This is a genomic window from Nitrosomonas marina, assembly GCF_900110145.1.
Classification (GTDB): domain Bacteria; phylum Pseudomonadota; class Gammaproteobacteria; order Burkholderiales; family Nitrosomonadaceae; genus Nitrosomonas; species Nitrosomonas marina.
On the sequence record NZ_FOCP01000012.1, the window covers coordinates 1 to 57,671 of the forward strand.

53 protein-coding genes and 1 pseudogene are annotated in these 57,671 nt (G+C 47.5%); 24 read left to right on the plus strand and 30 right to left on the minus strand.

Annotated features, from left to right (window positions below; genetic code table 11):
• Together BMX44_RS09380 and BMX44_RS09385 are read left to right on the plus strand one after the other, a co-directional pair.
• On the plus strand, positions 1 to 177 hold a 177-nt coding region (locus BMX44_RS09380; protein ID WP_218143949.1), incomplete at its 5' end, for a methane monooxygenase/ammonia monooxygenase subunit C.
• A gap of 312 nt (positions 178 to 489) precedes the next feature.
• Positions 490 to 1,206 carry a hypothetical protein gene (locus BMX44_RS09385; RefSeq protein ID WP_090631883.1) on the plus strand — a complete coding sequence of 239 codons (717 nt, stop codon included), beginning with the start codon at positions 490 to 492 and terminating at the stop codon, positions 1,204 to 1,206.
• Positions 1,207 to 1,574: 368 nt separating this feature from the next.
• Here the strand turns inward: BMX44_RS09385 and BMX44_RS09390 are convergent, their stop codons facing one another.
• From BMX44_RS09390 to rimO, 3 genes are all read right to left on the minus strand, one after another.
• Positions 1,575 to 2,003, minus strand: coding sequence for an OsmC family protein (locus BMX44_RS09390; protein WP_090631886.1), 429 nt, complete (start codon positions 2,001 to 2,003; stop codon positions 1,575 to 1,577).
• An 85-nt stretch (positions 2,004 to 2,088) separates the two neighbouring features.
• Positions 2,089 to 2,400 carry a c-type cytochrome gene (locus tag BMX44_RS09395; RefSeq protein ID WP_090631890.1) on the minus strand — a complete coding sequence of 104 codons (312 nt, stop codon included), beginning with the start codon at positions 2,398 to 2,400 and terminating at the stop codon, positions 2,089 to 2,091.
• A 238-nt stretch (positions 2,401 to 2,638) separates the two neighbouring features.
• Positions 2,639 to 3,991, minus strand: coding sequence for a 30S ribosomal protein S12 methylthiotransferase RimO (gene rimO / locus BMX44_RS09400; RefSeq protein ID WP_090631894.1), 1,353 nt, complete (start codon positions 3,989 to 3,991; stop codon positions 2,639 to 2,641).
• Positions 3,992 to 4,096: 105 nt separating this feature from the next.
• Here rimO and BMX44_RS09405 point away from each other — a divergent pair, with 105 nt between their 5' ends.
• Complete coding sequence (locus BMX44_RS09405) at positions 4,097 to 4,663, plus strand: EndoU domain-containing protein (RefSeq protein WP_090631898.1); 567 nt, start codon at positions 4,097 to 4,099, stop codon at positions 4,661 to 4,663.
• Positions 4,660 to 4,989, plus strand: coding sequence for a YacL family protein (locus BMX44_RS09410; RefSeq protein WP_090631901.1), 330 nt, complete (start codon positions 4,660 to 4,662; stop codon positions 4,987 to 4,989). Before BMX44_RS09405 ends, BMX44_RS09410 begins: the two co-directional genes overlap by 4 nt.
• A gap of 24 nt (positions 4,990 to 5,013) precedes the next feature.
• Here BMX44_RS09410 and BMX44_RS09415 read toward each other — a convergent pair whose 3' ends face one another.
• On the minus strand, positions 5,014 to 5,574 hold the full coding sequence (locus tag BMX44_RS09415; RefSeq protein ID WP_090632198.1) for a DUF3617 domain-containing protein: 561 nt from the start codon (positions 5,572 to 5,574) through the stop codon (positions 5,014 to 5,016).
• Between the two features lie 116 nt (positions 5,575 to 5,690).
• Between BMX44_RS09415 and BMX44_RS09420 the strand changes: the two genes are divergently transcribed.
• Entirely contained in the window at positions 5,691 to 6,146 is a 456-nt protein-coding gene (locus BMX44_RS09420) for a hypothetical protein (RefSeq protein ID WP_090631905.1), read from the plus strand.
• A 5-nt stretch (positions 6,147 to 6,151) separates the two neighbouring features.
• On the opposite strand, the gene BMX44_RS09425 is transcribed toward BMX44_RS09420, so the two are convergent.
• Positions 6,152 to 6,634, minus strand: a complete 483-nt coding sequence (locus BMX44_RS09425; protein ID WP_090631908.1) for a hypothetical protein — start codon at positions 6,632 to 6,634, stop codon at positions 6,152 to 6,154.
• A gap of 73 nt (positions 6,635 to 6,707) precedes the next feature.
• The gene (locus tag BMX44_RS09430) at positions 6,708 to 7,580 is read right to left on the minus strand and encodes an alpha/beta fold hydrolase (RefSeq protein WP_090631911.1); all 873 of its coding nucleotides are present in this window, start codon (positions 7,578 to 7,580) and stop codon (positions 6,708 to 6,710) included.
• Positions 7,581 to 7,883: 303 nt separating this feature from the next.
• Here BMX44_RS09430 and BMX44_RS09435 point away from each other — a divergent pair, with 303 nt between their 5' ends.
• The 5 genes from BMX44_RS09435 (at position 7,884) to BMX44_RS09460 (ending at position 15,807) form a co-directional block, all read left to right on the plus strand.
• A complete protein-coding gene (locus BMX44_RS09435) occupies positions 7,884 to 9,572 on the plus strand; it encodes a multicopper oxidase family protein (protein WP_090631915.1) in 1,689 nt (562 codons plus the stop codon).
• A 205-nt stretch (positions 9,573 to 9,777) separates the two neighbouring features.
• Positions 9,778 to 12,006: a tyrosinase family protein gene (locus BMX44_RS16550; protein ID WP_177167720.1), complete on the plus strand. Its 2,229-nt coding sequence runs from the start codon at positions 9,778 to 9,780 to the stop codon at positions 12,004 to 12,006.
• A 17-nt stretch (positions 12,007 to 12,023) separates the two neighbouring features.
• Entirely contained in the window at positions 12,024 to 14,228 is a 2,205-nt protein-coding gene (locus BMX44_RS09450; RefSeq protein ID WP_090631924.1) for a LodA/GoxA family CTQ-dependent oxidase, read from the plus strand.
• A gap of 36 nt (positions 14,229 to 14,264) precedes the next feature.
• The gene (locus BMX44_RS09455; RefSeq protein ID WP_218143950.1) at positions 14,265 to 14,669 is read left to right on the plus strand and encodes a hypothetical protein; all 405 of its coding nucleotides are present in this window, start codon (positions 14,265 to 14,267) and stop codon (positions 14,667 to 14,669) included.
• A gap of 28 nt (positions 14,670 to 14,697) precedes the next feature.
• A complete protein-coding gene (locus BMX44_RS09460; protein ID WP_281246246.1) occupies positions 14,698 to 15,807 on the plus strand; it encodes an NAD(P)/FAD-dependent oxidoreductase in 1,110 nt (369 codons plus the stop codon).
• 43 nt (positions 15,808 to 15,850) lie between these two features.
• On the opposite strand, the gene BMX44_RS09465 is transcribed toward BMX44_RS09460, so the two are convergent.
• The 7 genes from BMX44_RS09465 to rocD form a co-directional block, all read right to left on the minus strand.
• Entirely contained in the window at positions 15,851 to 16,408 is a 558-nt protein-coding gene (locus tag BMX44_RS09465; protein WP_177167721.1) for a FecR domain-containing protein, read from the minus strand.
• A 127-nt stretch (positions 16,409 to 16,535) separates the two neighbouring features.
• Positions 16,536 to 16,994: a condensation domain-containing protein gene (locus BMX44_RS09470; protein ID WP_090632207.1), complete on the minus strand. Its 459-nt coding sequence runs from the start codon at positions 16,992 to 16,994 to the stop codon at positions 16,536 to 16,538.
• Between the two features lie 112 nt (positions 16,995 to 17,106).
• Positions 17,107 to 17,394 carry a hypothetical protein gene (locus BMX44_RS09475; RefSeq protein ID WP_090631936.1) on the minus strand — a complete coding sequence of 96 codons (288 nt, stop codon included), beginning with the start codon at positions 17,392 to 17,394 and terminating at the stop codon, positions 17,107 to 17,109.
• Between the two features lie 221 nt (positions 17,395 to 17,615).
• A complete protein-coding gene (locus tag BMX44_RS09480) occupies positions 17,616 to 17,837 on the minus strand; it encodes a DUF2934 domain-containing protein (protein ID WP_090631940.1) in 222 nt (73 codons plus the stop codon).
• A 315-nt stretch (positions 17,838 to 18,152) separates the two neighbouring features.
• A complete protein-coding gene (locus BMX44_RS16820) occupies positions 18,153 to 18,293 on the minus strand; it encodes a hypothetical protein (protein ID WP_177167722.1) in 141 nt (46 codons plus the stop codon).
• A 574-nt stretch (positions 18,294 to 18,867) separates the two neighbouring features.
• Entirely contained in the window at positions 18,868 to 19,803 is a 936-nt protein-coding gene (rocF, locus tag BMX44_RS09485) for an arginase (protein WP_090631946.1), read from the minus strand.
• Positions 19,796 to 21,019: an ornithine--oxo-acid transaminase gene (gene rocD, locus BMX44_RS09490; protein ID WP_090631949.1), complete on the minus strand. Its 1,224-nt coding sequence runs from the start codon at positions 21,017 to 21,019 to the stop codon at positions 19,796 to 19,798. The genes rocF and rocD overlap by 8 nt, the downstream gene beginning before the upstream one ends.
• A 685-nt stretch (positions 21,020 to 21,704) precedes the next feature.
• Here rocD and BMX44_RS09495 point away from each other — a divergent pair.
• Positions 21,705 to 22,934, plus strand: coding sequence for a cytochrome-c peroxidase (locus BMX44_RS09495; protein WP_245738890.1), 1,230 nt, complete (start codon positions 21,705 to 21,707; stop codon positions 22,932 to 22,934).
• Between the two features lie 119 nt (positions 22,935 to 23,053).
• Here BMX44_RS09495 and BMX44_RS09500 read toward each other — a convergent pair whose 3' ends face one another.
• Together BMX44_RS09500 and BMX44_RS09505 are read right to left on the minus strand one after the other, a co-directional pair.
• Entirely contained in the window at positions 23,054 to 23,869 is an 816-nt protein-coding gene (locus tag BMX44_RS09500) for an NYN domain-containing protein (protein ID WP_090631953.1), read from the minus strand.
• A gap of 82 nt (positions 23,870 to 23,951) precedes the next feature.
• Complete coding sequence (locus BMX44_RS09505) at positions 23,952 to 24,707, minus strand: hypothetical protein (RefSeq protein ID WP_090631956.1); 756 nt, start codon at positions 24,705 to 24,707, stop codon at positions 23,952 to 23,954.
• 522 nt (positions 24,708 to 25,229) lie between these two features.
• Between BMX44_RS09505 and BMX44_RS09510 the strand changes: the two genes are divergently transcribed.
• The gene (locus BMX44_RS09510; protein ID WP_090631960.1) at positions 25,230 to 26,807 is read left to right on the plus strand and encodes a sensor domain-containing diguanylate cyclase; all 1,578 of its coding nucleotides are present in this window, start codon (positions 25,230 to 25,232) and stop codon (positions 26,805 to 26,807) included.
• Positions 26,804 to 27,184, plus strand: a complete 381-nt coding sequence (locus BMX44_RS09515; protein WP_090631963.1) for a hypothetical protein — start codon at positions 26,804 to 26,806, stop codon at positions 27,182 to 27,184. The genes BMX44_RS09510 and BMX44_RS09515 overlap by 4 nt, the downstream gene beginning before the upstream one ends.
• A gap of 24 nt (positions 27,185 to 27,208) precedes the next feature.
• Here BMX44_RS09515 and zapE read toward each other — a convergent pair whose 3' ends face one another.
• From zapE to ovoA, 3 genes and pseudogenes are all read right to left on the minus strand, one after another.
• The gene (gene zapE / locus BMX44_RS09520; protein WP_090631967.1) at positions 27,209 to 28,429 is read right to left on the minus strand and encodes a cell division protein ZapE; all 1,221 of its coding nucleotides are present in this window, start codon (positions 28,427 to 28,429) and stop codon (positions 27,209 to 27,211) included.
• A gap of 112 nt (positions 28,430 to 28,541) precedes the next feature.
• Positions 28,542 to 29,726 carry a MalY/PatB family protein gene (locus tag BMX44_RS09525; RefSeq protein ID WP_245738891.1) on the minus strand — a complete coding sequence of 395 codons (1,185 nt, stop codon included), beginning with the start codon at positions 29,724 to 29,726 and terminating at the stop codon, positions 28,542 to 28,544.
• Positions 29,723 to 31,837, minus strand: a pseudogene (gene ovoA, locus BMX44_RS09530) (5-histidylcysteine sulfoxide synthase). The gene BMX44_RS09525 and the pseudogene ovoA overlap by 4 nt, the downstream one beginning before the upstream one ends.
• 262 nt (positions 31,838 to 32,099) lie before the next feature.
• On the opposite strand from ovoA, the gene BMX44_RS09535 reads away from it, so the two are divergent.
• Both BMX44_RS09535 and BMX44_RS09540 read left to right on the plus strand, forming a co-directional pair.
• On the plus strand, positions 32,100 to 32,579 hold the full coding sequence (locus tag BMX44_RS09535) for a hypothetical protein (protein ID WP_143056916.1): 480 nt from the start codon (positions 32,100 to 32,102) through the stop codon (positions 32,577 to 32,579).
• 44 nt (positions 32,580 to 32,623) lie between these two features.
• On the plus strand, positions 32,624 to 33,193 hold the full coding sequence (locus BMX44_RS09540; RefSeq protein ID WP_090631976.1) for a hypothetical protein: 570 nt from the start codon (positions 32,624 to 32,626) through the stop codon (positions 33,191 to 33,193).
• 140 nt (positions 33,194 to 33,333) lie between these two features.
• On the opposite strand, the gene nadB is transcribed toward BMX44_RS09540, so the two are convergent.
• Together nadB and BMX44_RS09550 are read right to left on the minus strand one after the other, a co-directional pair.
• Positions 33,334 to 34,935 carry an L-aspartate oxidase gene (nadB, locus tag BMX44_RS09545; protein ID WP_090631981.1) on the minus strand — a complete coding sequence of 534 codons (1,602 nt, stop codon included), beginning with the start codon at positions 34,933 to 34,935 and terminating at the stop codon, positions 33,334 to 33,336.
• 145 nt (positions 34,936 to 35,080) lie between these two features.
• The gene (locus tag BMX44_RS09550; RefSeq protein WP_090631984.1) at positions 35,081 to 35,521 is read right to left on the minus strand and encodes a hypothetical protein; all 441 of its coding nucleotides are present in this window, start codon (positions 35,519 to 35,521) and stop codon (positions 35,081 to 35,083) included.
• A gap of 334 nt (positions 35,522 to 35,855) precedes the next feature.
• On the opposite strand from BMX44_RS09550, the gene BMX44_RS09555 reads away from it, so the two are divergent.
• Positions 35,856 to 36,446: a protoglobin domain-containing protein gene (locus BMX44_RS09555; protein WP_090631989.1), complete on the plus strand. Its 591-nt coding sequence runs from the start codon at positions 35,856 to 35,858 to the stop codon at positions 36,444 to 36,446.
• 389 nt (positions 36,447 to 36,835) lie between these two features.
• Complete coding sequence (locus BMX44_RS09560) at positions 36,836 to 37,903, plus strand: 3-deoxy-7-phosphoheptulonate synthase (RefSeq protein WP_090631993.1); 1,068 nt, start codon at positions 36,836 to 36,838, stop codon at positions 37,901 to 37,903.
• An 85-nt stretch (positions 37,904 to 37,988) separates the two neighbouring features.
• Here the strand turns inward: BMX44_RS09560 and BMX44_RS09565 are convergent, their stop codons facing one another.
• From BMX44_RS09565 to rfbC, 3 genes are read right to left on the minus strand one after another with little or no spacing between them, the layout of a single operon-like run.
• A complete protein-coding gene (locus BMX44_RS09565) occupies positions 37,989 to 38,807 on the minus strand; it encodes an alkaline phytoceramidase (protein WP_245738892.1) in 819 nt (272 codons plus the stop codon).
• A 15-nt stretch (positions 38,808 to 38,822) separates the two neighbouring features.
• Positions 38,823 to 40,175: a DNA repair protein RadA gene (radA, locus tag BMX44_RS09570; protein ID WP_090631997.1), complete on the minus strand. Its 1,353-nt coding sequence runs from the start codon at positions 40,173 to 40,175 to the stop codon at positions 38,823 to 38,825.
• Positions 40,176 to 40,189: 14 nt separating this feature from the next.
• On the minus strand, positions 40,190 to 40,741 hold the full coding sequence (rfbC, locus tag BMX44_RS09575; RefSeq protein ID WP_090632223.1) for a dTDP-4-dehydrorhamnose 3,5-epimerase: 552 nt from the start codon (positions 40,739 to 40,741) through the stop codon (positions 40,190 to 40,192).
• A 430-nt stretch (positions 40,742 to 41,171) separates the two neighbouring features.
• On the opposite strand from rfbC, the gene BMX44_RS09585 reads away from it, so the two are divergent.
• Entirely contained in the window at positions 41,172 to 42,827 is a 1,656-nt protein-coding gene (locus BMX44_RS09585; RefSeq protein ID WP_090632004.1) for an ABC transporter transmembrane domain-containing protein, read from the plus strand.
• Here the strand turns inward: BMX44_RS09585 and BMX44_RS09590 are convergent, their stop codons facing one another.
• The 3 genes from BMX44_RS09590 to BMX44_RS09600 form a co-directional block, all read right to left on the minus strand.
• The gene (locus tag BMX44_RS09590) at positions 42,828 to 44,696 is read right to left on the minus strand and encodes a polysaccharide biosynthesis protein (protein ID WP_090632007.1); all 1,869 of its coding nucleotides are present in this window, start codon (positions 44,694 to 44,696) and stop codon (positions 42,828 to 42,830) included. It lies immediately after the preceding gene.
• A 1-nt stretch (position 44,697) separates the two neighbouring features.
• The gene (locus BMX44_RS09595) at positions 44,698 to 45,690 is read right to left on the minus strand and encodes an MraY family glycosyltransferase (RefSeq protein ID WP_090632012.1); all 993 of its coding nucleotides are present in this window, start codon (positions 45,688 to 45,690) and stop codon (positions 44,698 to 44,700) included.
• A 141-nt stretch (positions 45,691 to 45,831) separates the two neighbouring features.
• Complete coding sequence (locus tag BMX44_RS09600) at positions 45,832 to 47,049, minus strand: pyridoxal-phosphate-dependent aminotransferase family protein (RefSeq protein ID WP_090632015.1); 1,218 nt, start codon at positions 47,047 to 47,049, stop codon at positions 45,832 to 45,834.
• Between the two features lie 339 nt (positions 47,050 to 47,388).
• Here BMX44_RS09600 and BMX44_RS09605 point away from each other — a divergent pair, with 339 nt between their 5' ends.
• From BMX44_RS09605 to BMX44_RS09625, 5 genes are all read left to right on the plus strand, one after another.
• Entirely contained in the window at positions 47,389 to 48,540 is a 1,152-nt protein-coding gene (locus BMX44_RS09605) for an efflux RND transporter periplasmic adaptor subunit (protein WP_090632019.1), read from the plus strand.
• A 9-nt stretch (positions 48,541 to 48,549) separates the two neighbouring features.
• Positions 48,550 to 49,308: an ABC transporter ATP-binding protein gene (locus tag BMX44_RS09610; RefSeq protein ID WP_090632023.1), complete on the plus strand. Its 759-nt coding sequence runs from the start codon at positions 48,550 to 48,552 to the stop codon at positions 49,306 to 49,308.
• Positions 49,309 to 49,393: 85 nt separating this feature from the next.
• Positions 49,394 to 50,617, plus strand: coding sequence for an ABC transporter permease (locus BMX44_RS09615; RefSeq protein ID WP_090632027.1), 1,224 nt, complete (start codon positions 49,394 to 49,396; stop codon positions 50,615 to 50,617).
• 119 nt (positions 50,618 to 50,736) lie between these two features.
• Positions 50,737 to 51,396, plus strand: a complete 660-nt coding sequence (locus BMX44_RS09620; protein ID WP_090632031.1) for an exopolysaccharide biosynthesis protein — start codon at positions 50,737 to 50,739, stop codon at positions 51,394 to 51,396.
• Positions 51,397 to 51,622: 226 nt separating this feature from the next.
• Complete coding sequence (locus BMX44_RS09625; RefSeq protein WP_090632037.1) at positions 51,623 to 51,904, plus strand: hypothetical protein; 282 nt, start codon at positions 51,623 to 51,625, stop codon at positions 51,902 to 51,904.
• 502 nt (positions 51,905 to 52,406) lie between these two features.
• On the opposite strand, the gene BMX44_RS09630 is transcribed toward BMX44_RS09625, so the two are convergent.
• From BMX44_RS09630 to BMX44_RS09640, 3 genes are all read right to left on the minus strand, one after another.
• The gene (locus BMX44_RS09630; protein WP_090632040.1) at positions 52,407 to 53,021 is read right to left on the minus strand and encodes a hypothetical protein; all 615 of its coding nucleotides are present in this window, start codon (positions 53,019 to 53,021) and stop codon (positions 52,407 to 52,409) included.
• On the minus strand, positions 53,018 to 53,608 hold the full coding sequence (locus tag BMX44_RS09635; protein ID WP_090632227.1) for an SCO family protein: 591 nt from the start codon (positions 53,606 to 53,608) through the stop codon (positions 53,018 to 53,020). The genes BMX44_RS09630 and BMX44_RS09635 overlap by 4 nt, the downstream gene beginning before the upstream one ends.
• Before the next feature lie 139 nt (positions 53,609 to 53,747).
• Entirely contained in the window at positions 53,748 to 55,139 is a 1,392-nt protein-coding gene (locus BMX44_RS09640; RefSeq protein WP_245738893.1) for a YncE family protein, read from the minus strand.
• A 450-nt stretch (positions 55,140 to 55,589) separates the two neighbouring features.
• Here BMX44_RS09640 and BMX44_RS09645 point away from each other — a divergent pair, with 450 nt between their 5' ends.
• Positions 55,590 to 56,777 (plus strand): porin, encoded by a 1,188-nt coding sequence (locus tag BMX44_RS09645; RefSeq protein ID WP_090632045.1) that lies wholly within the window; start codon positions 55,590 to 55,592, stop codon positions 56,775 to 56,777.
• A gap of 480 nt (positions 56,778 to 57,257) precedes the next feature.
• On the opposite strand, the gene BMX44_RS09650 is transcribed toward BMX44_RS09645, so the two are convergent.
• A complete protein-coding gene (locus BMX44_RS09650; RefSeq protein WP_143056917.1) occupies positions 57,258 to 57,509 on the minus strand; it encodes a hypothetical protein in 252 nt (83 codons plus the stop codon).
• Positions 57,510 to 57,671 lie beyond the last annotated feature (162 nt).

The following is a 57,671-nucleotide window of genomic DNA, read 5'->3' on the forward strand; positions in this document are numbered from 1 at the left end:
TGGTTCATGGAAGAACTGTTTAGCGCGCCGTTGCACTGGGGCTTTGTGATACTGGGCTGGGCCGGACTGTTCTCGGGTGGTATAGCTGCGCAGATTATTACGCGCTACTCTAACCTGACGGACGTTATCTGGAACAACCAGAGCAAAGAAATCCTTGACAACCGGATTGTTCCTTGAAGCTGATTAGTTATTGATCATTTAATCCCCCCACTCCCCGCTATTGGCCAGGTTCAATAGCGGGGATATTCGTTAAGAAAATACATTCTGGAAACGATGTATATTCCTGAAATCCGCAAAGCCGGCTTTACAATTTACAAACCATAGCTGGTTTTTTACAGTTTCTGCGAAAGCATGTTTTTGAACTGACATTTTTCGCTGATTTCTCAACATTCAAATTACTCAATCAGGCTGTGAAATTTTTGACAAAGATCATTCTTTTCAGTCATTGATGATATGATCTTAATTGAAAAACGAACAGCAGGAGGTTATATGAGCAACCCAGATTCGAATCATCACCAGTCAACCGATCCGGATTCAAATAATACAGAAGCGAAAAATACTGAAGAAAATTCCATGAAATCAAGCACCAACACCAGCCTTGTCATGCCTGTTGCGCTACTGCTGGTTTTATTGGTGATTCCGTTCTCGATTAACTCCTTCATGCACATGCTGGCGAACAAGAACCAGTTCGTTCATCCGGTCATCATGAAGATTCCTCTAGCCAGCAGTGTTATAACCGCACCGAAAGAAGCGCAGCAATATCAGAGCATTGAAGTCAAGTTACGTGTCAATACGGATCAACTGGCAGAATTTATCAACGAACTTGTTTCCATGTCTTCGGCCGGCACTTCGATACAGGGCATTACCGGCTATGTCTCACCTCAAATGCAGGCAGAAATTGCAGGTGAAAATTTCCGTATCGAGAATCCGGGACCGCAACGGCAAATGTATATTCTAAACGATGCAACTGAATGGACCTGGCAAGTTGCACCGCAATCATCCGGTACACAAAAAATAACTTTTAAAATGCATGTTACCTCGACCGATCGAGACCAACAAAAAACTCACGAAATCGAGCTTGCAGAAGCCAACATAATCGTTGAATCGAATACGCTTATGTGGATGGTTTACAACTGGTGGATTCTTGCTTTAACAGGATTGATATTGTTTGGCGGCTGGAAAGCGTTGCGACGCTACAATATATAGAAAAGACAACAAAACTCACCCGAACACTAACATATATTGCCTTTGATATCCGGGTCTGCCGTCACGTAGACCCCAATCAATCCGACAAGATAAGAAAAAATGTTCACAAAAGTTTCGATACAAGGCAGCTTATCAGGTCATCAATAGGAAAGGCGCAAGCTCAATCATATATGGTCACAGACTATTCCATGTGGCCTGGTCTGCCTTGCAAACTTATCAGTTAATCTGCTTTTCTTTTCTGATATCCAGTTGCTTCCGGCAGAACTGACTTATCGTCAGTTATCGCAGGCAAGAAGATTTCTTCTTGTAGTCGTATTTTCATCAAAGAGATACAGCGCAACAGATAAATAAAAGTGAATGAACAGCGCTTATTCGTTCGGCTGTGATTCTATGACTTCATAATCATGTGTAATATTCACGGTATGCTTTAGCATGATAGAAGCTGAGCAATACTTTTCCGCGGACAGATTAATCGCACGCTCGATCTGTTGACGATTAAGCCTGTTTCCAGTGAGAATGAAATGTAGATGTATTTGTGTAAATACCTTAGGATCGGTTTCCGCACGCTGAGCCTCGATCTCCACAACACAATCGGTTACGTCCTGACGCGCTTTTTTTAATATGAAAATGACATCAAATGTTGTGCATCCACCCAGGCCCATCAATATCATTTCCATTGGGCGCGGCCCCTGGTTTTGCCCGCCAGCCTCTGGCGCTCCGTCCATCAGGACCTGGTGACCGCTGCCCGATTCAGCAAGAAAACTGACGTTCCCTTTCCATCGAATATGTGTTCTCATCATGGTATCTTGTCAAAGAAAAATCGCATGATAGCAATAAAAAAGCCGACGTTGAAACGTCGGCTTGTTAGCACTCGAACTCAGTTTATTTGAGTGACAAAATGAAATCTGCCAGTACTTTGGCATTTTCATCGCTAACCATTGCGTTTGGTGGCATAGGAACCGGTCCCCAGACACCATTGCTGCCATTTTTGATTTTATCGGCCAGATAATCCGAAGCATTCTCTTGTCCGGCATATTTTGCAGCAATCTCTTTCAACGCTGGACCGACAAGTTTAGTATCGACATTATGGCAATTCAGACAACCGCTGTTTTTAGCCAGATCTGCATCAGCGTGTACGCCAGTTGCCAACAGCAGTGCTGAAGCGGCAGCCATACTAATCAAAATTCCTTTCATCTTTCTTTCTTCCTTATTAAAAATTATACAGGAAACACTATTCTACCCTGAACTTCACAGATATGCAGCAACTCTGTAGATTGGAAATCAATGGATAAGCCAATATTCTCCTTGCAAATCCATCTAGCAACTGCGCTAGCCAAATCCTCTGCTCACAGGGTTTTGTTATGACATACGGATAAATCAACAAGTTCCACAATATGGTCTGAAGATGGTGTCAAAAAAGAAGAGTGCACGGCTAACCAGATGATCTGTCGATACGCGCATACAAATCGTGCGCATCCGATTTTTCCACCAGAACATCCACAAAATCACCAACATGCAAAGTATCGGATGGATTGTTGATATAAACGAGACCGTCAATTTCGGGCGCATCGGCGCTGCTCCTTGCGATCGCCTCTCCTTCCTGTATGGAATCAACCATGACGGTGATTCTGCGCCCGATTTTGTTGGCCAGGCGTTGACGACTAATGTCCTCCTGAAGCTGCATGAATCGGGCGTAGCGTTCTTCTTTGACTTCTTCAGCAACAGGATCAGGCAAGGCGTTAGCTGCAGCGCCTTCAACCGGTGAGTATTTAAAACAACCTACCCGATCAAGCTGGGCATCCTGTAAAAACTGCAGCAATTCTTCAAATTCAGATTCCGTTTCACCTGGAAAACCGACTATAAACGTACTGCGCAGCGTAATATCCGGACAAATATGTCGCCACTGCTGGATACGTGTCAGATTATTCTCGACACTCGCCGGTCGCTTCATGGCTTTGAGAATTCGCGAATTGGCATGCTGCAGCGGAACATCGAGATAAGGCAGTATTTTTCCTTCGGCCATCAGCGGAATAACCTCATCGACATGTGGATACGGATAAACATAATGCAACCGCACCCAGACGCCGAGTTCCCCCAGTGCATTTGCAAGTTCCGTCAGGCGCGTTTTAACCGGCCTGCCCTGCCAGAATCCCATACGGAATTTCATATCAACGCCATAGGCGCTGGTATCTTGGGAGATGACCAATAATTCTCTGGTACCGGCATTCACCAGACTCTCCGCTTCCTGCATCACTTGATGTATCGGGCGGCTGATCAGGTCGCCGCGCATCGACGGAATAATGCAAAAAGTGCAGCGATGGTTACAGCCCTCGGATATTTTGATATACGCATAATGTTTCGGCGTCAGCCGGATGCCCTGGGGAGGAATCAGGCTGATAAACGGGTCATGCGGCTGCGGCAAGTGGGCATGAATGGCAGCCATCACTTCTGGCATTGCGTGCGGACCGGTGACAGCGAGCACCTGTGGATGTGCTTCACGGATAATATTGCCATCCTTCTTGGCTCCCAGACATCCTGTGACAATGACTTTGCCATTTTCAGCCAGCGCTTCACCAATTGCGTCGAGCGATTCTTCCACAGCGCTGTCGACAAACCCGCATGTATTGACGACTACCAGATCGGCGGTCTCGTAAGAAGCTGATATCTCGTAACCCTCCGCTCTAAGTTGCGTCAGGATATGCTCGGAATCCACCAGCGCTTTTGGGCAACCCAGTGAAATAAAACCGACTTTGGGTGATGATTGCGATTGTTTTGATAGCGACATGAAAATAATGAAAATGAAATACGTGATAATAAGATGCTAGAATTTTAACCGATTCGACAGACTAACTCTTCAGAATCTCGCAAAAAAATCTTACAGGTCTAAACAATGCATCGATACAATTTTGCCACTGGATTCACTGTTTTATTGCTACTATGGTCGTTGTCTGCCTATTCCGTCCATGCACAGATTGACTGTGGAACACTGCAGCAATGGATCACAATAGACAGCAAACTTTCAATCAATCAGAAACATGTATTTTGTGGTGAGTGGGATCGCAAGCGCCCAAAAGGATTACACTCCAGACCAAACGGTATCAATCCCGATACCGTTGCAGTATTTACGGTACAGGATAAACCCAACGAAGCCGGCATCTATACGGGGCGCTGGTCACACAAGGATAATCCGAATAAAAACAAATTTTCTTCCATGTTTCCTGATAACTGCTCGGTCACGCAGGTTTTAAATTCGATCACTCATGCAGTTACGCATCCATTCCAATGCCCCGCGGGCGCACCCGACTGGACACAATGCGGCTTCAATAAACCCCGAATGACAGAATCTACTGTAGAAAACAATGAACAATACTGCAGCCAGAACGACAGGTTGTTTACCATTGGCTTTGCACCACCGAGGGACGGCAGGGTCAACACAGCTTTTCCACTTTTCGAATGAGACAAGACAACTGCAACTGGCCGGGCCGAATAGCGGACGATCCTTCGCATGATCTTATTGCCGCGTATTTAACGCTGGATATTCAAAAAAGCACGGCATGGGTCGATGAACTGGCTCAGAAAATCAATGAAGTACAATCAGGACGGCTGGCTTCATGGGAACGCACTGGCAATGCCTACTGTCTGTCGGTTTATCCACAGCATGTCGAAATTGAAGCAAACTACGCTGAGGGAGCGGTCAAAACCCAGCGCATCCCCCTGACAATGTTTGCCGAGGCGGTAAAAGCCTGGCAGGCGTGGATCTATCAGCACAACACCGGAAATTGATACGCAGTCTTTCGCGCAAACTGTTTACTGCAGAGGAAAAAACTCCGGCGTTCCAGGCGGTTGCGTGGCAGGCTGATTTACCGTGCAGGCATCTCCGACCCATTGGGCCCGGGTCTGCGCGGTTGCAAAAACCGGTGTGCCCATCACTACACTGTCGAACTCGGTATGACTTGAAAACTGTTCAGGACTGATGAAAACTCCCTCTGCAACGCCATTTCCCTGAAACCGCGCGTTATCGCAAACCAGTTCCAGTTGAAAACGGTCACCACGACGACTGGCATTCTGAACCGAGCAGCCTGACTGGCTATCATAGAAATACGTAGGGATTTCATGCCTGGCCATTGCCGGCGTGATACAAATCTGTGAGATTGCCGCATTATCTTTGATTTCCGGCAAAACCAGTCCATATTGCCCGGCCAGTTCGGTAATCTGGCGCATTTGTCCGGATGGAATATGCGGCACCAGCGACAGCAAATCCGATGTAGTCGTGACTTCCCATAATCCGGGACGAACAGGGTATTGCTCCGCTGCAGCGGGCGTCACCGTAACAGCAAAACAGAAGATAAAGAATAACACTCTACGCATGGCTGATAAAATCCGCATAAGTAAAACCACAGTATCTGAATTTTACGCCGAAAATTTATAGACAGTTACATGAAACTGACTTTCAGGACACAGCAACAGAAAATTTCAGGAAGCAAATGAAAAAGTTTTTATTGATACTAATCTTGGCCGGATTATCCGGATGTGAAACAGTTCCAGACAAGTTTCAACAGTCACACACGGATGACAGGCTGGTCGGTATCTGGACAGGCGAATACGTCGAGCAAGACGGCTCTGTCAGAAGCTGGACACAAACGCGCAAAGCGGACGGCACCTATTCGATTGAATTCCTTTTCATGGAGCCGGATGGCACTATTGAGCGGCAGACTGAAACGGGACGATGGTGGACTCAGGATGAATTGTTTCATGAAATTGCACCACCGGGGATGAAACAGCCGGACAGCTACCGGTATCGTTTTAAAGATGACCGTTGCCTGGAATTCCTACTTGTTGACAGCGAAAATTCGATTGAAGATATCGGTCGTTATAGATTTGTCGAATGTCTCTCCGACGCAGTGGCCCTGAGATTTCATCACGGAAAGATCATGCATTAATTTACTCAATTCGTGCAATCCTGCAGATATTCCCACGCTATCCTGCTGACATAGGGATCGCCCTTGATTGCGGCATGATTTGAAACGTGATCGGCCTGCTTGATTGTCAACACAAACCCATAGCCGTACCTGGGTTCCCTGATCTTTTGCACATCGTTCAGGATCTCCGGTCCAGAGCCAGTGTAGTCCCTAATGGCATCCGGATTCTGTGGTGAATTGCTAGCGTAAATAGCAGGCAGGAATCTTGTGTCGTATGCGAAAATCTGTGTGGCCGTAATATCTGGATAAATCTGGAGTCGATAGTGATAAAGCTGCATGGATGGCCGGGTTTCCGCATTGAGTGCGCGCATCACACAACGCGCCAGTGTGAGAGAATCACCAGCAATCTCTGCCTGATAACGTAACGGTTTGTCTTCTGAAGTAATCAACCCTGCGCATGCGCTAAGCAGCAATGTCAGCGCGGCAGCAGTGGCAAGATAGTTTCTCATAAGTGTCCACACTCCATTCTACATGCTGTATCGTAACAGCATGATCTGCAAACAACAGTCGCACCGGACAATATCAAATAATGTCATGATGCCGGGTAACCCATCCGTCAATCAGGCAACACAAAATATCGGGATGCGCCGCTGGTATCCAGTGCTCAGACTCCATCTCGACAAACTCGATGGCAGGCAGCGCGCCGAACAAGTCCCTGGTTTTTTCCGGATCGGTCATGCTTGTTCCACTGGACTGTATGATCAGACCGGGACAGCGTATCATGGTAACGGGCAGCGGACGCAGTAGCGCTATAAAATTCTTGACATATTGCGAAACTGGCGTGACTTTCAAATTCTGCCAGATCGAACCGTGACGTGACAGCGCCTGTCTTCGCGATTCTGCACTGGCCTGGTGTACCGGATAGTCCAGTTCCCTGAGATCAACAATTTTAAATTTCCTTCGGCGCAATCCGGCGCGCTCAATCAGATTAAACATGAACACAGTGCAATGCAACAGCCAGGTAATGGATTTCAGCCTTGCCAGTATGCCGGTTACCGCATTCGACGCCATCGGTTCAATCAGTATCAATCCAGTGCTGTGTTCTGGATAATGCGCGGCAAAATGCAGCGCAATATTGGCGCCAAGACAATGCCCGACGACAACGGCTTCCTCGCGCTGCTCATGATCAAGCATTGCTGCAAGATCCTTGATCCAGTGCTGAATATCGGCGGTGCCATGCCACATGGATTCTCCATTACCACGCAAATCCGGTCGAAATATCGTCCTGTTCCGGGTAAGTTGCGTATGCTCGATAAAATGCCACCAGCGGGTAGAATTACTGGCCGCCCCATGCAGCAATACAATCGGAACCTTTTTTTGATGCTCCACAGGCTGCCATCGCCGGTACATTAATGTAACGCCGTCATAGCTGCGGAAGTAACGTTTCTCGTCCATGCATTTTTAGCCGCACCCTTATCTTTATAATTTATTGCACAAGATTTTATAAATCAAGCGCGTCGAAATCACAAGTATGCTATTCATACAAACAAAATGATGCTGACATCTTCAAGCATCGACATACCTAAAATACCGAATACGAATTGACCTGCCATTTTTTGAAGGCTATTCTTCAGTTATGGTTACTAAATTCTCATATAGCCAAGAATATACTACCGAGCAGGAAGATACGACAAATATCGACAATAGATTGCAACATCATTAACGTTAGTTCTCACCAGCTTTTGGAGGAGAAGCCTCATGAATAATCAGATTTTAAAATTTTCATATCAATTGATTGTTGCGGCAGCTTTCCTGGTCGGAAATTCAATTATCATGGCCGGAGATATTCAGCCGCATTGCGCGTACCTGCCGATCGATATCGGTAAGTATGGCAAGCAGCCGTTTCGGAATCCGCCGGAAATCCGCGCGGAAAACGGCCAACTGAACACAACATTTACAGTTCAGTATACCGATGGCGAAACCACCACGCTGGGCGGATGTCCGCTGAAACTGAGAACTTACAACGGCGAGTTAACCGGGCCGACTTTACGTGTCAGCCAGGGTGATGTGATTAACCTGATGCTGAAGAACCGCCTGCCAAAGGAAACGCCCGACCAAATCCAGGCCCAGTTCGAACAGGAAAACCAGAATGCCTATCTCGACACCACGCCGGCTTCGTACAATACCACCAACGTACATTACCACGGCATGCATGTATCGCCCGTCGGCAACAGCGACAACGTGCTGCTGGCAATTCCGCCGCAAAGCGACTTCGGGTATGAAGTGAAAGTACCGGCCGATCACCCGATTGGCTCGTACTGGTATCATGCACATGCACATGGTTCGACAGCGATCCAGGTCGGCAGCGGCATGGCGGGCGCACTGATCGTCGAGGACGATCCCGAAGAGATACCTGCAGCGCTGAAAGCAGCGAACGCCAGCGAGAAGATTTTTGTGTTGCAGACAATCCTGTACGACCAGCAGGGCGAGCTCAACAACATTACCAGCCTGTTTCCCGGTCCGTCAAACCCCACGCCGGAAAACTGCAACGATCAGGGTGAAATGGATACCTGGCACTGCTCGCGCCGCCATATCACCATCAACGGTCAGATTGTCCCGATTATCTCCATGAAGCGCGGTGAAGTGCAGCGCTGGCGGCTGATTGATACCGCGTTCCGCGAATCGATTTTCTTTGCTGTCGAAGATCATGACCTGCACGAGATCGCGCTGGACGGCAATTACCTTGGGCGTGTCGATAGCTGGAAAGCAGGTACACCGATCGAACTTCAATCGGGTTACCGCAGCGATGTGCTGATCAAGGCCAACATGAAATCCGGCGATTACCGCATTATCGACCAAACGGCTTCCAGCAAAAAATCGCTACGCCAGATCAACGAGCCGGAAAATCTGCTCGCCATTCTCAGAGTTACCGAAGAAACCGATGACATGGCACTGCCGACCAGTAAGGAAATGGCGCCGCTTGCGCCATTTGGCGATACTGATCTGCGCAATGAAGCCGTCGGCGTGCAAGAGGTCGTGTTCAAGCTTGGCCAGGACGTAAAAGGCAAAAAAAACTACTTTCAGGTTAATTACCGTGCATTCAATCCGGATCATATACGCCAGCTGGAACTCGGTTCGGTTGACATGTGGTCGTTGACGACTGTCGGGGACCCGGCAGCCATTCCCAACGCCATACCGCCGACACCGCATGTATTCCACATTCATGTCAACCCGTTCCAGTGGGAACGAAACGGGCCTGACGGCAAGCCCCAGATGGTCTGGAAAGATACGCTGCTGGTGCAGGGACCGGCGGTAACCAATATCTATACAAAGTATCGCGATTACATCGGAAAATTCGTCATTCATTGCCACATACTCGATCATGAAGATCTGGGCATGATGGAAGTTCAGGAAGTCGTCAATACGCCGGTTGCACAGACGCATTGACATTTCAGAACCTGCTCAGGATCTCACCGAAGCGTATCGCTGCGTTAAAATCGCGCTTAAAATGCTCACATACTTTGTGTATGCTCCGTTTTTTTGCTCAATTTTGCCTGGCGCTGCATCTCTTGATCAAGATCTGGAACAGGTTATGCTTGCTCACAATTAATAAACCATGGTTGACGACCGATCAGGCTATTCGAGGTGAATGATGAGTAACAGAAAAAAATTGTCGCGTTATCAACGCGTCCAGCAGATTCTGGATCAATCGCAGGGGCCGTGCATTCCGGATTACCAGGGACTTGGAGCTTTCTGGCGGGACTTGAGCACACTCAAAACAGCCGAATTGTACGGTCAGCGTCTGATCGCATCCGAACCGGATGAATCCGACCATCAGCCGGACAGTCTCGGTGGTAAAAGCTGTTGCGGTGAGGGCGACGGTATGGTTGACTCTCTTGCCGCCAGTGAATCGGCATTGAACCAGGCGCTGATCCCCGGTGGCAGCGACGCGACTGTAGGTGAATGCTGGCCGACCGGCGGCAAGAATCCGGCCCAGCAGACCGCCAGCAGTCTTGCCGGCAATACTGACCGAACGGCTGAGCAGGGCTATCAGACGCGCAGTGATCGATCCGCCCTGATCAAAGGCCTGCGCAAACAGTTTCCTTTTGACGGCAGTCAGTTTCCGCCCTTACTCTGGCAGGCGGAAAATGCAGTCAGCCCTTCGGATATTGACTTTATCGCAACGTGGATCGATGACGGCTGTCCCGAATCGGACGACCGTCAAGACAATTCTGATGAAAGTACCGGCACGCAAATGGGTTACGGGCTCACACAGTCCGGCGCGTCAATACTTGCCCTGGCCAGAGGCGATGCGCTGCATACGGTTTCCGCCAAGCATTGCAACGCAATCAGCGATGATGTGCAGAGCTTGAAGATCAGAAAAGAGGTGAGCACGCTGTCTGCAAATGAGCTGTCGCTGCTGCGTGAAGCACTGGCCTGTATGTACACCTATGATCCACATATATTTGATGAACGCAGTTTTAACTACTGGGCGCGCATCCATACCGATTCGTGTCAGCATGGCTGGGAACAGTTTCTGCCGTGGCACCGGCTTTATCTGTATTTCTTCGAACAAACGCTGCAGGATTACGATGCATGTATCACGCTGCCCTATTGGTCGTGGAGCGATTATGCCGACGTCAACCGTGCTACGTATAATACTGAGCAACTCGATATGGGTATACTTCCCGAAGCGTACGGCTGCTTTCTCGATGCCGCAGGCCTTGCCGCGCTGAAGGACAGCGGGCTGTTCAGTGACAGCGAATTGGCTAGTCTCGCCAGACTGCAGAAAAAAGGAACAATCTATAATTCCGGTCTGCGCTTTCTCAAAGCGGCCAAAATTGATTACACCTTGAAGCTCAGCGTCGGCAAGGTGATGTGGTCGGATAAAGTCAACGCGATTTATGCCGAACTGCGCCGCGCTAATCCGCTGTGGTTTCCGAACCGCTGGCCGGGTTCGCTGGGCATTGCAACGCATTATCCCACTGCTGCAAATGTGCAGGGTATTCTGTCGTCAAACAACTGGAACCAGTTCGGCGGCGGCCCTGTGTACGATCATCATTTTGGCTGGCTGGAAGAAATGCATAACGGCATGCATAATTTCTCGGGCGGACAGAATCCCGCGTTTTTATCGGCTGCCAGAGCCATTGGTGTGGATAATCCCGACCCGCAAAACAGTTTCAATCCGAACTACGGCTACATGACGGATAATCGTGTCACCGCTTTTGATCCGATTTTCTGGGCGCATCATGCGAATGTTGACCGGCTATGGGCTGTCTGGCAGGAGGCGCATCCAGGCCTTGATCCTGAAGACCTGGACGGCATACTGCCACCCTGGTCGATGAATGTAGGCGATACACTCAGCACGCGCAAACTGGGTTACGAATATATGCGGGACAGCTACCACTACCCGGTGAGCGGACAGCAGGGGTTGCTGCGGTTCAACGCTGAGAAAGCCGGCGTTAAACCACAGGTACTCGATACGTTTCGTAAAGCCGAGATACGCCTGCACCGCATGCACGTCGCCAATCTGTTCAACGCCGTCATTCGCGTATTCCTCAACGCCCCTGACGCCACGGTAGCAACGTCGGTGGACAATAACCCGCATTTTGTCGGCCAGGTCACCACGTTTCACGGTTCGTGTTACGGCGGGCCCGGGCACTGCGATAAACCGCTGCCCAAAACGCGCAGGTTTGATCAACGTCCTTTGCACCATCATGAACCGCGCAACTTCCGTATTGACGCAACCGAGGCGGTGCAGCGCATGCTGGCGAACGGCGAGACTGATATCAGCGTACATCTGGTCGTCATGGGGCTCGATGGCAAACCCATGGATGACGCAGTGTTTATTGACGGTGTTTCTCTTAATTTCATGGATTAGACCTGGAGAAAATAAACATGCAAACGTTTAAAATTCACCCGGCCATCGGCTGCGCGCGCATCGGCAACAGCGACGATTTTTACCTCGCGCCCGAGCAGACCGGCGCACTACCGATCGAATGCGATGAACAGGGACGTGAAATTATCGATGATAACGGGCTGCCTGTTCGCGTCAACCAGTTTAAAGAAACGGGTAACCTTGGCCGCATCAAACGTCAGGCTGCGCGTTTTCGTATTTTTGTATACGAAGAAAACCAGCTGGACAGTGACCGGGAATTGAAAATCGGCGATAAATTCCAGTTTCCATTAAACACATCAACGACCGGACCGCAAATGGTGGAAGGCACGGTTATCGATATCGAATGGACCGTGCATCTGGCCAATAAAAAGGCATCTTGGTATGCATTCAGCGAAAATGACGGCAAGCATGGCTACAGGCCCGATCATCCCCTGCGCAATCCGCAGGTCACACAACCTGACCAGCGGCGTCAGTTGATTATCGATCCCGGGCCGCGCACAATTTCCGGCGATAATGACAAGGCATCATTCTCTCAGAACGACGGCAACGCTTACCCGCAGCGTTTTCCGCCACCGGATATTCAACCGTACAGTATCAATTCTCTGGGCGACATGATGGTTAATGAAGATAGCGATCATCACCGGCGCCTGGTCGTGCTGGGCGGTTATGGGCGCTCCGGTTTCAAAGACGCTGACGGCAGCACGATACCGGTTATCAGCAATTACGCCAATAATGACGGCTGGTATGACGATGTCTCCGACGGTCCGGTACGGGCGAAAATCAGATACAGCTATATCCATCGCTATACCGACGCGCAGGGCAAACCGGTCAGAGAAAAAAAATTTTCAACAGTTGACGTGAACGCGTCAGCCTGGCTGCTTGTAGGCTATCCATCGTATGCGCCTGAAATCGAAGACATGATCACCATGGATGAAGCGATTTATGATTTATCGGTGCGTCATTTTGCTTACGAACCCGCGTTGTATGGCGTAGCGCCCTTCGACCGGCAGAGCAATCAACCGCAGACAACAGAACAATGGGCTGTATGGCGCAATAATGCCGCATACAATCCGGAATACTATCCCCATTTTTTCAGGGATATCTGGCCTATCTTCAACCGGCCGGACAATTACAGCTTCACGTATGATTTTGATCCTTTTGGAGGCGGTGTACCACATAACCGCGGCACCGGTGGCAATCTGGATAAAGCGGCCTTGTCACAGCCGCCTAAAAACGGACACGACCCTAACCGGCAGCATCGAGAATTTATTTATGCGATCATGCGCAAGCAGGGACAGGAAAATCTTTATACCGTCCCCGACGATCTGAATCAGCGCTACGTTGTATCATTTACCAACTCGGCTTCAAAGCCGCGTCTGATGCCAATGCTGAACGGTGATAATCCTATCAGCAATACGGTGACGGATAAATTTCTGCGCATGACTGATACCCAATTGTTTTTCCTGAAGCAATGGATGGAAGGCAAGTTTATTAATGAATGCGATGAATGGGGAGCAACCAATGCTGTCTGCGACAACCCCTGGGCCGTCCCACCCAAAACCGGTAGCGCGATTGATCGCGGTGTACTGGGCAACGTACTGGGTGGTGCGTTCTGCCCCGGCGCCGAGGTCGGATGGATCATGCTCAATCCGGCTATTTACAGCAGCGCTTATCGTATCCATCAGGCTGCATACATTGCTGGCGGCCTCAGTATTCCGGCTCCAGTGGCCATCAAAGACGGCAGCCAGGCCGACGACATAGCCAGAGGAATGGAGCCGGGCGATCTGACCAAGTACATGGGGTTGCCGTGGCAGGCGGATTTTCACGAATGCACCGATCAGAACATCAATGTCACTTATGAAATGTGGAATGACATTTACCCTGACAGTACCGGCGATCCGGTGAAACAGGATCTCGCGTACAACATACCCTGGTGGCCTGGACACCGGCCAATAGTTATTCAGAAAGCGGATGGCGGGCAATACTACTGGACATCGGGTATTTCGAATAACAATGCCGGGAGTGTGCAGATGGTGCGCGACTGGGTCAATCTCGGCTTTATCAAATTTGATTCCAATGACGACAACCCCGGCTATTATCAGATAGAACGAAATGACCAGGCACTTGGACCGCAGTTAAAACCAGGAGAGCGAACATTGGGCGGTGATATAAAAGCAAGCAAGGGAGATCCTGACAATGAATAATGTCACAGCATGCGTATCACCTATTCTGGTCGGTACATGGACTTACCGAAGCTTTTTCTGAGCAATCCCGATGTAAATGCCGGTTTTGATACGCTTGAATTCGGCCGAGGCACTATCCGTATCGATTCGGGACCGATGCAGACATTCGCCGGTTTGATTTATGGCCCTGGCTGGGAGCTGAAACTGAAAGGATCAATCGGTTATGGCAATCCATTCAACGTGCAATTTCAGGGGATCGGCATCGTGAACGGTGCACAGTGGATATACGATTATCTGGGATATCTGGTTCCCGAATGGCCCAACGGCAATGATCAGCGGCCGGCGCTGGTAGGTTCAATTGTACGCGCAATACCGCACCCTACCGGTCCGGGCGGAAAATCAACCGCACCGGCCGGCGTAGTAGCACAATGGATCGCAGTTAAAGAGGACAGCGACAATTAGTTCCAGGCATTTATACGCAGATGTCGTCATTATCGGAGCGGGGGTCGCAGGTTGCGCTGCGGCAATTGCGTTACGGCAACAGTTACCTGACCTGACAGTTCTGCTGCTTGATCGTAAAAGTCAGTCGGCGCAATCCTTTAACATTGGGGAAACACTGCCCCCACAAACAATGCCGCTATTGCAGCAACTGGGAATATCAGAAAACTTCCTAGCGCGCGGCGACCTGGTCGCTCTTGGCACGCGGTCCATCTGGGGCAGCGAGCAAATCAATGAGTACCCATTCTGGTATTCCAGTTATGGTCATGGCTGGCATATTGATCGGGCATCATTTGACGACTGGCTAGTGCGACAAGCTGAAAATGCAGGTGCAACTGCGCTATTTGGCGTAACTGTGAGCGGCACGCCGAAATATCGTCATGGCTGGCATTTGACGGCAAACCATGCCACCGCCTCGGCGTTCACCATTCAATCATCGCTGGTAGTCGACGCAAGTGGAAGCAGTAGTTCTTTTTCCCGCAGGATGGGAATCAGCACGGACAAACTCGATCAGCTGACAGGAAGTTTCTGTTTTTTTCAAGTCCAGGCGAATGATACCGTGCATGGTGTTGACAGCTTCACGCTGGTTGAAAGCAGCGATATTGGGTGGTGGTATTCAGCCCCTTTACCACAAGGGCTGTGGGTTGCAGCGCTGATGACCGACAGCGATCTCGCCCGTGATGTAAATGTGTTTGATGAAACTGGATGGTTCAAGGCCCTGGCACATACCCGCCTTACGCGCACCCGCTTTGATATCAAAAAGCCGTTGACACCTCTACGCGTTAAACCGGCACGCAGTCAGCGCCAGCAACAATTCTGTGGACGGGGCTGGTATGCAGTGGGTGATGCGGCATCCGTCTTCGATCCACTGTCGTCGCTTGGTATATTCAAAGCGCTGCGTCATGGCCTGCTGGTTTCATATGCAATCAGGGATGAATTACAGGACAAACCGAATGCAGCACAAAAATTTCAATGGCTGCTTGAATCGGAATTCAGGCACTATCTGCACATGCACCGGCAGTATTATCAACTTGAAAAACGTTTTATGCAGGCACCATTCTGGTTGCGCCGGCAGCGACCGGCGTTTGCCAGAAATGTATAATTATGACTGAATTCGCTGTACGCCGTCCGTAACCAACCAGTTTTTAGGGCCCGGCCGAGTGTGAATGCCAGGGCGCCACTTCGCTCGCGCTGATCAGTTTGTGCTTACTGATTTTGAAATTATCGAAATTAGCCTGCTCAAGCGCACTGATCAGGTATTCACCGGCCGCGACATGTAACTTGATCTGTCCCTGTCCTACCGAAACAATATGATCGCCGTTTTTCTGCATACGCACACTGAAGCGCGTGCCAAGATCTTCAATCAGTGCCTCACCGACTTTTATACGAAAATCATCTGCCTGCTTTTTCTTGATATCAAAATAAGCACTTCCTCTGAATAACTCTATGCGCAGCGGCTCGAAATCGGTAACTGCACAAGAACTGCCATGATCGAGCGATACATCTATCTCCGGTGTCAGGGAAACAGTAAGATGTTCTTGAGCTCCAGTTTCATGAAAACGGATGCTTTGCGGTCTGGACAAATACCAGGAAAACAATCCCAGCATTACGCAGAGACAGAGAAGTGCAAAATGAAACAGCAGCTGCTTCCAGCTGAGTTTAACGGCTTTTGATTTAGAATCGGATTCTTTTTGTTCAGGCATGTTACAAAATACCTTAAAAAAACAAACGACAATTATAACGGGCACGTACTGGCAATTCCAGTTATTCAATCCAGGCACACCATGTAACATGCACCCGTCATGACGTCATGTTTACTGTATCAGACCGTCAATGGCTGGATTTCAAATTTTGTGCATCTGATTGATATCTAGTCTGAACTTGATAGGTTGCATGGCATGCAACACACTTTTTCATCGTTTCACTTAACTGTCCCAGCGTATGCCTGGGGTTTTTCAGCGATTCAGCATCCATCGCAATCTGATCAAAATCACGATGAACTGACATTCCAAGTTGCATAAACTCGCCGGGTAACACACCGCCAAGCTGACCCTCGGCTTTGTGAGTCATACGGGTACCGAGTGACTGTGCATGCTGTGCGACAGCTGTCATATTCTCTTCGGAGAGCGAATAAAGAATTTGCTGTGTTCCAGACAACAAGGCGCGCATTTCCTCAAGAATATGCATACGCTGCATTGCGTTCACTTCAAGAATCTGGCGCTTGTCCGAATCATTGGCTTGAGCGACAACGACAACCATACTGAAAATACACGCTATTACAATTTTCATATTAATCCGTAAAGAAAAAGAATTTTTATTGCGGCTGCATGCAGGTCTCAGATATTTGCAGCTGATCAATCAAACACCCGCATTCTCGTCATAAACGCGTTTCTGCGATTTGCTAGTCGTCCTCAAACTCGACCAGCGTCCCGTCCTCCTCCACTTTAATTTCTACTTGATCGCCGTCGGGCTTTGTTATCTTTGCCTCATAAACGGTGATGGTTTTTTTCTTTGATTTTTTTTCGATTTCTTCTATTTTTCCACCATGCAAATGAGACGCGATTGTATGCTGGACTCTAGCTGGTACCTTGGGCCACTCAATTTTTTCCTCGCTGAATAAACTGGCAGAACCATTTGATGAGAAAAACAGAATTGCTACCGAAACAAGTACAAACACGCTAATTTTCATTTTAATTTTCCTTATTAATTACGTTAACTTCGGTATATTGAAAAACTCAAAGACAGTCGGACGACAGACAAATAACCGCTGACGCTAACGCTTCTTTCTGTAAATTACACAACAAATTGATTTGATAGATTGCTTTATCTAAGTGAAAATATCAGTCAATTGGTCTTCGCAACATCGCTAACTGATATCCTGCCGTATGGTCGTTTAAACATTAAATAATCTCACTTGTGCTGCTCCGCTTCTGCCAAGAGCCAGTCCTCCAGTTCGTGCCCCGGTTCAAAGCCGCGAGCCTGCGCCTTATAATAAGCGGACACGGCAATACGGGCATTTCTTTCTGTTTCGGCCGACTCAATCAACCCGATTTCCGGCTTGCTGTCATTGATGACAGATAATTTATTGTTTGTGTTTCTGGTGCGCTTGAGTTGCTCTTTATCTGATTCCATTTCAACTCCTTGCTAAAAACTAAGCCTATCTCTATCTATTAGTCAACAGATAACCACCTGCATAACAGTGATAGCGTTTGTTTGGAGGAAACGGCTGCCAAAAAGCAGTTTTCAGCAGTTTTCGGTATACTGCAGGGCAAATAACTGGCCCGTATGAAACAGCAGGCAGCTACACCTGCTTTACAATGATGACACCGAATATGCTTTTTAACAGCCCGTTTTGCGCAAAACGTGAACGTTTACGCCGAGAAAACCTGCGTTACTCGTAAAATGCTATAACGCGATAGTGAAATAGCCACTACCCACGTATCCAAATTAGTAATTACCGGGCTCACTCGATCCATTCTCACGCTCATCCAGAATATTCTGGCTAGGAGGGTACTGGCCAGGCTTTGGTTCACCACATGCAACTAATAATAATCCTGCAACAATCGCAACAAACACTGCATTTTTCATGGTTCTGATCCCTGTTGATGGAGTTTTAAACAAATAACGTCAATAATGCAAATAGAAGCGAAAGAACCGCATAGCGCGTTGAAAACGACAAGCGCACCAGCAATCGACCAAAACATCCAACCCAGAATCGAACTTACTGATTATCCGTATCCGACGATTTGAACTATATCGTTCAGCAAGCCCAGATTGAGCAGATGCTCAAGCAATCGTTATCAAGCGAAAATCAGCAGAAAAAATGACAAAGCTATTACGCATTATTCCTTTATCAGAGCTGCACCGCCAAAATAATGAATTGCTCGCAAACACTCTAGGTCAGACAAAGCAAGAAATATATTAGGGAAACCATTATTCTTTACTAAGCGTAACCATTAGATAGTTTTCACGCACCGACCGAATAATCGATACGATACTATTTGCTTGCTTTAATTGATTTCGAATCGCAAAACAGGATTTCACACTATATGAGGCAAGCAGGCCGGGACAATCAAACCGCGCTTAACACATCCGCCGGCACAATGGGTTGTGCGAATTTCGGCGGTCTCGGAATACAGATAAAACAGCGTTTCCTGACCGCTCACCGTTTCGAACCGCCGTGCCGCGCCAGTATCTGCTCGCCAAACAGGCTGGCCGTCATTTCGACGGCGATTTCTGCGGTCTGGTTGCGAATATCCAGTGCCGGATTGATTTCCACGAGATCCAGGGAGCCGAACAGGCCTGTGTCGTAGATCATCTCCATGCATAACTGTGCTTCACGGTAATCGGGACCACCTTTGACCTGCGTGCCGGTACCCGGTGCGATCAACGGATCGAGAAAATCGATATCAAAACTGACATGCAAGTGCCCGCCCCGCGCTTTGACTTTGTCCAGAACCTCATCCATAACCGCACGCATGCCGGTTTCATCAATTCGACGCATATCGTAAATTTCGAGTCCCGCGGTCAGAACAGCCTGTTTTTCAATACGATCGATAGAGCGCACACCAATCAGTTGAAAACTGTCCACGGCAACAGAGGCGTTGCCCGGCCCCATGTTACGCAGCATTTCCGAATCAGGGTCAGTCAGTAGCGCTACGGGCATACCGTGCAGATTGCCCGAGGGTGAAGTGGTCGGTGTATTGAAATCTGCATGTGCATCAAGCCAGAGTATTGTCAGTGGAATATCGCGCTCACGACAATATCGCGCAACACCGGAAACTGACCCGATTGCTATGGAGTGATCGCCACCCAGCACAACAGGGCATTGTCCTGCCGAGAGGGTTTCATAAACCTGTTCAGACAATGTGCGGAACCATGCCACTGCCGTATCGAAATGGCGATAGCCGTTACTGAATACTTCTCCTGTCGCTTTTGGCCCTTTAATATCACCCATGTCCACTACTCGCCCGCACAAACGCTGCAGTACTGTGTAAATACCGGCCACGCGCAAAGCTTCAGGTCCCATGGAGCAACCACGGCGGCTGGCCCCCAAATCAGTTGGTATGCCGATTAATGCGGGAGTTGTTTTAGCCATCAGACGATAATTCAGGAATGATGCGTTCCAGCGCCCAGTCCACTTCGGTTTCCGTGATAATCAATGGAGGAGCAAAACGAATGGTGGACTCATGCGTTTCTTTAACCAGAACTCCTCGCTGCTTCAACGCATCGCAGAAAACTCTGACATTACCGGCCTCTGGATGAAAATCTACCGCCATCATTAATCCACGGCCGCGAATTTCCCGGATGAACGGATTCCGAATGGCTTCAAGTCCCTTCATAAAACGTTTTCCCATTTGTTCGGCATTCTCAATCATACCTTCCTCAATCAACACTTTTAGCGCCATTCTCGCCACCGCGCATGCAACCGGATTGCCACCATATGTGCTGCCATGCTGTCCGGGCTGGAGAACGCCCAGCGTTTCACTATTGGACAGCACAGCGGAAACCGGATACATACCACCTGACAAAGCCTTTCCAATCAGCGTGATATCCGCCTCAATGCACTCATGTTCTTCTGCCAGCAGTTTACCGGTTCGACCCAGTCCGGTCTGAATCTCATCCAGTATCAGAACGACCCGATTGCGGTTGCAGATTTCACGCACCTGCTTCAGATAACCATCAGGTGGAATAATGACTCCGGCCTCCCCTTGTATCGGCTCAACCAGAAATCCTGCGGTATTCGGTGTTATGGCCTGCTCCAGGGCCTGCGCGTCACCAAAAGGTATTGTCTTGAACCCACGCGTAAACGGGCCAAAGTGACGCCGCGAATTATCATCCGTACTGAACCCGACCAAAGTAATCGTGCGACCGTGAAAGTTGTTCTCGCATACAATGATTTCAGCCTGGTCTGGCGGAATACCCTTGACCTCATATCCCCATTTGCGTACCACTTTCAGGGCGCTCTCAACGGCCTCGGCACCACTGTTCATCGGCAGTACTTTGTGCGCGCCTGTCAATGCGCAGATATCTTCATAAAAACCAGCCAGCTGGTCATTATGAAAGGCCCGTGAAGTCAATGTCAGTCGTTGAGACTGCTCAACCAGCGCCTTATAAATACGCGGGTGGCAATGCCCCTGGTTCAGGGCCGAATACGCAGACAGGCAATCCAAGTATTTACGTCCCTCAATATCCCAGACCCACACCCCTGCACCGCGGGACAGTATTACATCCAGCGGCGCATAGTTATGAGCGCCAAGCTCGTTTTCCACGGCCAGCAACTGCTCATGAGATTGTTGACGCGAATAGCTCATCGGCAATTCCTTTAAATTAAATAAGTGGTTATTGTACAGACAGCTACAATCGATTTATGCCTGAAAAGCTTATCACACCCTGTTCAGAAAAGGGATGATTACAGATTGTTTTACAAGCGCTTGTCTCGGTAGGTACAACAGCACTACAGACCTGTCAGCACGTAACGTCTCAAACAAATAAAGGTAGTCGGCGAATCAGACACAAGGTTCCTGCGCGACAAAATGTCACATTGTTTCGATACACTTTGACGTGATAATCAGGTTGCGTGGGCAAATTCATCGCTCTACTAAAGTTTTTACTGTTTAGGATTGCTCTTTAATCCTGCCTTGACCGGAATTCACCGGGAACAGACTATTGAGACGTAATATAAGATACAGAGAACAGAATTCACTACAGCAGAAAAACAGCTGACTGATTAACTGTCTGAAAAATTTTATATGTACAGAATACGTGTTTGCCCGTATTTAATTTCCCAGGTATTTTCGGTATCTTACTGTTCTCGGCTTTATTAATCGAAACACCTGTATCTGGTTTTCACCAGGCTAATATTGACGGTGCATATGATTATCAACCTAGCCTGTTACGCTAAAATGGTAGCATCCGGTTTTTTTCTGTTGCAACGGCTTATAATAAAATGACAGATAATAGTTTTAATACGTTTTGACAATCAATTGTGGAGGTCATATGAAACTGATTTTAATACTTGCTTTTTTTATGTGTGCACAGGCGTATGCGTCTGAGGATACGCGCGACCATCCTGATGGTGAAAGCGAAAGAGTACAGGAACATAAAAGTAAAGAACATGACAGTGGCAAGCATGGTGACGACCATGAACATGGCGGCATGAAACATGGCGATGACAGCCATGATGGCGATCATGGTCACGGGCACAAGGGCATGAAACATGACGGCGACGACCACGGCGGAGGGCATGGTCACGGACATGGTGGCGACAAGCACGGCGACCACGGTGACGATCATGGCCATGGCGGCGGCCATGGACATGGTCATGGCGGCAAACTGGATGAAACCCGCCTCAAACAATTTTTTGAACCACTGCCTGAATCCATAATCGATGAGCAGAAAAATGCTGCACTGATCAAGCTGGGAAAAAAACTTTACATGGATCCACGATTATCTGTGAATGACAAGATTTCGTGTAATTCATGTCACAGCCTCAGCAATTTTGGCGTGGATAATGAGCCGACATCTCCGGGCCATGAAGGCAAACGTGGCGATAGAAATTCCCCAACAACCATGAATGCGGCGCTTCATATTGCTCAGTTCTGGGACGGTCGTGCCGCGGATGTCGAGGAGCAGGCACTGGGACCGATATTGAACCCGGTTGAAATGGGGATGCCCAGCGAAGAAGCTGTCGTCAATAAACTGAAAGGCATCGCCGAATATAAGGCGTTGTTCGCCGAAGCATTTGGCAATGAAAAAGATCCGCTGAAATACAAAAACATCGGAGTTGCAATCGGCGCTTTCGAACGAACGTTGCTAACCCCGTCACGGTTTGATGATTTTCTCAGAGGTGACAAGAACGCACTCAGTAAAAATGAAAAAAGAGGTTTGAAGAAATTCATTAACATGGGTTGCGTCAATTGTCATAATGGCGCAGTCATTGGTGGCAACTCCTACAAAAAAATCGGTCTGGTAGTGCCCTATGAAACTTCGGATATGGGTCGATACGGGGTTACCGGGCTTGAAAACGACAAAAAGGTTTTTAAGGTGCCGAGTCTTAGAAACATTACCCAAACAGCGCCGTATTTTCATGATGGTTCAGTCGAGACACTGGATGAAGCGATTGAACTCATGGCTAAACATCAGCTGGGGCGCGATCACGTCGGCCATGGTATGATTAGGGATATCAAAGCCTTTTTGGGTTCTCTGACAGCCAAAAGCGCCGAGTAAACACTAACGATAGATACTGGAAGCACGCACTGTTGAATGTACGCTACCGCTTCGGCCGCGCGTGCGCCTTTTGTTAAAATCAGTAACTGGTCCGGCACCTCAAAAATACAATAGTTTTGTCATTCCTCCTGCGCGATACTTTTTATGATGTAACCGCCTGATTTCTCATCGTGTTCCAACTCCATCAAGTTGCTGTCCCGAGCTGCCTCGAGGAGCTTCCCAAAAGTTCGAAATCCGTGATAGGTTTCATTGAAGCCCGGCTTACGCCGCTTTATTGTCTGCTTGACCATGGATCCCCAGACTTTTTCTTCGGCACCGCGTTCTTCGAATAAGTCCTCAACGGTTTCCATAACCAGATCCAGCGCTTCCTGCTTTTTATCTTCTTCGGACTGGGTACTTGCCTGCGGCGCAGTTTTCTTGGCTGTGGATTTGCGCTTTGCCTTGCGCTGTTTCTCTGTTTCGCGAATCAGATCGTCGTAATAAATAAATTCGTCGCAATTGGAAATCAACAGATCGGACGTGGATTTTTTTACACCGACACCGATGACCACCTTATTGTTTTCACGCAACTTGCTAACCAGTGCCGAAAAATCGGAATCGCCACTGATGATAACAAAGGTATCAACATGCGCTTTGGTATAACAGAGATCGAGGGCATCGACAACCATGCGAATGTCTGCCGAATTTTTGCCCGATTGACGCACGTGTGGAATTTCTATCAGCTCGAAAGCCGCTTCATGCATGGCCGCCTTGAATTCTTTGTAACGTTCCCAGTCGCAATATGCTTTTTTTACAACAATATTACCCTTGAGCAATAGCCGTTCGAGCACTTTTTTAATATCGAAAGCAGCATACTTGGCATCCCGCACACCCAGCGCGATGTTTTCAAAATCACAAAACAATGCCATGTTTTGTGTCTTGGCGTCTGCTGCCATATTTTCTCCGATTGTTAGTTATACGCGCTGAAGCGTAACACATACTGGTTACTGATCAAACCATCAGCCGTTGTCGATAGCGTTAGACGACGCTCTCCAGTGCAGGCCGGTATTTTTCTCTGGCGTTCCCAATCACCGGATCGCCGTGGCCCGGAAGGACATGATTGAACTCATAACTCAGCAGATCACTGACTTCTCTGCTATCGACACCAGAATACTTGAGCCAGCCGGGTCCAATATGATAAGGGTGAAAAAACCCCAGGGTCTTCATCATTACTTTGGCCAGCCAGTTATGATACTCATCCGGATGGGGTGTATTCTGCAGTGAATCCGCAGTTATCAGGATACCGCCGTTTTGTTCGAGTCTCAAAACAGCTTCGGGCGGCCGGGCGGATTGAAACCAGATCAGCGAAGCATTGGTTATGGGTAACCGATCACCAACATCCAGCACGACATCAGCCTGCATGTAACCCGTTTCGAAATCATCAGGCAGATTACTGATTTTATGTGTATAAACATGGCCTTTCAGCGCATACACAGTTGCATGATACTGCGATTTGTAAAAAGCATCGTCTCTGCCGTGGAATCCGCCAATTCTGATTACAGTGCTTATTTTTCCAAGGCTCTCCAGTGCCTGCATTCCCGATTCAGATAACCGTATCGGATTGATCAGAACCAGTTCATCGTTTTCTTTGATAACTGTCATAGACCGCGAGATATGCATGGGCAAAAACATGGCCATTTTGAGTTGCCCTTTCACAAACCAGATGTTTTCAAACAACTGCACGATGCTGCCATGAATTGATGGTGGATGGATGACGCATCTTTCCTTTTTCATAAATAATCCTGCCAATTAATCCTTCCGATTGCTTTTTGGGCTCTTCAGTAGAGACGCTGGTGTATGTGATGAATATACGATGCCAAGCGTATCATTGTATACGATCCGGTTTGTAAAAACCCAGTCTCCGTATCTACCAGATTTTGGATTGTCATGCGGATATTGTTTATTCAGACAGCGGTGCGGTAAAATGTCGCGGCATCGGGTCAAGAATACAGGCATTGTGTGTAAACCAAAACTCAAAAAAGGCGAGAACAAGCTCGTTCCTTGATTAATTGCCTAACACACTTTTGTTTGCACTGACTCCTATTGTCAGTTTGCGAGGTCTTCACCAAAACCGTCCTGGTGATTGATATTCACCACGGATCAAACTGTTTTGACAGAACGTGCATTCCGCCCATTTCTGGTTGAATAATAATCGGATGATACTGGCCATCATCTAGACGGCCCGGGCACAAGCGGCCAATTCGATACAGAGTCATTGAATTTGGCATGCCAACATAGTTAATTGATCAGAAAAACATGAATAATCAGTTGCACCTGCATATCACCCGCATCGTCACACTGGCTGCGATTCTGTTTGTCATCATTGTTTCGACCGCGTTCCTGTTTTACACGCGGACCGTTCAGCAGAATATGATGGAAAAATCGATTGAACAGTTGTTTCTGGCAGTCAGCAATCCGGCAAGGATTGCTGCATTTCTCGGTAATAAAGAACTTGCGACTGAAATTGTTGAAAATTTGTCTAAAAACGATATTATTTCCGCTGCCATCTTGACCAGCGTATCTGGCTTGAATATAGCATCAAGCGAACCATTACCCGACTCCGATAACATTCTGTTTTTTTCACTTCCCAACCCGTTCGATTCAACCGAGCGCGTAGGTGAAATCCGGATACACTCCAATCAGCAAATGCTGAACCAGTACGTCAAAAATTCAACTCTCAAGCAAGTTTCTATTCTGCTGGCTTTGGTTCTGCTTGTCGCTGTGCTGATGCTGAATCTGATGCACCGCGTCTTAACCACTCCGATTCAATCAATAGCCGCCAACCTGCACAGGATTAAACCCGGCGAAACAGGTCAGCTGGTTTGCCCTCAAGGACACGAGCATAATGAAATCGGGAAACTGGTAGCCGACATTAACATGCTACTGACATCAGCCCGCTGCACAATCAAGCAGGAGCGGAAATTGCGCAATCAAGTAGAAAATATGGAGAGGCATTTCAGGCTCATATTTGAACGCGCCAGTGCCGGCATTTTCCTGCTTGATAAAGGACTTTATCTGACATCATCGAATGAGGCTTTTCAAAAAATAGCGGGCATTGTCGCAGATGAACGCAGAAAAAATATGAAACATATTTATCTTCCTGATTTGTTTTATGATTCAAAAATTGTGCATGAGATGCTTCGGGACATACAGAAAACGGGGCGACAAACCGCCTGCGATCTCAGACTCGATGTGACGATCAATGGAGAAGGGCGCTGGCTGCACTGTCTGTTTTCGACTGTGCAAAGTGACATAGAAGAAACAATGATTGAGGGACTCGTCATCGACGTTACTGAGAGAACTTTCCAAATGGAGCGTATACTGTATGAATCCGAACATGACCCCCTGACCAGGCTGTTCAACAGACGCGCGGGCATGCAATTATTAAAAATCATGTTGTCCAAGGCAAGAAAAAATAATAACCTGCTCATACTGATGCTCATTGATCTGGATGGCTTTAAAGCGGTCAATGACAACTTTGGCCATGATGCCGGAGACAGTGTACTGGTTGAAATCGCCAACAGAATGCAAATGACCATTCGCAAAGAGGACATACTGATTCGAATGGGCGGGGACGAATTCATCATCGCGTTTGCAATAAAAAATTTTGTTCGTGACGAAATCGATCTTTTCGTTGATAAACTGCAAAGCCGCTTTAGAATGGAAATTCAGATCAATAATTTTCAAAAGGTCACGATAGGGTCCAGCATTGGAATTGCCGCCTTCCCCCATGACGGCGATAATATTGAAACCTTGATCACCAATGCCGATTCGGCAATGTATCAATCCAAACGCAATGGCAAGAACTGTGCGTCCTATTATCTGGCGGCATGAAAACCCTGTTCAAAATGGCTCTGTCCCTGTTATTGTCCGGACTCACTGGTTTTTATATACAAACCGTATTGCTTATCACCACTGATCTGTCTGGCTGGGAAAGTCTGGTTTTATCGCTGTCCTGTGCAGCATGGGTTGGATGGCATTCATGGAAGCTGCTTGCAGGCGCACAAATTCGTGTCAGCTCTGCAATACTGACCGGCGCACTCATTTTTGGTGCCTTCGCTTTCATTTTCAGTTTCTTCGGAACAATGCTGATATTGGCAGACTCACGGGAAACGGCGTTCACAGGCATTATAATAATTAGCTTTCTGGGTCTGTTACTTGGTGCCGCCAGTGGCTATTTTTTTGCAAATAATCAGAAAAAACGTAATTAAAGCCTTCTATTACACAACAAACAATTATTCAGGATTCAGTTTTCCATGTCCCCGGGTCAGATAATTTTCTGACTGCATTTCAACCAGCCGTGACACCGCCCGTTCAAATTCAAAACCTGATTGTCCTGATTTAAAAAGTAATTCAGGAGGTGCGTCAGCCGAACACAAAAGTTTGACGCCGTGCTCGTACAGCGCATCTATAAGATGAATGAAACGCGTTGCTTCACTGGCATTTTCATGGGTAAATTGCGGAATCGCGACCACAATAACGGTGTGATAGGCTCTGGCAATCGCAAGATAATCTGCCGTTCCCAGCGGATTGACACAAAGCCGTTTAAATGAAAATACTGCAACACCACGTGCCGATTTTGGTACAAACAGTCTGCGTCCTTGCACGATTAACTCGCCGCTGGGAACTTTGTGCCGATCTTCTACACTACGGTCCGTCAAACGGAAAAAAGCTGCGGACAACGCATTAGTAGTCTGTTCATTAACAGGATAAAAATATGTCTCGACACCTTTTAACCGGTCGTATCGATAATCCACAGGACCATTCAGTGCGATAATTTCCATTTCCGCTTTGACACGGTCAATAAAAGGGACAAACCGTTGCCGGTTCAAACCGTTTTTATACAAGTCATCCGGCGGTCTGTTTGAGGTGGCCACTGCAACTACCCCCTGTCTGAACAATTCATCAAATAACCGCGCAACAACCATGGCGTCAGCTATATCGGTTATCTGAAGCTCGTCAAAACATAATAGCGTTGCATTTCTTGCAATCTGCTGTCCGACAGCAGGTATTGGATCGTCCAGATCAATCTTTCTACCTTGTATATTCTGCAACTCAGAGACTGCCCGTTTGCGCTGTTGCGAGGAAAGACTATGCCAGGCTTTCAGGTGATGCTGGACTTCGAGCATGAATTCGTGAAAATGCACACGCCGCTTGATTATCACCGGTGCTACGCTATAAAACAAATCCATCAGCATGGATTTGCCGCGACCGACGCCGCCATGCAGATAAATGCCTCTGGGGGGTTCCAGTAAACCATGACGCCTGCCAAAAAAACGGGCAAACCAGCTTTTTCTCCGGATTCCCGCTGGCGCATAGCCAGAGATCTCATGATGCAGTCGTTCCAATGCCTCTACAGCACTGGCCTGGTCCGCGTCCGGTTTCAGCTCACCGTCCTGCATCAGCTGCCGATATTCCGACGCTGGCGTCCTGATTGTGCCTGACTGTTCAGTCATGTTTCACGAAATTACAACAGGCATGAATTTATCCTGCTTGAATAACTGCATATGCTGTCAGTCCGGTAATAAGCATAATAGCCATGTACACATGCTTGAATTGATACAACAGCTACCTCAGTCGAGCATAAGCCGCTCGAATATTTTCGAGTATTTGTGTGACGGTTTTTTGGGATGCGCCTATATTCAGGCGCATGTATCCACTACCTTGTTTGCCAAATAGTATGCCTGGGCTCAAACCAACACCGGCCTGCGCAATGAAAAACTGTTTCAACGATGCGTCTGTCATTTTCATTGCTTTACAATCCAGCCAGAGCAGGTATGTACCTTCGGATGGTGTGACACGAATATCAGTCAGATGCTTATCCAGAAAAGCCGCGACACAGTCACGTGTTTTACCCAGATAACCGCGCAACGCATCCAGCCATACATCTCCTTCCCTGTAAGCGATTTCAAAAGCAACGTTGCTGAACGGATTGGACGCGCTGACATGCCAGGTCTCGAAAATTTCGGCAATAGCTTTACGAATTGTTTGATCCTGAATGATTAACATGGAAAGATTCAGACCAGGAATATTAAATGTTTTGCTCGGCGCCATTGCTGTAATCACGCGTCTTTCGCTGCCTGGAAGAGTGGCCAGCACAGTGTGCCTGCATTCTGGATAAACCAGATCAGCATGGATTTCATCGGACAAAATCATCAGATTATGTTTCTCAGCAATTTGCAATAATCGCGCCAGTTCTTGCGGCGTCCAGACACGCCCGACGGGATTATGCGGAGAACATAGCAGCAGCAATTTAGCTTTCTGCGCGCAATACTCAAGATGATCAAAATCGAACGTATAATGACCGCGTTCGAATTTCAACGGATTCTCGATGAGCTTTCTACCCGTTCGAGTGACAGCCGAAAAAAACGGAAAATAAACGGGTGGCTGGATAATCACAGATTCACCGGGTTGGGTAAATGCCATGACAGCCGCATTTAGCGAAGGCACTACACCGGGGCACAAGACAATCCAGTCGCGCTCAATCGCCCAGCCATGACGCCGCTGCATCCAGTCGATCGCTGCCTGGTAAAGACTATCAGAAAATAGCGTATAGCCATAAATCGGATGCCTGGCGCGCTCAATTAGTGCCTGCGTCACCGCAGGTGGCGCAGCAAAATCCATGTCTGCCACCCAGGCCGGGATCACATCCAACTGGCCAAACATGGCCCCGCGACCATCGTATTTGGTACTGCTGGTACCAGTACGATCAATATATCGATCGAAAAAATCCGGACCGATACCGGCACTCAAAGCACCCGCTCCCAGACAGTCACCTCTGACAAGGTATGCTGATGTTTATGGCTTGTTTCGCGGATTACAAACGGAACCGATTGAGGCCCCTGAATCAGTTTAAAATGCCCACCAAGGATTTCTTTCAATCCGTCCAGTGTGGTGAAGTTTTCACCGTCACGTTTGTAACCGCCGATCCAGTGCTCTTTCTTGGTATGTTCCGTCAACCAGGTATAGGGTGAAGCAATCATTAACAATCCGCCCATATTGATACGCGTATGAATGGTACTGAGCAGCTTCGCTGGCTCATACAGTCGATCAATCAGATTGGCGGCCAGAATCAGATCGTATTCCGTATAAAGCGGTTTCAAGTTACATGCATCACCCTGATAAAAGTCCACCTTATTTTTAACGCTCTCCAATCCCAAACCGCTCAGGGTGCGTTCCTTGTAGAAAACCAGATCGCCTTCGTCCGTCAGGGTATAACGCAACACGCCCTGCTGCGCCAGTTGAACGCCCTAACCGATAAAGCGCGCGGAAAAATCGACACCGGTAACATGATCGAAATGGCGTGCAAGCTCAAATGTCGATCGTCCGGATGCGCAACCGAGATCAAGCGCCTTATGCGCAGGTCGGTCACCCATCGCCGCAATCGCCAGGTCTGCCAGTGCCTTGGGAAAATTAGGCACGTCAAAATACGTGTCGCCATAGTGAAATTCTGCGTATTCCGACAGCAGCTTGTCAGTTTCATAATTCGAGGTTTGAATCACGGCCGGTGCATCTGAAACAACATAACGAAACCCGGCATGCTGGAAAAAATGCCGGCGAAAGGCGTATCGCGAACTCCGCAACGTTTCGTTGCCGCATGAAATCCACGATCCGCCTTTGATGAGATTGTGCTGGTTGTCAAATGTCGGCGTTGTAAAATCATCATACAACGGATGCACATCAAAACCTTCGAACGGATAAGTCGGTGTCTCCGTCCACTGCCAGACATTACCGACAATATCGTAAAAATCGCCCTGCTGAAATTCATTGACCGGACAACTCGAAGCGTAATAATCAAGATGCAGGTTGCCGGTTGCGGGTTTACCATGCGAAATTTCAGAAAGGCCTGCAACATCGTATAAGCGGTACCACTCATCTTCAGTTGGCAACCTGAACGGCTTTCCGGTAGTCTTGGTTTTCCAGTTACAGAACGCTTTTGCTTCATGGTAATTGACATCGACCGGCCAGTCCCACGGCATCGGTATTTCATCAGTCATGGTACGCATAAACCAGTCCTCACCCTTTTTGACCCAAAAAGTGGGATGCGTCGATTTACAAAAATTGCGCCACGAAAGACCTTCTTCCTCCCAGTAATCATCGGTCTGGTATCCATTCGCATCGACAAAAGACCGATATTCCTGATTGCTGACAAGATATTTGCTGGCCTGAAATGCGGTGATATCAGCACTATGGTGACCATACTCATTATCCCAGCCATAGTGCATATGTGTGGATTTATTCTTTCCGGTTTCTATCGTGCCGGCCGGTACCGGAATAAGTTCATTGGCTGGTGCAGCGCCGGTTTTCTGGCAAGGACGCCACTGCTCGTGCGGCTGAACATAATCCATGGCGTGCTGCCGGATCAGCACCGATGATGTTTCCAAATGAATCTGTTCATGTTCGATACCCATCAGAATCGGCCAGAAAGGGCTTTCCCAGCTAATCGGTAATGTCAGTGGCAGGTCGCTGATCAATTTGTCAACCATTTCGCGCATTCTGCGGCGGTATGCTGTGACTTCCTCGACCGCAGGCCAGTCGTAATGTGTATTGTCCAGATCATCCCAGCTCATTTCGTCCACACCGACTGCAAACATCGACTCAAACTTTGGATTGATCCGTTCAGTAATCAGTCCTGCCAGCATCAGTTTATTGACAAAAAAGGTCGCTGTGTGCCCGTAATAAAAAATTAACGGATGACGCAACGAAATTGATTTTTTGTAATACGCCTCATCATTACGTAATGTCTTAAAAAGTTGTTCATAACAATCGAGCGTAGCATGAAAATATGTGCGAATTTCTTCGCGTTTGGTATTGGCTTCTTCGCCATTGAGCAAAGGCGTTCTCTGAATCAGTTGTGTTGACATATAGTGTTGTATTCATCAAGTTATTCAAAATCTGGGCGTTATTATAACCTCTCGCAAAATGGCAATCACTCTCATCCGATAATTTTGGTCACCAGCAATATTCTGGATTGTTTCGCAACACATCATATTTCTGCTCGCATAAGGAATGCGGATGATTATACCGAATCCCCCAAAATATTCGGAGGCGTGCTGGAGCAGGTTGGTAATTCGAATTATAATGTACAGGGCAGTTGTAAATCTCCCACCAGCCCGAGGACACATTATGAATTACCTTTATATTTTGATTAAGTTTATATGCATACCTGCTGCATTCTTGACTGTAATGCATACGTCGCTTGCAAGCGAAACACCTGGCGTTCAATGCGACAGGCAATCTGAAACCAATCACCCGTGTCCATTTGAACTACCCGTTGACACGATATCAAAACTCAAAATTGATGCTGGTTTTGGCTGGGGAATCTTTAATGGCAGCATCTACAATGGCAATAGCGAATACACTGTCACCCAACTCGACATCAGCATGGAGCCTGTCCACGATCTCCATTCAATGGAGATGGCACACGCGGAACATGCCGGATCACATGAACCCAGAATGAAGCAGATCGAAATGAACCTTCAACCACTGACCAAAGGCGCTATTTCATTGGCCTTGGACGATGATGTAGTACATGTACATGACTTCAAATGGAAAGTAGTCAGGGTCTATGGTCATAAAGCGCAAAAAGGAAAGAAAACACAATAGATACGTCATGACACATTCTATCTGCCACGCCCAGAGTGCGGTTCATGCAGCAATCTATTAAAAATATCCGCGGCATCCTGATTTACACCGCCAGTGTTTCTCTGGTTTCTCTGGTTTATTTCATTTATGCCTATTCCAGTTATCCTATTCCCGAAGAACGCGAAACTTTTCTCTCTGAAGTGGGTGAATTTTTCGGTAAAACAGGTCTGGGTCTGCTTGGATTCATTTATTTACGCACGATTTTGAAGCTGATGCTGGGTCAAGGCAAGCTGGCACAGCGGTTGTTGCCCGATTATCAGGCGCCTATTCATTCCTCAGCCCTGGAATATCTGCTTGCCTGGATGAACCGTACTCATGTTTATTTCGGTATCGCAGCCATTGCTGTAATGTTGCTGCATATTTCTTTGATGGATATTTCACGCTATAGTCATATTTTATTTTTTCCGGCATTACTTGCACTAATCGTCTGGCAGGGATTATTTGGTATGTTTCTGGCATGGCGTTACTCACCTGCCGAATTGAAAAAATTCTCCCATGTGGTGCACGCGCAATTCATTACCGGCATCGCGATTGGAATTTTTGCCTTTTTCGGGCATATTCTCATCGATGACTGATCACCATTAACAAGCATATGTTTGTTGCTGTAATCATTTACATGATCGGTGCAATGTATCATGCGAAGATGTATGAGGCGCATTGACGTTACCATCAACGTGACGCAATTCATGATTTGCAGGGATGTCTGCCGTTGCTGCTATGACGACTTCCGCAACACAGTATCACGCGCTTGCGACAGTAATGCCGGATAATCCCTGCTGAAATGTAATCCACGACTTTCGTGCCTGAGCATCGCGCTACGCACGATCAGATCGGCGGTGTCGACCAGATTGCGCAACTCAAGCAAGTCGCTGGATACACGAAAGTGGGTATAAAACTCATTGATTTCTTCACGCAGCAGATCGATTCTGTGCTGCGCGCGCTGAAGACGCTTGGTCGTCCGAACAATGCCGACATAACTCCACATACAACGACGCAATTCATCCCAGTTATGCGAAATGACAATTTCTTCATCGGCATCGGTGACACGGCTTTCGTCCCAGTCAGGTATCTTGGGCATTGCTGTCGAAGTTTGGCCGTTAATATCCTTCGCGGCAGCTCTGGCAACAACCAGACACTCCAGCAACGAATTGCTGGCGAGCCGGTTTGCACCGTGCAGTCCGGTATGGGCTGTTTCACCTATCGCGTATAAATTTTTCAAATCCGAACGCCCTGTCCAGTCTGTCAGAATACCACCACAGGTATAATGCGCCGCAGGCACAACTGGAATTGGTTCTTGCGTCAGGTCTATCCCCAGTTTCAGGCAATGCGCGTAAATAGTCGGGAAATGCTGCTGCAGAAAATTTGCCGGCTTGTGCGAAATATCCAGATAAACGCAATCAAGGCCTCGCTTTTTCATCTCAAAATCGATTGCTCGCGCCACGATATCGCGTGGTGCCAATTCTGCACGTTGATCATGCGCCGCCATAAAGCATTCACCATTGGGCAACTTGAGCAGGCCACCTTCGCCGCGAACCGCTTCACTAATTAGAAACGATTTGGCGTGCGGATGATAAAGACAGGTCGGATGAAACTGAATAAATTCCATATTGGCAACACTGCAACCTGCTCGCCACCCCATTGCAATCCCATCGCCCGTCGCCGTATCAGGATTGGTGGTATACAGATAAACCTTGCTTGCACCACCTGTGGCTAGCACAGTGTTCTGCGCTGTAAACGTGCGCACACTTCCGTTACTGCGGTCCAGCACATACGCCCCCAGGCAGCGCCTGTCAGCCGGACCCTTATTCGTATTGCCGCTGATTTTATCGCTGGTGATCAGGTCAATGGCGATATGCTGTTCCAGAATCATGATATTGGAACAGTTGCGCACCTTTTCGATCAAAGCTTGCTGAACTGCCTTGCCCGTTGCGTCCCCGCTGTGAATAATGCGCCGCGTACTATGTCCGCCTTCCTTGGTCAGATGATAGCCGGTATCATGATTATCGTCTTTACTAAATTCAACACCCTGCTCGATCAGCCACTTTATAGCTTCTTGCGCATGCTCGGCAATAAACCGGACTGTTGATTCATCGCATAAACCGGCACCGGCAATCAGCGTATCCTGCACATGTTTCTCTGGCGTATCTTCATCGGACAAAGAAGCAGCGATACCGCCTTGTGCCCATCCGCTTGCACTGTCATTGAGAGTCAGTTTTGTAACGACCCCCACCCGCTGAGTACGCGCCAAATTCAAGGCAAGTGTGAAGCCGGCCAAACCGCTGCCAATAATCAAAGTATCAAAATATAAATTATGCATTCACGCTGATAAAGCATACTTGGTTATTATTTGTATTATGTAGCTGCTATCATAGCAGAGTGCACAACCTACATGCGAAATCTGTAAATTTCCAACTGCGGCAAACTCTGGTCTGACCGTATTAATCTTTCATGACAAGTTACAGTTATTGGCACGCCACTAAATCGATAGTGCCCTGCTGATAGATACCAAAAACATCGTTTTCACCATCTCTCTTTACCAGTTCTATAACGTTCCATGTTCCACTCAGCGTTGAAGGATCCAGTTTGGCTGCAAACGTTTCAGTCCAGAATTCTATACCTTCCTCCCGGTCAGCACTCACTATGGTAAGTTTCACGCTGTCACCAAGCAATATTGCATTGCCGTGCGCTGCGGACAGAGTGTTTTCATAATCAACCGAGCCAAATAATGCAAAATGACCGCCCTCTTTTTCGTAAACACCAAACTTGTACTTCCAGTACGGTTCGCCATTTTGACTAAATACCTGCCAGCAAAATTCACCACGGAATGTTTCTGCAAAAGAGTTAGATACACTCGTCAACATGAAAATAACGGATAAAGTACCGATTATGCGTTTAGTTACCATTCTCTTCTCCATAATTTAACAATGTTACCCTGTTTTCCCATCAACAAAACCATCACATTCAATACGATAGTTCATTTAGCAAAAACAAACTCATAGAAATATTAAAGCATCTGAATTTACAGGTGAATATATCCACTCAGATGACGAAAATCAGGCTATATTCATCCGCACATCAATACGGTAAAATCCGCGTTCGGCATTGATTCTGATCATGGGTTATTATCCGCTGTTCGAGACTTCTTGCCTAATCTGGTGTACATATTGCAATAGCTTTGACTGTTGCATATGCCATCATGTTCAACATTTACAAATGCAATTCAAGAAAAGGAATTTTATGACAACCAATATCCCCGGATATACCTACGGCAGCGCAGAAGTAGCACAATCTCCAATATCAATGGGTGATTTTGCCAATTTAAAACAAGCGACTTTATTCGGCGACGAAGATATCCGCTACCTGAAAATGTCGCACGATATCCTGAAAGACCAGGTTGAACAAATTCTTGATGTCTGGTACGGCTTCGTAGGTTCAACGCCGTTTCTGCTTCACTATTTCACCAACAAGTCTGATAATCAGCCAAACACGGATTATCTTGGCGCGGTACGTAAACGTTTTGGCCAGTGGATTCTGGATACCGCAAATGCCAATTATGATCAGGACTGGCTGAACTACCAGTATGAAATCGGTCTGCGCCATCACACTACCAAGAAAAATAAAACCGACGGGGTTGATGCTCAACCGATTATCAATCTGCGTTATGTGCTGGCGCTGCAGGTACCTATCACGACAACGCTGCGACCATTCCTGGAAAAAGGCGGTCATTCAAGTGAAGATGTTGACAAGATGCAGGATGCCTGGCGCAAATCCGTGCTCATGCAAGTGATTTTATGGTCGCAACCGTATATTCACGAAGGCCAGTTCTAGTCTGAAAGAGCAGCATAATTGCTGCTCGCGGGCTCCAAGCAACCGTTTCAATAATTGAATCCCTAATTCAATTTCAGCGCTACAGCATCGGCGTTGATGGCGGAATCGGAACTGATCCGCCACCTCACCGGTTTTGATGGTATTTTACATTTTCCCCATGCCCGGGATTGATAAGACTAGTGACCCAAATGGCGTCTGCTTGGTCTGAATGTAGGCGATTTAAAGCAATTGAAGTGAATAGTACATCGATATGCCGGCAACTTTGAAAAAGGGTACAATTGGTCTGTTTCGAATAATGTGATTACGTATTTACTCGATGCAGAGTCTCCGATATTCGTGGAAACATCAGACTATAGACTTAACAAAATAATAAACACAAACAATCTATTATGAAATTTCAGACCGATGATTTGCGCATTATTGGTATGCATGAACTCCGCCCACCAGTCGAGCTGCACATCGATTACCCATTGACGGAAATTGCAACAGAAACGGTTTATACCGCACGGCAGGATGCTCACCGTATTTTACAAGGCGGCGATGACCGCTTGTTGGTAGTGACAGGCCCCTGTTCCATCCATGATACCGACGCCGCACTGGAATATGCTGTTCGTTTGAAACATTTGCGCGAAGTTTTTAAGAATCACTTACATATCATCATGCGCGTTTACTTTGAGAAACCCCGCACAACAATCGGGTGGAAGGGTTTGATCAACGATCCTGACCTGGACAACAGTTTCCATATCAATAAAGGATTGCGAATAGCACGCAAGCTACTTCTGGACCTGAACAGCCTGGGTATGCCAGCAGCAACGGAATATCTGGATTTGATCAGCCCTCAATACCTTTCCGATTTAATAAGCTGGGCAGCGATTGGCGCGCGCACGACTGAAAGCCAGGCGCACCGCGAGCTGGCTTCTGGAGTATCCTGTCCGATAGGTTTCAAGAATGGCACATACGGCAACTTGAACATTGCCATTGATGCCATAGCTGCCGCCTCGCGCCCGCACCATTTTCTTTCAGTTACCAAAGAGGGACGTACTGCAATTTTCGCGACCCAAGGCAATGAAGATTGTCACATCATTTTACGCGGCGGTCGTAAACCCAACTATGATGCTGAAAGCGTAGCCTCGGCCATCGAGGCATTGAATAAAGCCAAGTTACCGGCCTACCTCATGATCGATTTCAGTCATGCGAACAGCCACAAGGATTACCGTCGCCAGACAGAAGTGGCGGCCGACGTGGCATCTCAAATAGCGGCAGGCAATCACGCGATTTGCGGCGTCATGATCGAGAGTCATTTAATCGAAGGCAATCAAAAAATTGACGGCAGGAAGCGCGAGGAACTCGTATACGGGCAAAGCATCACCGATGGCTGCATCAGCTTTGAAACTACCGAACAGATATTGCAACAGCTCTCTGATGCCGTGGAAAAGCGCCGGGGTGTTCAGCACTAGTACATAGACCGAAAGGCAACAAGAACCCAACCACAACAAATTGTCATATTTTCTGAACGCTCCACCAGAAATTGTTTCTGTACGGTCACTGTTTTGCCGACACTGGCGTTCTTCTTTGCAGCATTCTCACGATCAACCAGATCGCCCATGCTGCAAGCAAATGTTTTACTGTGTGTCCGCTAACGATCCCGACCAGATTGTAAATCTCATGATCGAAAGTCTCTGCCAGTTTGGCCAGCGCATAGAAACCGATAACCCGAAATATTTCATTGCCATGGGTATAACGGGAAGGCAAAAGTATACTTAACAGCACTATCAGCAATAGCGAGTAAAACTGAATCACAATATAAAAATTCAGATTTCCGATTCCGCGGAGTTCTCCCAGGTACCAGTAAATCACGCTGGCCATCCCCATAAGTACAAGTATCGGCAAAACTCCTGTTCCCAGCTTCGGATGAACCCGTTCCGACAATACAGCTGCCAGCAAAGCGGTAACACCTAATGCGATTGGCAGCCTGTCCCAGAGTAGGCTGGCATTATCTGGCTCCCAGTGATAATAAGCAGAACCCGGCACTACCATGACAGCACTGACAAATACAAGCAGGTACGGGAAGTATTCTGCAGTCGTCAAAAAACACAGTTGCTGGCACTCGTTCAGTCTTCTGTATGAGCGCCAGAGAAACAATAATCCCGTCGCCCCACTCAGCAGAATCGCGAGATTTGAAATTACATTCATGAAATTCGGAATGCCGAACAGTAAACGCTGGTCGGCAAACTGATGGTAGGCTTGCGGTTGCGAAGTTGGCGGCATAGATACAGCAAGCAACACGACCACGAATGAAAATATCAACAACAATATTAATCGTCTGCGCGTTGACTGATTGAAAGTACCGGTAGGAATCATACAGCGTATCAACGGTTACTCATACATCTGTGCCACCGCCTCGCCTATCCTGGCAACAGCCAGTACCTCAATACCGGAAACCGGTTGCTTGGTTTTATTGGCCAATGGAATAATTGCGCGTGTAAAACCGAGCTTAGCTGCTTCTTTCAGTCGCTCCTGTCCACGCTGTACTGGACGCACCTCCCCTGCCAGACCAATTTCACCAATTACCACCATTCTTTTAGCCAGCGGTTTGTTTTTTAGCGACGAAACAATGGCCAACAACACCGCAAGATCTGCGCCTGGCTCAGTAATTTTTACGCCACCGACCGCATTTACGAAAACATCCTGATCAAAACACGGAATTCCAGCATGACGGTGCAAGACCGCCAGCAACATCGCCAACCGATTCTGCTCCAGGCCAACGCTCAATCGCTTGGGATGTGATGAACGGGCATCATCGACCAGCGCCTGTATTTCAACCAATAACGGACGCGTACCCTCCTGTGTCACCATAATACAGGAACCCGCCACCTGTCCGTCATGATGTGACAGAAACAATGCCGAGGGATTTCTGACTTCACGCAGCCCCTTCTCGCTCATGGCAAATACACCCAGTTCGTTCACAGCACCAAAACGGTTTTTGAATGCACGCACCAAACGGAAGCTGGAATGCATGTCACCTTCAAAATACAATACAGTATCGACCATGTGCTCCAGTACACGCGGACCGGCCAATGCGCCTTCCTTGGTAACATGACCAATCAATATCAGTGCAATACCGCTGGCTTTGGCCATCCTGGTCAGTTGAGCTGCACATTCCCGCACTTGCGCCACCGAACCTGGTGCAGATTGCAGCGTTTCAGAGTATATTGTCTGAATAGAATCAACAACAGCAATATCAAGCTTATTCCCGCTCAATACCGTCTGAATTCTTTCCAGTTGAATTTCTGCAAAAAGCGACACTGCCTGCACATTCAAGGCAAGACGTCTGGCGCGTAACGCAACCTGTTGAGCTGATTCCTCGCCGCTGATATACAAAACCTGATGTTCAGTCGACAAATGCGCCAATGCCTGCAGCAATAATGTGGATTTGCCAATACCAGGATCCCCACCCAACAGCACAACACCACCTCGTACCAGACCGCCGCCGAGTACCCGGTCAAGCTCGGAGATTCCGGTCGAATATCGTGACTCATCCTGCACCTCGACATCACTCAGGTTTTCCACCCTGTCGATTTTCGATATCGGACTAAATCGCGTTACCTGTTTTTCGGCTACGGTCTCGACCAGCGTGTTCCATGACTGGCAGTGTGTGCACTGCCCCTGCCATTTCAACATCTGCCCGCCGCATTCCGTACAAACGTAAATTGATTTCTGCTTAGCCATGCGCTATCTGGTTTCTACAATGCTTCGTAAACCTCTGCTGCTTTGAGCGACAACCCCTGCATGTCCTTTTCAGATAGAATCGGTTCTCCATCGATGGGCCAGTCAATACCCAGCGCAGAATCCTTCCAGAGAATACAGCGCTCATGTTGCGGGGCCCAATAATCGGTTGTCTGGTACAGAAAATCAGCGTATTCAGACAGCACGACGAAACCGTGCGCAAACCCGGCAGGCACCCAGAGTTGTTTTTTGTTTTCAGCGCTCAGTATCTCGCCAACCCATTGTCCAAAAGTCGGCGACATACGGCGTAAATCAACCGCTACGTCGTAAACTTCACCTACAACCACACGAACCAATTTGCCCTGTGGCTGCCTGATCTGGTAATGCAGTCCGCGTAGCACCTGTCTGGCTGAACGGGAATGATTTGCCTGCACAAAGGACACATGCTGACCGATTGCGTGTTGAAACTCGCGCAAGTTAAAACTCTCGAAAAAAAAACCGCGCGCGTCACCAAACACTTTCGGTTGTATCAAAAAAACTTCGGGTATTTCCAATTGTGTTGCTATCATCGGGCAAGACTCAAATTTTCCGTTTCGGTAGCTGTTGCAGGCAGCATCCCACATCTATTTCCTGTCTGTCGAATGGCGCTTAAGAATGGTACAGATTATATTCGCAGGAATTATCATCACTCAGTGACCGTAACGGGTTATCGTTGCAAATATACGGTTCGCTAGTCAGAAAAACATTGGTCAACCTGAGATTACTGACGAACAACAAACCCAGGCTTTCGGGTAATTCGGGTAATGATCGCACCAGAACCGCATAAAACAATCGGTCAATCACGTGCTGAACCGGAAAACATTGTACTATATTACTCCTGATCACATAAAACCCAAGCTGAAGCTTCTGGCTTAAAATACTGGCTGTCGTTCATATAAAACAGACCCAGAGGCTCTCGTTTTATCACTGGAAACCGCGTAATACCAATTTCATACATATATGATTCACACACAATATTACAAGCGCCTTGCAGAAAAAATGACTTCCTGTCGTGAAATGCTCTTTGTTGCATTGCTGGTAATATTTATTATCGCATTCACTCTGTCAGCTATACCCTTTTACATTCAAAAGATACTGCACGCCGCATTTATTGAAAAAAACACATATGCCATACAGGCAGGATTTCTGGCAGTGATGCTATTGCTGACCATCCGCAGTCTCGCTGAATACGGCAACAAGTACCTAGCGGGAAAGACGAGCAATTGTCTTCTCAAACAACTGAACGCCGATTTATTCAACACACTCCTCAATCTGCCCATATGTCGTTATCAGCAGCTGGACAAACATCTGTCGACAACAAAGGCGCTTACCAGCATCCGAGAAATTTCCCGACTTACAGTTCATATAATCACTGTACTTGTGCGCGATATACTGATCCTTTTCGGCTTGGTCGCATACCTAGTCTGGCTTGATCAGGATTTTGCACTCTTTATTGCTTTGCTGATTCCTTTTGCTATTCTGATGCTGCAAGTCATGCAGGGACAACGCAACGCCTTTCTTCATGTAGAAAAACCATCGTTTAACGCGCTGGTTAGACATTTACGGCGTTCGATCGAAAATTTTCGACATATACGGCTTTACCACGGCCAGCAGCAAGAATACCGCCTTTTAAAACAGGCGTCGCACTCATTACAACAAACAATCATACAGCAGACCAACTATAGTGCATTTATCCAGACATTGTGCCAGCTTGTTCTTGCTTTGATCATTGTTGCCATATCGTATCTGATGATGCAACAGGCAGTCAGAAGCCAATTTTCAATTGACCAACTTGGAGCCTATGTCGCAGCTACATTGTTAATGATGGCACCCATCAGTCGACTGGCGGATTTGCCCCGAATATCACGAAGCATACAAAAAGATCTCGATCAGATTGTCTTGTTACTCGATCAACACACCGTTTATAGTCATGATAAACCGGCAATTCCAGCTACAAAAGGCAGCCTTTCATTTGAATCAGCCAGCTTTTACAGTTCGGTACCGGAAAGAAGTTTGCAGTATACGCTTGATCTAAAAATCAAACCTGGCGAGATCGTGGCATTAGTGTGTCAATCCAAATCAGATTGCGCTTTGCTGATTGATATATTGCTCGGCTTCAAGAAACCTTCAGCGGGAAAAATACTGCTGGATGATATTCCGTATGAAGCCATGGAACACGCTGATCTGCTCGCACACTTTGCCATGGTGTCAAACAAGCCTGTCATCCTGAACAGTACTGTAGCCAATAATATTGCGTACGGTTTGACAGAATGCGCCAACGAAGCCAGCATTACTGCTGTTGCCCACATCGCACGAGCCTCACGCTTTGTTCGTGAAATGCCCGACGGACTGCAAACCCGGGTTGACGAAAACGGCGCAAGCTTGACCCGACATCAGTGGCAGAAAGTCGAAGTCGCTCGAGCACTGCTGAAAAACTCTCCGGTTTTGATTATAGACAATCTGTGGCTGCAACCGAATCGACCACTTTTGAATGAAGCGCTTATGACCTTGATGCAAAACCGTACCGTGATTGTTCTCCTGCAAACTATACCTGCAACAGACGAGCACATCGATCGAATTTTTTTACTGAATAACGGCGCAATAACAGAAAAATAATCAGTGCACTGTTTCGCCGTTCGGCGCATATTCAGGCACCCAGCCCGCGAGTTCAATTCGCGCCTCCGCATCGTTAAGCGACTTGATTTTTTCAAACCGGGCCACAAACGCCACCAGCCATTGCTCATTGACCTCAGGCGCCTGTGCAATTCGGAGTTTTGTGTGTGGTGTCGGCACGGTGTTTTCATTTGCTGACAATAATTCTTCGTGCAGTTTTTCACCGGGTCGCAACCCGGTATAGATTATGCGGATATCGTCTTCACCCAGACCGGACAGGCGAATCATGTCACTGGCAAGGTCCTTGATTTTTACGGGATCGCCCATATCCATCACGAAAATTTCCCCGCCGCCTTTCAACCCCCCCATCAAACCTGCCTGCAACACCAGTTGTGCAGCTTCTGGAATCGACATGAAATAACGCGTCATCTCCGGGTGAGTAACTGTTATCGGACCACCACTTGCAATCTGTTTGCGAAATTTGGGTATAACACTCCCCGCGCTACCCAGGACATTACCGAATCGCACCATTACAAAGCAGGTTAACTGATTGTGATTCCTGGTCGATTGCTGCATTGCCTGGCAGACCATTTCTGCCAGACGTTTGCTGGCACCCATGATATTTACCGGATTGACTGCTTTGTCGGTTGATACCAGAACAAACTTCTTTACCTGATAACGTATTGCCGTACTGGCCAAAACATAAGTACCCATCACATTATTCATAACGGCCTGCCAGGCATTTTCATGCTCCATCAACGGCACATGCTTGTAAGCAGCGGCATGGAAAACGACAGTTGGACGAAACTGCCGGAACAGCTGGTCGATACGCGCACCGTCCTTGACGTCCCCGATCGCAAACGACATTTTAGTTTCAGGAAACTTCTTTGCAAATTCCTCCTGCACACAATACAAAGCATATTCGTTACGTTCGAGCAATACCAGATATTCAGGCCGGAATGCAATAATCTGACGACACAGCTCAGCACCGATTGAGCCACCCGCACCGGTAACCATGATAACTTTGTCTGTCAGAAACCCATGCAGCCCTTCATCATCCAGCACGACAGGCGCACGCCCCAGCAGATCGTCCAATTGAATTTCACGAATCTGTGAAATAGTTGTTTTGCCATTAATAAGATCCTGATAAGATGGAACTATCATCGCTTTTACACCCATTTCCGAACACATTTCCAATATGTGCCGGCGCAACCGGTGCGAGAGTGAAGGCATGGCGATAATGACATGCCCTACGTTTAACTTCTGCACCCAATGCGGTAAATTGTCAATCACTCCCAGCACCCGCACGCCATGTAGACGGGTACCCAGCTTTCTGGGATCATCGTCCAATAAACCGACGACATGCCAGTCGTGACTGCTTGCCAGATCTTTGACGAGATTAACTGCTGTACTACCTGCACCCAATATCAGCACCAGCTTTCCATCGTAGTTCTCAAGGCTGTATAAGCGACGCTCTTTCCAGGCACGATAGATCAGCCGACTGCCGCCCATAATCATCAAGAGCAGAACCGGCGCCAGCACACTGACCGAGAATGGCACCATCTCCAGGAGCCCACGTTGCCAGATAACAATTGAAACAAAAACCGCGCTTAACAATACCGAAACAGTGATACGCTTCAAATCCGGCAGGCTGGCGTAACGCCACAGCCCTCTATACAAACCGAGCCACAGAAAAGTAACTGCCTGAACCGGCAATATCCAGGACATTAAATCGAAAAATAACGCAAACGGTAAAACTGAAATTCTAAAATCTATATAAAACAGAAAGGCAAGTAACCAGGCTGTTGCAACCGCAAACAAATCATGAGAGAACGCAATAACTGAACGGATACCGAATTTGTTTCCCAGCATTTTAACGCTCACCTGCGTAAGGTTTCTTACTCAGATCTGCCATCAATATCAATCCCAGATAGATCGCTCCCCATATAAGAACGACAGCTAATTGAATATATGCAGCCTGACCATTAATCCATACGGCACTCGCACCTGCTAACAACATCAGCCCATATCCAAGTAATGCCGTATTTTTATGCCCCAGACCGCTTTGTACCATTCGTTGATAATAATGTTCTCGATGCGCCTGCCAGATTTTCTCACCACGCAGCAATCGTTTTATTAGGGTCACCGTTGTATCCACAATAAATGGCGAAAAAACCAATAATGGCACCCATAATGACCATAACCCATTCATCCATCCAATCAATCCCATGACGGCTGCCAGGAAACCTGACGGAATCGCACCCACATCGCCAAGAAAAATCCGTGCCGGATGAAAATTATGAAGTAAAAACCCGAGTGACGCTGCCGCTACTGATACATTGGTTACAGCAAAACCGATATCACCGGATAAAAAAGCCATCAGCCCGTAAAAACCGAATCCGAACAATATCATGCCACCAGCAAGGCCATCAGAGCCATCCATAAAATTAAACAGATTGCACATCCACAGCATTGCCAGCGTAATGCCTACTACCAGCGGCCATTCATGCAAATCGAGCATTAGAGAAAAGCAGCATCCCAGCGCAACCAGCAAATGTACACATAAACGATAGCCGACTGGTACGTTCCGGATGTCATCAACAATCGATATTCCGGCCAATATGCCAATACCCAGCCAGACAGGTACCGGTAGCTGTACCGATACAGCCAGCCATGCCAAGATCACACCGGCCAACAAACCGATACCACCAATACGCGGCACAGGTTTGGTGTGCAGTGATCTTGAATTCGGATAATCAAGAACTGCAGATGTTTTCCACTGTATGAGCCATGCAATTGAGCAATAGGATACAAAAAAAGCTATCAGCAATGCAGCAACAACCGATAGAGGAAAATCCAGAAGCATAATGATCGGATCATCCCAAATTCGTTTCTAAGCACCGTTTTTCCACTTCACGAACAGTGGAAAAACGGGTTTTAAGGCGTATAAACCGAAAACAACTTCGGATTAACGTAAAAAATTTCGCAAAACCTCAAGGCATAGCGCTTAAGGCATTGGATTCTCTGCATAGCTTTGATGTGCCGCAGATTCAGCGGTCCCGCGTTTGAGATTCACACCCATGTCCAAGAACACCGTTTCCAGCGCGTTCAAACACATCACCACATTTTCAACTCGGCTGGATGTACCCATTAAACCAAAACGCCAGACTTTCCCGGCAAAATCGCCAAGACCGGCGCCGATTTCCAGACTGTAATCGGCGAGCAATCTGTCCCGAACCGCTTTATCATCGACGCCGTCCGGTATATAAACGGAATTCAACTGTGGCAAACGATATTGCTCGTCAACCACATAACGGATGCCCATGGTTGCAAGGCCCGCTTTAAAAGCTTCATGATTGCGCCGATGACGCGCCCACGAACGCTCAAGACCCTCCTCATACAGTATCACCAGGGATTCGTGTAAACCATACAATGAATTGGTCGGTGCTGTGTGATGATACGTACGAGTCGACGATCCCCAGTAACCCAGCAGCAAGCCAATATCCATAAACCAGCTATGCACCTTGGTTTTACGATTCTTAACCAGATTGGTCACGCGTTCGGAAAAGCTGACTGGCGATAAACCTGGCGGACATGAAAGGCACTTCTGACTGCCTGAATAAATAGCGTCAATACCCCATTCATCGACCTTGATAGGTGAACCACCCAGCGACGTTACCGTATCAACAATCGTCAAACAATCATATTTTCGCGCAATTTCACACAGTGTTTGCGCATCTGACAGTACGCCGGTCGATGTTTCGGCATGAACAAACGCCAGAATTTTGGCATCCGTATGTTGCTTGAGCGTATCCTCGACTTTTTGCGGGTCAACGGGCTCACCCCACTTGTCATCGACAACTACCGCAACCCCGCCATGTCGCTCTACATTTTCAATCATACGCGAACCAAATACGCCATTACGGCAAACCACCACTTTATCACCCGGCTCTATCATGTTGACAAAACACATTTCCATTCCCACAGATCCGGGGCCTGAAACTGAAAACGTCATTTTGTTTTTGGTTTGAAAAGCATAACGCAACAGATCCTTGATTTCTTCCATCATATCGGCAAAAACGGGGTCAAGATGACCCAGCGTTGGCCGTGCCATGGCCGATAGAACACGATGGTGCGTATCGGACGGGCCGGGGCCCATTAAAATTCGTTGTGGTGGATAAAATGTAGCAATATTCTTTGCAGAACGAAAATCTTCGGTAGTCATGAACAATCCTAGTATTATTGTAAAGTTAAAATGTTTCTTAGCATCATCAAAGGGCTAATTTTAACAAGTGATTGGAAAGTTTACTATAAACCAGATAGTATTCAGTCAATTTTATTTATCTGTCTTGTATGTACCGTATGCAAATAATGCAACAGTTCATATTGTGCCCAGGCACTTATTGAACCAGAAATACCATGAAATGTCTCAGTATCATGCCAGTCGACAAACCGGTTTTTTACAACATTAGGAAAAGACTCCAAACGCGTTTACGAAGCGGGCATCAGCACACGAAAAGGCGTTTATCGCCCTGCTTCCAGTATACTCCTTCAACAAATCATCATGTTTATTCGTAACACCCGATCTATCATCACAGTGCTGCTTCTTTTAAGCGCGGCGTCGTTGTACTGGTACTCACCTAATGACGATGAACCTGAGGCCAGTTCTTTTCTGACGCGCACACTGGACTATGGCGATATCATCCAGACCATTTCCGCGAACGGCACATTGACACCTGTTGTTCTCGTGAATGTCGGCACGCAGGTTTCAGGTACAGTTGCCAAACTGCACGCCGATTTTAACGACCAGGTCGAGACCGGCCAGATACTTGCGGAACTCGACCCGGCACTGCTGCAGGCACAGTTACAGCAATCCAGGGCCAATCTGCTTAGTGCGCAGACGCAGTACAGTATTGCGCAAAGCAAGCTCAAGCGTCATCGAGAGCTGCATGAACAAGGCTTTATCTCGATTGAAGCACTCGATATCGTCAGGCAGGAACTCGATGCAGCCAATGCACAACTGGCGGTCAGTCAGGCGCAGGTTGAAAGAGACAGCGCCAACCTGAATTACAGTATTATCAAATCACCGATATCCGGTGTCGTGATTGCGCGCGATGTTGATGTCGGACAAACCGTTGCCGCAAATTTTCAGACGCCTGTGCTGTTTCAGATAGCCAAAGACTTACGTGAAATGCAGATAAATATCAGTGTTGCTGAGGCGGATATCGGTTTATTACGCATCGACCAGCCAATCAATTTTACCGTTGACGCCTATCCGGAGAGCACATTCACCGGCAGAGTCAAACAGGTTCGTCTGAACCCGACGATACAGGAAAACGTCGTTACCTATAATGTTGTTGCCATGGTCAATAACATTGACGGTTCGCTTTTACCTGGCATGACTGCCAATATTCACTTTGTTGTCAATCAGAGACAAAATGTATTGCGCGTACCAAATGCTGCGCTACGATATCAACCTAAAGCGTCCGAACCCAGCCCAGACAAGCAGCAGCGACCTGCCGGACAGCCCGGTCAATCCGTGATTTACCGGCTGATTGACGGCCGCCCAGTTGCGACACTTATATCCAGAGGAATTACAGACGGCCATTTCACTGAAATAGTTGCCAGCACCGTTAACGCTGGCGACACTGTAGTCATACGGGAAAAAAGTGATCCGAAGGATTCCCAGACCAAATTTAGATTCAGGATGTTCTGATAGATTCAAATGTCGACAAACCAGCCAGCGCCCTCTCCCACTACGCTAATTCGAATTGCACAACTGCACAAAAGCTACAAACTCATTGATGCCGATGGCAATACAATCGAAAACCCGGTGCTACAAAATATCAATCTGATTATTGAAAAAGGTGAATTTGTCGCTATCATGGGCCATTCTGGATCAGGAAAATCGACTCTGATGAATATACTCGGCTGCCTGGATACACCAACGAGCGGGGATTACTGGCTGGAAAACCAGAATGTCGCCATGCTGTCGAATGACGCACTTGCCCGGCTTCGCAACCGTTATATCGGTTTTGTATTTCAGGGGTTCAACCTGTTAAATCGCATGACAGCGCTTGATAATGTCGCAGTACCGCTATTATATGCCGGAGAAAACCGCGCCAGCAGTCGACAACAGGCTATGGAGCAGCTACGGCGCACCGGACTGGAAAAATTCGCCATGCACCATCCCAATCAATTATCCGGCGGCCAGCAACAACGCGTAGCCATCAGCCGCGCACTGATCAACCAGCCACCATTGATTCTCGCCGATGAACCCACGGGTAACCTTGACACCCAAACCAGCCAGGAGATCATGACCTTATTTGAGCAGCTAAACCGAGAACAGGGCATCACAATTGTTCTGGTAACGCATGAAAATGACATCGCAGCTTACGCCAGAAGGTTGATTCTTATCAAAGACGGAAGCATTGTATATGATGGTGATCAGGCACTTGAGAACGTACCTGACCCGGTTGTATGATTCATTATTATCATTCCTTCCGTTTGTCTGCTTACTATGATGCAATATACCCTGACGTTAACCTCTTTCCGATTGCTGCAGTGATATGAAGCTGATCACCATCATTGGAGAAGCAATGCGTGCTCTGCGCATGAACCGTTTGCGCACCGGGTTAACCATGCTCGGCATGATTATCGGCGTAGCCGCCGTGGTCCTGATGCTGTCTATTGGACAGGGAGCGCAAACAAAAATCAATCAATCCATCGAAACGATGGGCAGCAATTTGTTTATCGTACTGCCGGGTGCAACTTCATCAGGCGGCCTGAGTTTTGGCAGCGGAAGTGTAAAAACATTAACAGTGAATGATGCAATGGCCATTGCGGAACTCCCTGCGGTCAATGCAACGGGGCCGGTCATCAGCGGTACGGCTCAATTAAATTTCAATGCAAAAAACTGGAGTACGTCAATCACAGGAACCACGCCGGATTATTTTATGGTTGGAAACTGGACCATCGAAGACGGCTCGATCTTTTCCGAGACTGATGTACGTTCAGCGGCGCGTGTCGTCGTATTGGGTTCCATCACAGCTGAAAACCTGTTTGGCACGATTAACCCGGTCGGCAAAACAGTCAGGATCACCAATCGACCTTTTCTGGTTGTTGGCGTGCTTGCCGCCAAGGGTCAAAGCTTAAGTGGACGCGATCAGGACGATAACGTCTTTATTCCCATTACGACCAGCGAACGCCAGATAACCGGCAACCAGTTCCCCGGCTCGATACGTTATATGCTGGTTCAGGGAAAATCTGCTGAGACAATGGAAGAAGCAGAAATTGAAATTACACAGCTTCTGAGGCAACGTCACCGTATCTCCGATGGAATGGAAAATGATTTTACAGTACGTAATTTGACCGCCATTGCGGATGTCGCTACCGACACAGCGAAAATTTTGTCTATCGTGCTGGGTGCTATCGCTTCGATTTCATTACTGGTTGGCGGTATTGGCATAATGAATATCATGCTGGTTTCCGTCACCGAACGCACCCGCGAAATCGGCATTCGTATGGCTATCGGGGCCAACAGAAATGCTATTCTAATTCAATTCCTGCTGGAAGCCATTATGATCTGTTTTATGGGCGGTATGATTGGTGTTATTCTGGGGATTGGCAGCGCATGGATAATCAGCCAGCTTATTGATATGCTTGTGGTCATTACTCTAAGCATGGTTTTTCTGGCCTTTCTGTTTTCCTCGGCAGTGGGAATTTTTTTCGGTTTTTATCCGGCCCGAAAAGCCGCGTCACTGAAACCGGTTGATGCTCTGCGGTATGAATAACACGATCAAAATCCATTCAATACCACCGGTTTTCATGATCAGCAATAAAAACCGTTCTATACGACTTTACCGGACAGAAATTATCTGGAAAGATACGGCCTACAGCGTAGGAAAAACCGATGAGCACTAATCCGGGCAATAATAACAATACATCAGCGCAAAACAATAATAACGCAAAAGAGCGTTCCACCTCTGAGCTGCTAGAAACAGTCGTTGTTGTTTATAGAAGCGACACAGTGTCCATTGGCGAGATCAAAAACTCTCTGCACGAACGCGGTTTTGGCATTCTGCTGGCAATCGCAGCTTTACCGCTCTGCCTTCCGGTACCGGTACCTCCCGGTTACACCACTTTTTTTTCAATTCCACTCTTTATTTTCTCAGTCCAGATGATCATCGGCATGCAATCACCCTGGCTGCCGCTATGGATCACGACAAAAAAAATTAAACGCGAAAGTCTGGAGAAACTGATTGTAAAAGCCAATCCATGGCTAAAAAAAATAGAAAAACGGTTGCAGCCACGACTGACTTATATCAGCGTACACACCTGGGAACGAATCATTGGTATTTTTACGTTTGTTTTCGCATTATCAATATCGCTCCCCATACCATTAACCAATTTTCCTCCTGGCTGGGGTATTCTGATAATGTCACTTGGGCTGCTGAGCAAGGACGGCATCACCATACTAATCGGTATGATTATTGGCACCATAGGTGTCGGTATCACCATGATCATTCTCGTTTTACTGTGGATGGGAATGTCGCTACCAACGTTTTATTAATAACTCACTTTGCACCACCGCTTTCCACCAGGCAGGTTTTAAATATCTATTCGCATTTTCCTGTACCGGCTGTTACATAAATTTTTCAATGTTTCCCTGTTTGTGCGAATTCCCACAGATAGTTTCCCGGTCTTTCCTTAGACTGCCTCCGTGTTTGTTGATTTGTACGATTAATTCAAAAAACACTATTCATTTCTAACATTGACTTCAATTCAAAGGAAAACTGATGGAACTTACAAAAAACACCTCTATTGCCTGCACCCTGTCATTATTATTTTACGCAAACGCATGGGCTGTTTCAGATGGCGCCATCGATAGCAGATGGCATCGAACAGGAATCGCAACAAGCCAGAGCACCATGAACACATCGAACGACAGGGTATTAAAAAAGACAACTATTCGCCCAGATACACAGCTGTCATGTACGGTCAGTAACCAAGAAAAAGTCAATACCCGTAACCAGCCCACGTCATATAACAATCAACTTGTTCTGCAGCAAGTTTGTTGAATTAGATATTGGGGTCGTCATGTAATCCAGAATTCTGAATTCTTTCCAACAATGCCTGCAATTCTGGATTACGTGACAGCTCCAAATCGCATCTTCCGGCAACCCCGGAAATATGTATCCACTCTAAGAAAAAGCCACGCCTCGAAATTTTAGTAAAGCATTCCTAATTTTTGTACCAGCCAGCCTTTGTCAGCACCCTTCATATTTTTCCCGACGATCAGATAAATATATTCACTCATTGATTGCGCTTCGGAAGACATGCACGAACTAACGTTGGTAATCTGGATCGAATTCATCAAAAGCTATTGAAGAATTACATGCAAGAGTGAACATGCTTGAATGCAGATCGACATAGTCCTTCAACAACACGCAGTCTCTGCATTCAATTAACATGTTCGAATAATCCATGGTGCTGGTTGATGGCGAACACAAAGTACAGGCCGGTACTACCGACAGAGAAAACAACGACAATTCACACATTGTTCGGAAAAAACTGTGCCGTCTATTTTTTTGGTGAGCAAATATTGTTCAGCAATGTAATCGCAGATATCTGCCTGGGCTGCGCTCGTCCGCGCCTTGCCTGATCATAGACAGCGTTAATCTGTAGCGTGTCTGCATATATGGCAGCTTCCACTGTATATGCGTCAAAACCGAAACTTGCACCGAAATTAATCCAGTCCAGCGGCATTGTAAATTTTGTTCCCCGATCAATTCGTGTCGCGCTAAACCCGGCATATTGGCTGCTTAGCGGTGATTCTTTAAAGGTAATCGCGGTCAACTGACTATCCGGTTCCAGCGCGGCTTCATAAATCCGAACTGCTTCATTCGCCTCTCTATTCAAAGGAATAATCAGTGCATAGGCTTTTTCGTGCTGAATATGAAGCATTACATAATCATTACTTTCCCCGTCTACCCGCTCTCCCTTGGTTTGCACCTGGAATACCAGGTGATTGTCCGATGTAACATCAGAAGTGACACGTAAAATGTCCTGCTCCGGCGGCAGCGATTTATCCATAAAAGAAATGATAACGCGCGGATCAGCCTCCAGCTGCATGGCTACAGCGGGTCCAACCAGCAAACCGAACTGGAAAAACAGCAAGGCGATCCTGGCAATCATAAGAACAACCCCCTGTTTTTCTTAAACAGTGACGCAATGTCAGCTGCGTCTTTGACTGCGTCGAACATCACCTTGATCCTGCCTTCCGGATCAATCAGAAAAGCGGTCGTGCTGTGGTCAACCTGATAGTTTTCCATATTTCCTGCACTTTTCGTATAGAAAGCGACTTCAACACCGAAAGCATTTTTAAATTGCTCCAGTTGCTCACCTTCAAAACGTAAATACGAAATATCAGATCCGAACCGCTCTGTATAGCTCGACAACGCAGCAGCAGAATCACGATCAGGGTCGATTGAAACGAAAGTGCCGTTTAATTGAATATTCTCAGCGGAAGCGGCCTGAATCAGCATATGCAGGTTGCCAAGCGAGGTCGGGCAAATATCCTTGCAGCGGGTAAACCCGAAAACCACCAGTTGCCATTGATCGCTTTCATTGGCGTTCACATGCGCCTGTTTCAGATGCGCGATTGTCTCTGCCTGCAGGGGGACGGGGCGCGGCAGAACGAGTGGCGCCGCCGCAAGACCGGTCTGCATGAAAAGCAGCACCGCAGTTATCACTGCAAACACGCTGCTCTCATGAAAAAACATTTTTTTCAACTTAGCATCTCCTTTTAGATTTAACACAAAGAATCGGTGCAGCGTTTCAAAAACCCACCAGCCAGAGACCAGTTCGTGCATCTGCCGTGAGCAGCCGATGGGTTTTGACGTGCACTATAAACGCCTAGCTTCAGCGAGTTCCGCCTGCTGCAAAAATACCATGCGGCTGCACCAGCCCATCCTCAGGACCCCACTGTTTAACAACCTGGTCTGTCACCGTGTCTATTTTCAACACATAACCAGAAACCCAGCTTGCCACAATCAGATACCGGTTGTCCGGCGTCGGGCTGATGGTGTGCGCAACAGAGTACCCCTGCGGCAGTTCATGCCCCGGTTTCATCCGCTTAATGAAACGCGGATTGTAGCGATCGGTCAAATCCCAGACCGAAATATAACCGTCTTCACCAAACTCATAATCCAGCGAATCTTCCTCAGCCAGATAAAGTTTGCCGTTGACAACCGCCAGATCGGAAGGCGAGCGGAATACACCGCGCCCGTTCACACGTTTCGTGTGGCGTATAATTTTCGTAGCAGTCCCTTCAACGGTGTCCAGCAACCATACACTCGGTGGAATAATCTTTCTGGTAGTGTCCGGTGTCAGCGACGTTTTATCAAACTGCATCGAGGCCGTGACAGCGAAACGCTCGTCCAGCCAGTAGACAAAATGCGTAAAGGCGGCATGTCGTTTCTCATTACCCAGCATGATCTGGCCAACCACTTGCAATTCCCCTGTCTCTCTATTGGGCTTGTATACATCGATCATACTATTATCGAAGAAATAGCCTGTGCCCAGACCGACTGTGCCTGACCGATTGAAGTTAATGCCATGCGTTTGCTCCGTATAACCCGGTATTGCTATCGGGTCGACACTGGCCAGCTGGTTCGTCTTCAGATCGACGACCCGCACTCTGTCCGAGGTAAATTCGGTCATATACATGAAATCCGAATAAGGCAGCAGCGTATTACCGTGAATCTGCGTTCCTCTGCCGATCAGCCAGTTAGGTACATTCTGGACATCATTGACCGGTTCGACGAAAGGCAGCTCGGCCGGTGTATTCGGGCTGTCCGCCACCATCAACGATTCCAGATTCAATGACACCGTTCCTGCATTCCAGTCAATGTCGAGCACTTTTAATGCAATCACATAAGACGGGTGGTTTTCCGTGTTGTCAGACGTGATATAAATCATATCGCCCTCCGGCAATACCGCGGTATGCTGCAGCGGTATATCACCCGGCCAGCCGTTAATACTTGTCAGCGGATCAATGATAATCAGTTTGTCGTTTTCATAATTAAACAGGTAAATCACACGGGTGTGGTAATCGATCGCGGTAACCACAGGCTGTAAATGTTCATTGTAAACAGCCTGATTGTGATTTCCTGAATAGTTATTACTGCGAAAATGCACTTCATTATCACCGTCGAACTCAGTTTCTTGGGCGCTGAGTGTGCTGGCTGAGAATGCCAGCATACATGCTGCTGTTAGCGAGGCCATATGGCCAGGCTTTATTTTTGAAATCATTAAAATCCCTCCAAGATTGACATAAAACTCCTAATCCATTGCGAATAAGTGACTCAATGGATTAGGAAAACTGAACCGAAAGTTGTGTTTGAAACATCCTTCGGTTTTAAAACCCAGAGTTGAACCGGAAAACCCGTTCAATTCCGGGGGCAAAAATTAACGTAAAACGCCCGGCATCATAATTCGAAACAGGCGTCATTCCCTGTGAGTTTTCCCACATTACCCCGGTCAATTTATCGTTTATGGACAATCAATCCGGGTTGTGAGAATCCCCACATCTTTCGCGGTCCGGTTGCTTTATCGTTCGACTCCGTTTTCATCAAAATGAAACGATTCGGCTTTATCTTCCCACTTGCGCAGACTTGGAAGGATTGTAGAAGTCCTTTGTTACAGGCTTATAAAGCTTTGTTTTCAAATTTATTAAACATTTCATACAAAATAAGGATTATGATGAGTAAGCATTTGATTGCTATGATATTAGCCGGTCTTGTCACATTAATTGCCACAGCATCCGCTTTCGGATCTAAATTTTCTGTTGTTGGCAGGATCCAGTCTGAATACAGTCATATCAATATCGAGGGATATTCCAGTCAGTCCACGGTAAACGACCCAACGTTTTTTTCCTCATGGGGGTTCCGTGTGTTTGAAGACCTGGGCGGGGGTTTTCAGGCAATGGCGATGATCGATTTCGGCTTCAATACCAACGGCGCAACCCAGGGCAGCCGGGAAATTTTCGTCGGCATCAATAACGACAAAATCGGCACATTAAAAATCGGACGCACGCATTCGCCGTTCGCGGATTTTGCCGGTGGCTGGACCATTGATCCATTTGTCTATACAACCTTGCAGGCTGCCGGCAGTGGCGGCACCATGATCGCCAGCGCCAACGGCCTCGGCGCCGGTGCATATTCTGCGGTCAATAGTGTTGTCCGGTTTACCTCCACCGAATTTCACGGTTTTTCTTTCGCTGTCCTGTTGATGCCCGGAGATGCTGAAAAACTGGAAGCCCATCTCGGCGGCGCGCTCGGCGGCGACGGCTTTAATATCGGCGAGACCGGTGGCGAGGACGGCGAATGGGACGTTCAGGTAGCCGCGAAATATAATTTAGATTTTCAGGCGCATAAATTCCAGGTCTTCGGCGGATATTCAAGGGACAATGTCAGTACGTTCCAGAAACGAGTGACCACTGCCAACCTGAAAACCGAGGAAGTCGGCCGTATCGGCGGTGTCTGGTCATATAATGATTTTCAACTGCAGGGTCAGTATGAGTCCGTCAGTGATGCGATAGGTGCAGCAACCTGTTCGGACGCTGCCGCGCTCGGTTCAATCAAAGAAATAAAAACCCGGCAGTGTAATTCTGCTATGAATCCCGGCGGCGATGGCGATGTCTGGTATGTAGGCGGTCAATACAAACTTGGTAACGCTACCCTGGTCGCACAGGGCGGAATGACCCATGCCAAACGTACGGCTTTTGCGAACAAGCGCGATGCCAAAAGCTTTACCGTTGGCGCACTGTATCATCTGAGCAAGCGGACGAATCTTTTCGGCGGCTATCAACGCGTTAATGTCATCGACAGGAATACGACAGTGGACCGTGACCGCAACACCTGGACAGTCGGCTTACGCCACCTGTTTTAACCCCACACAATCAAACCCTTCTCAGGCCGTAAAGCAGGTATTCAAGCCAAATCCCAGAATTGGCGAAAACAAGCGGCCCAACCACTCAAAGCGGATTCCGGATGGCCCGGAATCCGGTAACAGCGCGATACATAGAATAAAATTCAGGTAAACACTCCAACCGCCGATCAATACATCACGCTATTTGCAATTGCCGCCCGTCTTAACGCAGTCACGTCATACCGTGGATCGGGCGCTGACAGGCAATCTGTCGTACTGCGCGGAATAGCAGAGCCGTTGAATATCGGAAAAAAACAGCCTTCCATGAAAACGGGTGTTTCCGGAAGGCTCTAGATACAAATCAAAAACTGCTAAAACCAGGGTGGCTTTACACAGTTTTTTTGCGAGTAGCGTGATAAATGAAAAATTGTTAGAACTGAACGAACAGTCGAAAAGTATTGACTCATCAACAGCTGTCGCGACTATTCATCAAGCATGAGTCTATTTGGCCTCGAGCTTCTTATTATAACGCTGGACGATACTGTCACCGGTAGATAAGGGTGACAATTCCTTACGTAATTTTAATAATTTTTCATTGATCCGCTTACCGAGCGAACTGGTTGCAATGCCCACAGCATGTTCCCGCAAACTTTTTTTCAGTGCAGTTTCATTTTTTGCATATAACGGACCACTTATCATTGCAATGGCCAGTGCAAAGATTACCAATCCCCCTGAGATATTTCTGTACTTCATGTTTGACACCTCGTAGTCATTAAAAATTTACCATAAAACAACAATGCTGCAGGAACATACGATACGCCGCATTTATGTACAGAAAATTACAGATTATTTAATTTTTGATGAAATTTCGTGTAATGGCATGCATTGATTTGCCATATTTCATAAGACTGCATT

Coding starts and splice junctions, on each gene's coding strand:
- BMX44_RS16550 (WP_177167720.1), top strand. CDS start 9,778: ATGAGTAACAGAAAAAAATTGTCGCGTTATCAACGCGTCCAGCAGATT.
- BMX44_RS09635 (WP_090632227.1), bottom strand. CDS start 53,608: ATGTTTTTTCATGAGAGCAGCGTGTTTGCAGTGATAACTGCGGTGCTG.
- BMX44_RS09605 (WP_090632019.1), top strand. CDS start 47,389: ATGTTTATTCGTAACACCCGATCTATCATCACAGTGCTGCTTCTTTTA.
- nadB (WP_090631981.1), bottom strand. CDS start 34,935: ATGCATAATTTATATTTTGATACTTTGATTATTGGCAGCGGTTTGGCC.
- BMX44_RS09395 (WP_090631890.1), bottom strand. CDS start 2,400: ATGAAAGGAATTTTGATTAGTATGGCTGCCGCTTCAGCACTGCTGTTG.
- BMX44_RS09465 (WP_177167721.1), bottom strand. CDS start 16,408: ATGCCTGAACAAAAAGAATCCGATTCTAAATCAAAAGCCGTTAAACTC.
- BMX44_RS09450 (WP_090631924.1), top strand. CDS start 12,024: ATGCAAACGTTTAAAATTCACCCGGCCATCGGCTGCGCGCGCATCGGC.
- BMX44_RS09495 (WP_245738890.1), top strand. CDS start 21,705: ATGAAACTGATTTTAATACTTGCTTTTTTTATGTGTGCACAGGCGTAT.
- BMX44_RS09585 (WP_090632004.1), top strand. CDS start 41,172: ATGATTCACACACAATATTACAAGCGCCTTGCAGAAAAAATGACTTCC.
- BMX44_RS16820 (WP_177167722.1), bottom strand. CDS start 18,293: ATGAAAAATGCAGTGTTTGTTGCGATTGTTGCAGGATTATTATTAGTT.
- BMX44_RS09645 (WP_090632045.1), top strand. CDS start 55,590: ATGAGTAAGCATTTGATTGCTATGATATTAGCCGGTCTTGTCACATTA.
- BMX44_RS09420 (WP_090631905.1), top strand. CDS start 5,691: ATGAAAAAGTTTTTATTGATACTAATCTTGGCCGGATTATCCGGATGT.
- BMX44_RS09625 (WP_090632037.1), top strand. CDS start 51,623: ATGGAACTTACAAAAAACACCTCTATTGCCTGCACCCTGTCATTATTA.
- BMX44_RS09410 (WP_090631901.1), top strand. CDS start 4,660: ATGAGACAAGACAACTGCAACTGGCCGGGCCGAATAGCGGACGATCCT.
- BMX44_RS09540 (WP_090631976.1), top strand. CDS start 32,624: ATGCAGCAATCTATTAAAAATATCCGCGGCATCCTGATTTACACCGCC.
- BMX44_RS09620 (WP_090632031.1), top strand. CDS start 50,737: ATGAGCACTAATCCGGGCAATAATAACAATACATCAGCGCAAAACAAT.
- rocD (WP_090631949.1), bottom strand. CDS start 21,019: ATGAGCTATTCGCGTCAACAATCTCATGAGCAGTTGCTGGCCGTGGAA.
- BMX44_RS09565 (WP_245738892.1), bottom strand. CDS start 38,807: ATGATTCCTACCGGTACTTTCAATCAGTCAACGCGCAGACGATTAATA.
- BMX44_RS09515 (WP_090631963.1), top strand. CDS start 26,804: ATGAAAACCCTGTTCAAAATGGCTCTGTCCCTGTTATTGTCCGGACTC.
- BMX44_RS09555 (WP_090631989.1), top strand. CDS start 35,856: ATGACAACCAATATCCCCGGATATACCTACGGCAGCGCAGAAGTAGCA.
- BMX44_RS09435 (WP_090631915.1), top strand. CDS start 7,884: ATGAATAATCAGATTTTAAAATTTTCATATCAATTGATTGTTGCGGCA.
- rocF (WP_090631946.1), bottom strand. CDS start 19,803: ATGGCTAAAACAACTCCCGCATTAATCGGCATACCAACTGATTTGGGG.
- BMX44_RS09640 (WP_245738893.1), bottom strand. CDS start 55,139: ATGATTTCAAAAATAAAGCCTGGCCATATGGCCTCGCTAACAGCAGCA.
- BMX44_RS09480 (WP_090631940.1), bottom strand. CDS start 17,837: ATGGAATCAGATAAAGAGCAACTCAAGCGCACCAGAAACACAAACAAT.
- BMX44_RS09505 (WP_090631956.1), bottom strand. CDS start 24,707: ATGAAAAAGGAAAGATGCGTCATCCATCCACCATCAATTCATGGCAGC.
- BMX44_RS09535 (WP_143056916.1), top strand. CDS start 32,100: ATGAATTACCTTTATATTTTGATTAAGTTTATATGCATACCTGCTGCA.
- BMX44_RS09560 (WP_090631993.1), top strand. CDS start 36,836: ATGAAATTTCAGACCGATGATTTGCGCATTATTGGTATGCATGAACTC.
- BMX44_RS09610 (WP_090632023.1), top strand. CDS start 48,550: ATGTCGACAAACCAGCCAGCGCCCTCTCCCACTACGCTAATTCGAATT.
- zapE (WP_090631967.1), bottom strand. CDS start 28,429: ATGACTGAACAGTCAGGCACAATCAGGACGCCAGCGTCGGAATATCGG.
- BMX44_RS09595 (WP_090632012.1), bottom strand. CDS start 45,690: ATGCTTCTGGATTTTCCTCTATCGGTTGTTGCTGCATTGCTGATAGCT.
- BMX44_RS09550 (WP_090631984.1), bottom strand. CDS start 35,521: ATGGTAACTAAACGCATAATCGGTACTTTATCCGTTATTTTCATGTTG.
- BMX44_RS09590 (WP_090632007.1), bottom strand. CDS start 44,696: ATGCTGGGAAACAAATTCGGTATCCGTTCAGTTATTGCGTTCTCTCAT.
- BMX44_RS09615 (WP_090632027.1), top strand. CDS start 49,394: ATGAAGCTGATCACCATCATTGGAGAAGCAATGCGTGCTCTGCGCATG.
- BMX44_RS09405 (WP_090631898.1), top strand. CDS start 4,097: ATGCATCGATACAATTTTGCCACTGGATTCACTGTTTTATTGCTACTA.
- BMX44_RS09415 (WP_090632198.1), bottom strand. CDS start 5,574: ATGCGTAGAGTGTTATTCTTTATCTTCTGTTTTGCTGTTACGGTGACG.
- BMX44_RS09475 (WP_090631936.1), bottom strand. CDS start 17,394: ATGAAAATTAGCGTGTTTGTACTTGTTTCGGTAGCAATTCTGTTTTTC.
- BMX44_RS09455 (WP_218143950.1), top strand. CDS start 14,265: ATGGACTTACCGAAGCTTTTTCTGAGCAATCCCGATGTAAATGCCGGT.
- BMX44_RS09500 (WP_090631953.1), bottom strand. CDS start 23,869: ATGGCAGCAGACGCCAAGACACAAAACATGGCATTGTTTTGTGATTTT.
- BMX44_RS09510 (WP_090631960.1), top strand. CDS start 25,230: ATGAATAATCAGTTGCACCTGCATATCACCCGCATCGTCACACTGGCT.
- BMX44_RS09385 (WP_090631883.1), top strand. CDS start 490: ATGAGCAACCCAGATTCGAATCATCACCAGTCAACCGATCCGGATTCA.
- BMX44_RS09630 (WP_090632040.1), bottom strand. CDS start 53,021: ATGATTGCCAGGATCGCCTTGCTGTTTTTCCAGTTCGGTTTGCTGGTT.
- rimO (WP_090631894.1), bottom strand. CDS start 3,991: ATGTCGCTATCAAAACAATCGCAATCATCACCCAAAGTCGGTTTTATT.
- rfbC (WP_090632223.1), bottom strand. CDS start 40,741: ATGATAGCAACACAATTGGAAATACCCGAAGTTTTTTTGATACAACCG.
- BMX44_RS09430 (WP_090631911.1), bottom strand. CDS start 7,580: ATGGACGAGAAACGTTACTTCCGCAGCTATGACGGCGTTACATTAATG.
- BMX44_RS09390 (WP_090631886.1), bottom strand. CDS start 2,003: ATGAGAACACATATTCGATGGAAAGGGAACGTCAGTTTTCTTGCTGAA.
- BMX44_RS09425 (WP_090631908.1), bottom strand. CDS start 6,634: ATGAGAAACTATCTTGCCACTGCTGCCGCGCTGACATTGCTGCTTAGC.
- BMX44_RS09650 (WP_143056917.1), bottom strand. CDS start 57,509: ATGAAGTACAGAAATATCTCAGGGGGATTGGTAATCTTTGCACTGGCC.
- BMX44_RS09600 (WP_090632015.1), bottom strand. CDS start 47,049: ATGACTACCGAAGATTTTCGTTCTGCAAAGAATATTGCTACATTTTAT.
- radA (WP_090631997.1), bottom strand. CDS start 40,175: ATGGCTAAGCAGAAATCAATTTACGTTTGTACGGAATGCGGCGGGCAG.
- BMX44_RS09470 (WP_090632207.1), bottom strand. CDS start 16,994: ATGAAAATTGTAATAGCGTGTATTTTCAGTATGGTTGTCGTTGTCGCT.